57 protein-coding genes and 1 other annotated feature (1 of these 58 running past the window's edge) are annotated in these 57,671 nt (G+C 50.3%); of the genes, 5 read left to right on the forward strand and 52 right to left on the reverse strand.

Features of this window, described 5'->3' with window-relative positions:
• Positions 1-524 precede the first annotated feature (524 nt).
• The 11 genes from EKM73_RS09465 to gmk form a co-directional block, all read right to left on the reverse strand.
• Positions 525-1,202: a thiamine diphosphokinase gene (locus EKM73_RS09465; protein ID WP_125701658.1), complete on the reverse strand. Its 678-nt coding sequence runs from the start codon at positions 1,200-1,202 to the stop codon at positions 525-527.
• Positions 1,202-1,855: a ribulose-phosphate 3-epimerase gene (gene rpe, locus EKM73_RS09470; protein ID WP_020088999.1), complete on the reverse strand. Its 654-nt coding sequence runs from the start codon at positions 1,853-1,855 to the stop codon at positions 1,202-1,204. The genes EKM73_RS09465 and rpe overlap by 1 nt, the downstream gene beginning before the upstream one ends.
• 12 nt (positions 1,856-1,867) lie before the next feature.
• Complete coding sequence (rsgA, locus tag EKM73_RS09475; protein WP_125701659.1) at positions 1,868-2,764, reverse strand: ribosome small subunit-dependent GTPase A; 897 nt, start codon at positions 2,762-2,764, stop codon at positions 1,868-1,870.
• 428 nt (positions 2,765-3,192) lie between these two features.
• Positions 3,193-5,235, reverse strand: a complete 2,043-nt coding sequence (gene pknB, locus EKM73_RS09480; RefSeq protein WP_125701660.1) for a Stk1 family PASTA domain-containing Ser/Thr kinase — start codon at positions 5,233-5,235, stop codon at positions 3,193-3,195.
• Positions 5,235-5,978: a Stp1/IreP family PP2C-type Ser/Thr phosphatase gene (locus EKM73_RS09485; RefSeq protein ID WP_125701661.1), complete on the reverse strand. Its 744-nt coding sequence runs from the start codon at positions 5,976-5,978 to the stop codon at positions 5,235-5,237. Before EKM73_RS09485 ends, pknB begins: the two co-directional genes overlap by 1 nt.
• Before the next feature lie 12 nt (positions 5,979-5,990).
• Positions 5,991-7,334, reverse strand: coding sequence for a 16S rRNA (cytosine(967)-C(5))-methyltransferase RsmB (rsmB, locus tag EKM73_RS09490; protein WP_125701662.1), 1,344 nt, complete (start codon positions 7,332-7,334; stop codon positions 5,991-5,993).
• A complete protein-coding gene (gene fmt / locus EKM73_RS09495) occupies positions 7,334-8,278 on the reverse strand; it encodes a methionyl-tRNA formyltransferase (protein WP_125701663.1) in 945 nt (314 codons plus the stop codon). The genes rsmB and fmt overlap by 1 nt, the downstream gene beginning before the upstream one ends.
• Before the next feature lie 611 nt (positions 8,279-8,889).
• The gene (gene priA / locus EKM73_RS09500; RefSeq protein ID WP_125701664.1) at positions 8,890-11,307 is read right to left on the reverse strand and encodes a primosomal protein N'; all 2,418 of its coding nucleotides are present in this window, start codon (positions 11,305-11,307) and stop codon (positions 8,890-8,892) included.
• 10 nt (positions 11,308-11,317) lie between these two features.
• Complete coding sequence (coaBC, locus tag EKM73_RS09505; protein WP_125701665.1) at positions 11,318-12,529, reverse strand: bifunctional phosphopantothenoylcysteine decarboxylase/phosphopantothenate--cysteine ligase CoaBC; 1,212 nt, start codon at positions 12,527-12,529, stop codon at positions 11,318-11,320.
• 84 nt (positions 12,530-12,613) lie between these two features.
• Positions 12,614-12,829, reverse strand: coding sequence for a DNA-directed RNA polymerase subunit omega (rpoZ, locus tag EKM73_RS09510; protein ID WP_020089007.1), 216 nt, complete (start codon positions 12,827-12,829; stop codon positions 12,614-12,616).
• 3 nt (positions 12,830-12,832) lie between these two features.
• On the reverse strand, positions 12,833-13,447 hold the full coding sequence (gene gmk, locus EKM73_RS09515) for a guanylate kinase (protein ID WP_020089008.1): 615 nt from the start codon (positions 13,445-13,447) through the stop codon (positions 12,833-12,835).
• A gap of 414 nt (positions 13,448-13,861) precedes the next feature.
• On the opposite strand from gmk, the gene EKM73_RS09520 reads away from it, so the two are divergent.
• A complete protein-coding gene (locus tag EKM73_RS09520) occupies positions 13,862-14,191 on the forward strand; it encodes a hypothetical protein (protein WP_125701666.1) in 330 nt (109 codons plus the stop codon).
• A gap of 139 nt (positions 14,192-14,330) precedes the next feature.
• On the opposite strand, the gene EKM73_RS09525 is transcribed toward EKM73_RS09520, so the two are convergent.
• The 23 genes from EKM73_RS09525 to EKM73_RS09635 form a co-directional block, all read right to left on the reverse strand.
• Complete coding sequence (locus EKM73_RS09525; RefSeq protein WP_125701667.1) at positions 14,331-16,274, reverse strand: MSCRAMM family protein; 1,944 nt, start codon at positions 16,272-16,274, stop codon at positions 14,331-14,333.
• A gap of 154 nt (positions 16,275-16,428) precedes the next feature.
• The gene (gene recN, locus EKM73_RS09530; protein WP_125701668.1) at positions 16,429-18,144 is read right to left on the reverse strand and encodes a DNA repair protein RecN; all 1,716 of its coding nucleotides are present in this window, start codon (positions 18,142-18,144) and stop codon (positions 16,429-16,431) included.
• Positions 18,145-18,378: 234 nt separating this feature from the next.
• Complete coding sequence (locus EKM73_RS09535) at positions 18,379-18,834, reverse strand: arginine repressor (RefSeq protein ID WP_020089012.1); 456 nt, start codon at positions 18,832-18,834, stop codon at positions 18,379-18,381.
• Positions 18,835-18,930: 96 nt separating this feature from the next.
• Complete coding sequence (locus EKM73_RS09540; protein ID WP_125701669.1) at positions 18,931-19,746, reverse strand: TlyA family RNA methyltransferase; 816 nt, start codon at positions 19,744-19,746, stop codon at positions 18,931-18,933.
• Complete coding sequence (locus EKM73_RS09545) at positions 19,743-20,648, reverse strand: polyprenyl synthetase family protein (protein ID WP_125701670.1); 906 nt, start codon at positions 20,646-20,648, stop codon at positions 19,743-19,745. The genes EKM73_RS09540 and EKM73_RS09545 overlap by 4 nt, the downstream gene beginning before the upstream one ends.
• The gene (locus EKM73_RS09550) at positions 20,638-20,886 is read right to left on the reverse strand and encodes an exodeoxyribonuclease VII small subunit (RefSeq protein WP_020089015.1); all 249 of its coding nucleotides are present in this window, start codon (positions 20,884-20,886) and stop codon (positions 20,638-20,640) included. Before EKM73_RS09550 ends, EKM73_RS09545 begins: the two co-directional genes overlap by 11 nt.
• 1 nt (position 20,887) lies before the next feature.
• Entirely contained in the window at positions 20,888-22,231 is a 1,344-nt protein-coding gene (gene xseA, locus EKM73_RS09555) for an exodeoxyribonuclease VII large subunit (protein ID WP_125701671.1), read from the reverse strand.
• The gene (locus tag EKM73_RS09560; RefSeq protein ID WP_125701672.1) at positions 22,218-23,084 is read right to left on the reverse strand and encodes a bifunctional 5,10-methylenetetrahydrofolate dehydrogenase/5,10-methenyltetrahydrofolate cyclohydrolase; all 867 of its coding nucleotides are present in this window, start codon (positions 23,082-23,084) and stop codon (positions 22,218-22,220) included. The genes xseA and EKM73_RS09560 overlap by 14 nt, the downstream gene beginning before the upstream one ends.
• Positions 23,085-23,689: 605 nt before the next feature.
• The gene (gene nusB, locus EKM73_RS09565) at positions 23,690-24,121 is read right to left on the reverse strand and encodes a transcription antitermination factor NusB (protein ID WP_125701673.1); all 432 of its coding nucleotides are present in this window, start codon (positions 24,119-24,121) and stop codon (positions 23,690-23,692) included.
• Entirely contained in the window at positions 24,121-24,561 is a 441-nt protein-coding gene (locus EKM73_RS09570) for an Asp23/Gls24 family envelope stress response protein (RefSeq protein ID WP_020089019.1), read from the reverse strand. Before EKM73_RS09570 ends, nusB begins: the two co-directional genes overlap by 1 nt.
• A 37-nt stretch (positions 24,562-24,598) precedes the next feature.
• Positions 24,599-25,159, reverse strand: a complete 561-nt coding sequence (gene efp / locus EKM73_RS09575; RefSeq protein WP_125701674.1) for an elongation factor P — start codon at positions 25,157-25,159, stop codon at positions 24,599-24,601.
• A gap of 77 nt (positions 25,160-25,236) precedes the next feature.
• Positions 25,237-26,301 (reverse strand): M24 family metallopeptidase, encoded by a 1,065-nt coding sequence (locus EKM73_RS09580; protein ID WP_125701675.1) that lies wholly within the window; start codon positions 26,299-26,301, stop codon positions 25,237-25,239.
• Between the two features lie 383 nt (positions 26,302-26,684).
• Positions 26,685-26,978, reverse strand: a complete 294-nt coding sequence (rpmA, locus tag EKM73_RS09585) for a 50S ribosomal protein L27 (RefSeq protein ID WP_027825933.1) — start codon at positions 26,976-26,978, stop codon at positions 26,685-26,687.
• A gap of 24 nt (positions 26,979-27,002) precedes the next feature.
• The gene (locus EKM73_RS09590; protein WP_125701676.1) at positions 27,003-27,341 is read right to left on the reverse strand and encodes a ribosomal-processing cysteine protease Prp; all 339 of its coding nucleotides are present in this window, start codon (positions 27,339-27,341) and stop codon (positions 27,003-27,005) included.
• Positions 27,342-27,368: 27 nt separating this feature from the next.
• Positions 27,369-27,677 (reverse strand): 50S ribosomal protein L21, encoded by a 309-nt coding sequence (gene rplU / locus EKM73_RS09595; protein ID WP_125701677.1) that lies wholly within the window; start codon positions 27,675-27,677, stop codon positions 27,369-27,371.
• A gap of 20 nt (positions 27,678-27,697) precedes the next feature.
• Positions 27,698-27,777 (reverse strand) — a sequence feature (ribosomal protein L21 leader region).
• Positions 27,778-27,904: 127 nt separating this feature from the next.
• Positions 27,905-28,438 carry a TetR/AcrR family transcriptional regulator gene (locus EKM73_RS09600; RefSeq protein WP_164508909.1) on the reverse strand — a complete coding sequence of 178 codons (534 nt, stop codon included), beginning with the start codon at positions 28,436-28,438 and terminating at the stop codon, positions 27,905-27,907.
• Between the two features lie 471 nt (positions 28,439-28,909).
• Positions 28,910-29,452, reverse strand: a complete 543-nt coding sequence (locus EKM73_RS09605) for a dUTPase (protein WP_125701679.1) — start codon at positions 29,450-29,452, stop codon at positions 28,910-28,912.
• 12 nt (positions 29,453-29,464) lie between these two features.
• Positions 29,465-30,406 carry a hypothetical protein gene (locus tag EKM73_RS09610; protein WP_125701680.1) on the reverse strand — a complete coding sequence of 314 codons (942 nt, stop codon included), beginning with the start codon at positions 30,404-30,406 and terminating at the stop codon, positions 29,465-29,467.
• Positions 30,399-31,277, reverse strand: a complete 879-nt coding sequence (locus EKM73_RS09615) for an exonuclease SbcC (protein WP_125701681.1) — start codon at positions 31,275-31,277, stop codon at positions 30,399-30,401. Before EKM73_RS09615 ends, EKM73_RS09610 begins: the two co-directional genes overlap by 8 nt.
• Positions 31,278-32,173: 896 nt before the next feature.
• Positions 32,174-33,514: a type I glutamate--ammonia ligase gene (glnA, locus tag EKM73_RS09620; protein WP_125701682.1), complete on the reverse strand. Its 1,341-nt coding sequence runs from the start codon at positions 33,512-33,514 to the stop codon at positions 32,174-32,176.
• A 44-nt stretch (positions 33,515-33,558) separates the two neighbouring features.
• Positions 33,559-33,942 (reverse strand): MerR family transcriptional regulator, encoded by a 384-nt coding sequence (locus EKM73_RS09625; RefSeq protein ID WP_125701683.1) that lies wholly within the window; start codon positions 33,940-33,942, stop codon positions 33,559-33,561.
• Positions 33,943-34,067: 125 nt separating this feature from the next.
• Positions 34,068-34,985: a tRNA (adenosine(37)-N6)-dimethylallyltransferase MiaA gene (gene miaA / locus EKM73_RS09630; RefSeq protein ID WP_125701685.1), complete on the reverse strand. Its 918-nt coding sequence runs from the start codon at positions 34,983-34,985 to the stop codon at positions 34,068-34,070.
• Positions 34,970-35,737 carry a glycerophosphodiester phosphodiesterase gene (locus EKM73_RS09635; RefSeq protein WP_125701687.1) on the reverse strand — a complete coding sequence of 256 codons (768 nt, stop codon included), beginning with the start codon at positions 35,735-35,737 and terminating at the stop codon, positions 34,970-34,972. The genes miaA and EKM73_RS09635 overlap by 16 nt, the downstream gene beginning before the upstream one ends.
• Before the next feature lie 157 nt (positions 35,738-35,894).
• Here EKM73_RS09635 and EKM73_RS09640 point away from each other — a divergent pair, with 157 nt between their 5' ends.
• Positions 35,895-36,071, forward strand: a complete 177-nt coding sequence (locus EKM73_RS09640) for a DUF3042 family protein (protein WP_048736212.1) — start codon at positions 35,895-35,897, stop codon at positions 36,069-36,071.
• 410 nt (positions 36,072-36,481) lie between these two features.
• Here EKM73_RS09640 and EKM73_RS09645 read toward each other — a convergent pair whose 3' ends face one another.
• The 7 genes from EKM73_RS09645 to EKM73_RS09675 form a co-directional block, all read right to left on the reverse strand.
• The gene (locus EKM73_RS09645; protein ID WP_164508910.1) at positions 36,482-36,895 is read right to left on the reverse strand and encodes a rhodanese-like domain-containing protein; all 414 of its coding nucleotides are present in this window, start codon (positions 36,893-36,895) and stop codon (positions 36,482-36,484) included.
• A gap of 33 nt (positions 36,896-36,928) precedes the next feature.
• Positions 36,929-37,900, reverse strand: coding sequence for an ROK family glucokinase (locus EKM73_RS09650; RefSeq protein ID WP_020090034.1), 972 nt, complete (start codon positions 37,898-37,900; stop codon positions 36,929-36,931).
• Between the two features lie 3 nt (positions 37,901-37,903).
• Complete coding sequence (locus EKM73_RS09655; protein WP_020090035.1) at positions 37,904-38,134, reverse strand: YqgQ family protein; 231 nt, start codon at positions 38,132-38,134, stop codon at positions 37,904-37,906.
• Between the two features lie 42 nt (positions 38,135-38,176).
• Positions 38,177-38,848: a rhomboid family intramembrane serine protease gene (locus EKM73_RS09660; RefSeq protein WP_125701716.1), complete on the reverse strand. Its 672-nt coding sequence runs from the start codon at positions 38,846-38,848 to the stop codon at positions 38,177-38,179.
• A gap of 27 nt (positions 38,849-38,875) precedes the next feature.
• Complete coding sequence (locus tag EKM73_RS09665) at positions 38,876-39,427, reverse strand: 5-formyltetrahydrofolate cyclo-ligase (RefSeq protein ID WP_125701690.1); 552 nt, start codon at positions 39,425-39,427, stop codon at positions 38,876-38,878.
• Between the two features lie 59 nt (positions 39,428-39,486).
• Positions 39,487-39,636 (reverse strand): 50S ribosomal protein L33, encoded by a 150-nt coding sequence (rpmG, locus tag EKM73_RS09670; RefSeq protein ID WP_011667723.1) that lies wholly within the window; start codon positions 39,634-39,636, stop codon positions 39,487-39,489.
• A 603-nt stretch (positions 39,637-40,239) separates the two neighbouring features.
• Entirely contained in the window at positions 40,240-42,306 is a 2,067-nt protein-coding gene (locus tag EKM73_RS09675; RefSeq protein WP_125701692.1) for a peptidoglycan D,D-transpeptidase FtsI family protein, read from the reverse strand.
• 156 nt (positions 42,307-42,462) lie between these two features.
• Between EKM73_RS09675 and EKM73_RS09680 the strand changes: the two genes are divergently transcribed.
• A complete protein-coding gene (locus tag EKM73_RS09680) occupies positions 42,463-45,102 on the forward strand; it encodes a YfhO family protein (protein ID WP_382387560.1) in 2,640 nt (879 codons plus the stop codon).
• Positions 45,103-45,382: 280 nt separating this feature from the next.
• Here the strand turns inward: EKM73_RS09680 and EKM73_RS09685 are convergent, their stop codons facing one another.
• The 9 genes from EKM73_RS09685 to EKM73_RS09725 all read right to left on the reverse strand — a co-directional run bounded on the left by EKM73_RS09685 (position 45,383) and on the right by EKM73_RS09725 (position 54,445).
• Positions 45,383-45,700 (reverse strand): HesB/YadR/YfhF family protein, encoded by a 318-nt coding sequence (locus EKM73_RS09685; RefSeq protein WP_125701696.1) that lies wholly within the window; start codon positions 45,698-45,700, stop codon positions 45,383-45,385.
• Between the two features lie 190 nt (positions 45,701-45,890).
• Positions 45,891-46,367, reverse strand: a complete 477-nt coding sequence (greA, locus tag EKM73_RS09690) for a transcription elongation factor GreA (protein ID WP_125701697.1) — start codon at positions 46,365-46,367, stop codon at positions 45,891-45,893.
• Between the two features lie 106 nt (positions 46,368-46,473).
• On the reverse strand, positions 46,474-47,157 hold the full coding sequence (gene udk / locus EKM73_RS09695) for a uridine kinase (RefSeq protein ID WP_125701699.1): 684 nt from the start codon (positions 47,155-47,157) through the stop codon (positions 46,474-46,476).
• A gap of 3 nt (positions 47,158-47,160) precedes the next feature.
• Entirely contained in the window at positions 47,161-48,294 is a 1,134-nt protein-coding gene (gene mltG, locus EKM73_RS09700; protein WP_125701700.1) for an endolytic transglycosylase MltG, read from the reverse strand.
• A gap of 532 nt (positions 48,295-48,826) precedes the next feature.
• The gene (pheT, locus tag EKM73_RS09705) at positions 48,827-51,235 is read right to left on the reverse strand and encodes a phenylalanine--tRNA ligase subunit beta (RefSeq protein WP_125701702.1); all 2,409 of its coding nucleotides are present in this window, start codon (positions 51,233-51,235) and stop codon (positions 48,827-48,829) included.
• Between the two features lie 9 nt (positions 51,236-51,244).
• Positions 51,245-52,291: a phenylalanine--tRNA ligase subunit alpha gene (pheS, locus tag EKM73_RS09710; RefSeq protein WP_125701703.1), complete on the reverse strand. Its 1,047-nt coding sequence runs from the start codon at positions 52,289-52,291 to the stop codon at positions 51,245-51,247.
• A gap of 353 nt (positions 52,292-52,644) precedes the next feature.
• The gene (locus EKM73_RS09715; RefSeq protein WP_125701704.1) at positions 52,645-53,016 is read right to left on the reverse strand and encodes a winged helix-turn-helix transcriptional regulator; all 372 of its coding nucleotides are present in this window, start codon (positions 53,014-53,016) and stop codon (positions 52,645-52,647) included.
• A gap of 32 nt (positions 53,017-53,048) precedes the next feature.
• Complete coding sequence (locus EKM73_RS09720) at positions 53,049-53,546, reverse strand: HD domain-containing protein (RefSeq protein WP_125701705.1); 498 nt, start codon at positions 53,544-53,546, stop codon at positions 53,049-53,051.
• Positions 53,547-53,674: 128 nt separating this feature from the next.
• Positions 53,675-54,445: a TrmH family RNA methyltransferase gene (locus tag EKM73_RS09725; RefSeq protein WP_125701706.1), complete on the reverse strand. Its 771-nt coding sequence runs from the start codon at positions 54,443-54,445 to the stop codon at positions 53,675-53,677.
• 242 nt (positions 54,446-54,687) lie between these two features.
• Here EKM73_RS09725 and EKM73_RS09730 point away from each other — a divergent pair, with 242 nt between their 5' ends.
• Both EKM73_RS09730 and yidC read left to right on the forward strand, forming a co-directional pair.
• Positions 54,688-54,963, forward strand: coding sequence for an acylphosphatase (locus EKM73_RS09730; RefSeq protein ID WP_125701707.1), 276 nt, complete (start codon positions 54,688-54,690; stop codon positions 54,961-54,963).
• A gap of 111 nt (positions 54,964-55,074) precedes the next feature.
• Positions 55,075-56,016: a membrane protein insertase YidC gene (gene yidC / locus EKM73_RS09735; protein WP_125701709.1), complete on the forward strand. Its 942-nt coding sequence runs from the start codon at positions 55,075-55,077 to the stop codon at positions 56,014-56,016.
• Between the two features lie 428 nt (positions 56,017-56,444).
• Here the strand turns inward: yidC and EKM73_RS09740 are convergent, their stop codons facing one another.
• Both EKM73_RS09740 and EKM73_RS09745 read right to left on the reverse strand, forming a co-directional pair.
• Positions 56,445-56,849, reverse strand: a complete 405-nt coding sequence (locus EKM73_RS09740; protein ID WP_125701710.1) for a YxeA family protein — start codon at positions 56,847-56,849, stop codon at positions 56,445-56,447.
• A 146-nt stretch (positions 56,850-56,995) separates the two neighbouring features.
• Positions 56,996-57,671 carry the final stretch of a HAMP domain-containing sensor histidine kinase gene (locus EKM73_RS09745; RefSeq protein ID WP_191988631.1) on the reverse strand. The gene runs 992 nt beyond the window's last position, so only the last 676 of its 1,668 coding nucleotides appear in the window; its start codon lies off the right edge, out of view; it ends in the stop codon at positions 56,996-56,998.

The following is a 57,671-nucleotide window of genomic DNA, read 5'->3' on the forward strand; positions in this document are numbered from 1 at the left end:
TTCATGGCCTTTTTGACTAGTCTGAATAAAGAACTGGTCTAGTAGAGCAGGTGTTGCACTTCAATTTTAAATCGAGGAATCAAAAAAATGAGACAGATTCTGCGATTTTTGCATTAGTAATAAGTACAGGATGTCTTTCAACGAAATCGTACGCAAAAAAATCGGCACCTACCAGAAAAATCCGGCAGATGACGATTATCACAAATTATAAAGTTTAGTCACCACAAACGTCAACATGGCATAAAATCTACCACACTTAGTGACAACCCATGAGACCCGACGAATAACGGCGCAATTCCAGTAATGGTGAGCCGGAGGAGGCCAGGATGGAGCCGGCTGTGACGATGGTGTTAGACCGGGCGCTTGGTTCTCCCCGGCCTTACAGCATGGGACGAGCTTTAAGCCGTGCGAATTTCACGGCTTAAAGTCGAGGTAAGAGACCGCTTCTCAGGCTCTTGCCGGTCCCCACAGCAGGCGCAATCCTGGCAGCCGCAGGCGGCAAAACCAGTCTGCCTTAAACCAAATTATTCGTGCCGCGCCTCATAGGTGTCGCAGCTTTGGATGACACACAATAGGCCCGTGTCGAATTGGAACTCGCCCGATCCGCCCACAAACTCATTGCTAGCGAAAGAAATGGGGTACGGAATTGGCTCGTTGTGGAGTTGGTATTTTTCATTAGTCAGGCTTAAATGGTCAATGGGCGTCAGCGGAATGAAGGCCAGATAGTTCTTATCGGCTTCTTTCTCCACCGTGTAATGCCCCGGCAAATAAAACGAAATCGTATTCTGTTTGTCAATCAACCGAATTCGGCTGGCATACCGCTTATACTCCGGCTGGAGCACGATAAAGAGGTTTGCTAGGAAATGGTCTAGCCGGCCACCCGTTGCGCCGTAGATGTCGATTTTATCGGCACCGTAGTCGTTTAACGCAACCGAAACGGCGAGCTGGGTGTCCGTATAGTCCTTTTCCGGCTGTGACTGACGAATATCCTTCACGTTGCGCCGAACCCGTTGGAGTTCTGGTGCTTGTAAGGAATCAAAGTCGCCAATCGCGGCCACCGGCTGAATATTCTGATCGATTAACCGTAACGTCCCCCGATCAACGCCAATCCAGGAGCCGTCAATTTTCCGTGCACGTAGGTCGTCCGGCCATTCAGCCTTGGGCCCACCCACGAGGAGATTGAACGTTCCGCCCCGTGGCACTATTTCGTCGCTGCTTTCAAGGCATTGATGCGTGCAACCGGGTCATCGGCGTTGAAAACATAAGACCCAGCTACGGCAACCGTTGCCCCAGCATTGGCACAGTCAACGACCGTCTTGTCATTGACCCCACCGTCAACTTCGATATCAAAGTCGTAACCCTTGGCCTTCTTGATGGCATCGAGTTGGGCGATCTTTTCAACCGTGCTGTGTAAGAACTTCTGACCACCAAAGCCGGGGTTGACCGTCATCACGAGGACTTGGCCAACCATGTCTAAGACGGGTTCGATAGCGGAAACGGGGGTCCCAGGGTTGATGACAACTTCTGGGGTAACACCGGCGTTTTGAATCATTTGTAAGGCCCGGTGAATGTGTGGCGTTGCTTCGACGTGAACCCCGATGATATCGGCGCCGGCCTTGGCAAAGTCATCAACGTAACGTTCTGGGTTTTGAACCATCATGTGCACGTCTAAGACCATCTTCGTGATTGGACGAATAGCCTTGACCCAACCGGGACCGTAAGACAATGCTGGGACGAAGTTACCGTCCATGATGTCGATGTGTAAGACTTCGGCACCGGCCTTGTCGACCATTTCGATATCTGGTTGTAAATTGACGTAATCTGCACTTAAGATTGATGGCGCTACTTTAATCATAAATTCTATTCCTCATTTCTTTTTATTGTAAACAGGTTTTTGATTCTTTAACAACGTGAGTAATTGCAGATATGTGTCATAACGACTCTGCATGAACTTACCGGCTTCAATGCCGTCTTTGACCGCACAACCGGGCTCGTTCAGATGGACACACCCGCGGAAACGACACTCGCGAGAGGCCAACGCGAACTCGGGGAAGAATTGTCCCAACTCGCGGTAACCAATGGTCAACGTGTCGTAAGATGAAAATCCAGGCGTATCCGCCACCAGACCACCCGCAACGGGCATCAGGCTGACCTTCCGGGTCGTATGTTTCCCCCGATTCAAGGCCGTGGAGATTTCACCAGTCGCTAACGTCAGGTCCGGTGAAATGTGGTTCAGCAACGTTGACTTGCCGGCACCGGTTTGGCCCATAATGACCGTGACCTTGTCGGCTAGTAAGCCCCGCAACTCGTCCAAGCCACTCTCCGCAAACGGTTCACGGGTCAGGCAGACATCGTAACCGATCTGCCGGTATCCCGCCGCCAACGTCTCGAATTCCTGATAACGTTCATCGGGAATCAGGTCGGTCTTGGTGAAGTAGATGACTGGCGTGATGTTGCTGATCTCTAGGGCAATCAACTGCCGGTCCAGTAGGTTCGTGGAAAATTCGGGCGACGCTACCGCCGTCACGACGACACCCTGATCGATGTTAGCCACTGGTGGCCGGGTCAATGCGTTATCCCGGGGAAGAATCTCTAAAATATATCCTTCCTTGGGTGATGAGCTTTCAAACTGTACGCGATCCCCAACAAGCGGCGTAATTCGCCGTTTCCGGAAATTTCCGCGTGCACGGGTTCGATACATCTCGCCGTCACTGAAGACGTCGTAAAAGCCGCTCAGTGATTGACGAATTTGTCCCTCTGACATGCAGCACCTCCTTATTCTTTTTTCCAGTGTTTCCTTGCATTTAGCACTTTAAACAATTCGCCTTACCGGGCGGTGAAAATAGGCCGGGACGCGGTGGGCGGACGCCCGGAGCCACAGTGCGGTCTCCGGGCTTGCCTTTGAACCTCTGAGAACCGAGTTTCAAAGCCACCAATTATCTAAGCGGTAAACCGCTTAGATAATTCCCACGGCTGAGCCTATTTTCACCGCCCTCACGGCTGACACTGGTTTACCGTGCAGAATGCAAAGTAAACCGAACAGCCACCTTAAATCTGCGAAACCACTTACACACATCCAGCGGACAGCTGGTTGCAAGGTTGCCTTTGCCCGCTTTCCTTGAAAATTTGATAACAAAAAACTCAGTCCTTTATTATTATAAAAGAACTGAGCTATAAATGCAGGTTTTTTCCTTAATTTTTCGAGACGTGATTGTCTGAAGCGACCACGTGACCATCTCTGACGACCTTGTAGGCCCCAGATTTGCCCGATGCTACTGCGAATGGCAACGTGACGGTTGTGTCCGCCGTGATCGTCATTTGTTTGTAAATCGAGCTTAACGAGTGGTCCTGATCCTTCAAGTAGATCTGAACCAGGTTACTGTCACTGCTACTGGACGAAGCGCTACTAGAAGACTCGTCGTCGCCTTCGCTCTCGTCATCGGTCGAGCCACTGTCGAATGGAATCTTCACGTTCACGCTGAACTCATCGACACTAGAACTACTCTCACTCTGTGAACCGCGCGACACGGCCAGAGTGATCTCGTCACCTTCCTGAACAACGGCACCCTCACCCGGCGACTGCCGAATGATGCAGCCTTTGTCCACATCGCTCGAATAAGCGTACTGGAAGGCAAGGTTTAAGTTGTGATTCGTGGCGTAGCTCTGCGCTTGCCGTTTGGTCTTGTTAGTCAAGTCAGCCAACGTGACCGTTTCTGACCCCGTAGAGACTGTGAAAGTGATGTCCGTTTTGCTTGGTACCACGCTCTTACCGGCTAAGACACTCTGCTGCATGATCTTACCGGCAGGAACGCTGGTTGAGTGGACCGATTCCCGGTGAACTGCAAAGCCCAATGCCTCCAGCTTGGCAGCCGTGCTGGCATACGAATCACCCTGATAGTCATCAACCTTGTAGCGCTTGGGACCGGTACTGATCCACAGATCAACCACCGTATTTTGCTTTAATTGCGTCCCCGAGCGTGGTTCCGTTCGCGCAACTCGATGAATCTTCACGGTAGCACTCGACGTCTTGTGCACGGTGCCTACCTTGAGTTTGGCAGAGACCAGTGCACTACGCGCAGCAGTCTCCTTGTCGCCGACCACGTTTGGTACATTAGTCATCTGAGGTCGGAAAAGCGCCATGCCGATGAAGATTCCCAAAATAATCAGGAAGATAATTCCACCCGCAATCAGGAATTTACGCCGACGAGGATGCCGATACTTCTTGCGTTTCTTCTTCCCTGTCGACTGATCATTGGCCGCTGTTGCATCTTTGGTGGCCGCCTCTGCCGTCTCCTCACCAGTTGGCTTAGCGATAGCGTGAGGCACTGCCGCGGCACTCAGCGCACTGGCTGGTAGGACCTTGGTCTCGCCGTCGTCATTTTCCGCCGGCCTGAACCGTAGCTCGCCAGCTCGTTTAGGTGACAACGACGTGGCCAGATCATCCGCCATACTCGCCACATCCGTGTAACGGTCGGCTGGCCGTTTCGATGTGGCCTTCAGCACCACGTTTTCCAACGCTTGTGGAATCCGTGGGTCGATGTCTCTGACCGATGGAATCTCCGACTGGAAGTGCTTCAGGGCAATTGATACGGCAGTTTCACCCTCGAAGGGCACCGTTCCCGTCAGTAATTCGTAGAGAATGATCCCCAGCGAATAGATGTCGGACTGCTTGGTCGCCATCCCCCCGCGTGCCTGTTCAGGCGACAGGTAGTGAACCGAGCCCAGCACCGTATTCGTCTGTGTGAGGCTGTGTTCGGACAAAGCCACGGCGATCCCGAAGTCGGTAATCTTAGCGACCCGATTTTCATCGATCAGGATATTTTGCGGCTTGAGATCCCGATGAATAATGTTGTGCTCATGCGCCGTCTTCACGGCATTGAGAATCTGCTCCATGATCTGAATGACTTCCTGATAGGCAATCGGGAAGTGTTTCTTGATGTAGGCTTTGAGGTCGGTCCCTTCCACGTACTCCATGACCAGGTACTGCATGCCGTTTTCTTCCCCGACATCGTAGACCTGGACGATATTATCATTGACTAACTCCGTGGCGGCAAGGGCTTCACGCTGGAACCGCCGAACAGTGCCGGGGTCATCGCGTAAATCCAAACGTAAAAGTTTGACGGAAACGTCACGGTCCAAGATCAAGTCATGTGCCAAGTAAACGTTGGCCATCCCGCCTTCACCAAGAGAGCGAATGATGCGGTAACGGCCGTTTAACGTGTAACCCGTGCGCATCAGCTCACCTCCCCATCGTGGTTAGCGATGATCAAGACGGTGATGTTATCCAAACCACCGGCGGCGTTGGCCATCTCAATCAGCCGGTCACATTTCTCCGCGGTGGTCCGCTTACTCAGTAGGACCGCTTGAATCTCTTTATCGGAGACCATGTTGGTCAGGCCGTCCGTACACAGTAACAGCTGATCGCCGGTCACGAGCGGGTAAGTCTTGAGATCAAAACGGGCATCGGTCGAGATTCCCAGTGAACGAATGATGACGTTCTTTTGGGGATGATGCTGGGCGGCTTGCTTCGTGATCTCGCCGCGTTTGACCAGCTCGTTGACCAGGGAATGGTCCTCGGTCAGCTGGCGAAATTGGCGGTCACGCAACAGGTAAGCGCGGGAGTCCCCAATACTGGCAATGACGACTTCTTCCGTAAAGTAGAGCGCGGCAACGAGGGTCGTGCCCATGCCATTCAGGTCGGCAAACTGATTGGATTTATCAATGATCGACTGGTTCTCCGCGGTAATTTCCCCGGTGATCCAGGTCCGTGCCGCAGCCGGTGTGGTCAGGTCAGTCTGCTCGAACTCGTGACCCAGGTGGGAAACGGCCATGGCACTCGCCACGTCGCCTCCCTGATGACCACCAATGCCATCAGCGATAATGGCGAGATGTTGTCCCGCCAGGTTCGTGTAAACATCCACGTAATCTTCATTATCATTGCGTTGCTTGCCGATCGACGTTCGGTATGCCACTTTCATTGCCCGTCACCCCTACTTTTTCTTACGAAATGCACTCACGAAGAACCCATCCGAATCAAAATCATCCGGGTAGATCGCTAACGTGTCCGTGCTCCGGTCATCTTTGACCTTTAATTGCGTTTCCACACGAATGGATTCGAAGTCGGGATGAGCTTCCAAGAACTTGGCAGCGACATCCGCATTTTCCGTATCCAAAATCGTGCAGGTACTGTAGACCAGAATGCCATTAGGCTTAAGCTTTTCGCTAACGGCATCCAGAATGCCCAATTGCACCTTTTGTAATTGTTGAATGTCTTGTGGAGTCTTTTCGTAACGGATTTCTGGTTTCCGCCGAATCAGACCCAGTCCAGAACAAGGCGCATCGACCAAGATCCGGTCGAATTCCTTCTTAGGAAATTGGTCGTTGATATTCCGGGCATCGAGCGCCACGGCGTCGACCCGGTCACTCACATGCATCCGGTCCGCATTCTTTTCGATCAACTTGACCTTCTTAGCGTGCAGATCAAGCGCTGTGACCTTCCCACCGGAATGGGCATCGAGTAAGGCCGCAATCTGTGTGGTCTTCCCACCGGGAGCGGCACAGGCGTCCAGCACTTGATCGCCGGGACGGACCTGTAAGGCCTCAACGGGTAACATCGCACTCTCATCTTGAATCGTCAGCTCGCCAGTTTCAAACACATTGCTCTGGTTGGCTGCCTTATCGGTCAAACGAAAGGCGTTGCCGGCAACAACACTAGGCGTTACCGTGTAGCCTTGGGCAACCAAGGATTGTTCTACTTCTTCGACCGTAGCAACCGCCGTGTTGACCCGAACGGATTGCGCGGCTGGTTGGTTGATGGTTTCTAAAATGCTGACGGCCTTGTCATCGCCGACCTGCTTTTGAATCGCCGTGACCAACCATTCAGGGACGGAATATTTCAGGCTCAAGCGCTTCACGGGATCCTTGATTTCATTGACGTCAGGTAAACCCTGACGATCCATGGCATGCAAGACACCGGTCACAAAACGCCGAATCCCTTCGTGACCCCGGTCCTTGGCCAACTGAATGGCTTCATTGAAGATAGCCCGCTTGGGCACACGGTCCAAGTAGAGTCCTTGATATAAAGCGACCAATAGCGTCATTTTGACCCAAGGTAAGACCTTCTGGTTAGGCTTCACGAAACCTTCCAGATAGTATTCCAACGTTAACTGATGTTGGATGGTCCCGTAGACCAAGTTGGTCACGAAACGACGGTCAACGTCGCTCAAGTTGTGACTCTCCAAAGTTGTTTCCAATTGTAAGTTTGAGTAAGCCCCGTTGGCCACACGTGTCAGTGCTTCTACGGCCAGAGCGCGGGGAGTTGTATTTTTTGTCATTATTCAGCCACCTGTTCGCCAATTGTCAGTGCATCGCTAGTTCCGTTCAGAAAGTCGGTGATACTTAACTTCGGCTTACCGGCGGGTTGAATCTCATTTAAAGCTAAAACGCCATGGTCACCGGTCGCAATCGCCAAGTGGTGCTTGTCGTGGCTAACCAGTGAACCGGGGGCCATCTCGGTCGTCTCGTCCAAAACGGTCACGTCCCACAGCTTGGTCCGCACGCCGTTCAAGAAAATATGCGCGATGGGTGCTGGCCGCAAAGCGCGAACCTTGCAGTCAATCATGTGGGCGCTCAGGTTCAAGTCGATCCGTTCCTCATCGGACTTGATAGTCGGTGAAAAGCTGACCTTGTCCTCATCCTGAGGAACCGGCGCGATTTCACCGGCCAGCAACTTCGGCAACGTCTCCAATAGGAGGTCGCGACCCAGATCACTTAATTTATCGAACATAGAGCCCACGTCATCCTGGTCGGTAATTGGAATTGCCCGTTGTGCCAGGACAGCCCCGGCATCCATCTTCTTTTCCATAAACATGATGGACACCCCGGTCTCCTTGTCGCCATTCATGATGGCGTAGTGAACTGGCGCACCACCGCGATACTTCGGTAACAGGGAAGCGTGAACGTTCACGGCCGCCACCTTAGCCGCCTTGAGCAGCTTCGTTGGCAAGAACTGCCCAAAGGCCGCCGTCACGATCAGGTCAGGGGCTAATTCGATGGCCCGTGCCATTTCGTCACTGCCGGAGATCTTTTGGGGTTGGAGCACTTCGATGTCGTGAGCCACGGCAACCTGCTTCACGGGAGAAGCGGTCAGGACGTGCTTCCGTCCCACGCGCCGGTCGGGTTGAGTCACTACGGCTAAGACGTCGTAGCCCTTTTCAATTAAGCTGCTCAGAATGGGCGCCGAAAATTCTGGCGTTCCCATAAAAATTACTGAAGTCATCGTACACCATACTTTCTTGGTTTTATTTCTCTTTTTGAATTATGTTAATTGTTTTTGATAGGTCACACGGATTCTGATCACATCTCACTGGACAGTGAAAGTTGATCTAATCTAACCACTCGCAAAATAGCAGCAAGGTGCTTAGTCACTAGTCTCATTTCTCTGTCGTGACACGCAGTTAAAGCATCCCCACTTGTCAGTCCACCTCAATCATATCAGATTGGGCGTCCATTCCCTATCACCTTTGGCAAATTAGATAGAAAACTTATTGTGTAAGGGTTCTCTTGAGAGAATTCTAGCAGAACTCAGAACAGTTTCTACCATAATCAATCGTCCATCACTGAAAACGGACAGAGTCGAATCCCTGACTTCATGTAGCACTTGCCAGTCTATCTCGTTTCCAACGGTGGTAAACCTCAGCCGTGAGGGTGGCCTGGTAGTGGCTCAGTGGTATCGTTTGTCTAAGTGGCGCGATTTTCGCCACTTAGACAAACGACAAGCTTTAAGACCCACGTTTCTTGTGGGGCTTAAAGTTGTGCCCACCACGTTCCAGTATCTACGAGCCCACCGGTAAGGCGCCGGTCATCGTCTACCAGAAAACAGACAACCAGCTACATGAAATTCATGGGTTCGGAATCGATGGTGACGGAGAGGCCGTGCCGTGCCGGCACCTGTGCCGCCTGCCGGATCTGTTCCAGCACTGGCCGTAGTTGCGGCTCTCGCTTGTATTTAATCACCACTTGATAGTAGTACTTCCGCTTGACCCGTGCAATCGCCTTGGGCGTGGGGCCGAGAACAATAGCGTCCTTACTGAGTCCCTGCTTCAGCGCATCCACGATCTGATACATGGCCTTCGCCGCCACGGCTTCCTCCTCGTGACTGGCCGTCAGCTGTACCGCAAAGTAATACGGCGGGTAACTTCCCTGATGGCGCATGTGCATTTCCGTCACAAAGAAGCGTTCATAGTCCTGACTCTGCGCCAACTGAATCGCGTAGTGATCCGGGTTAAACGTCTGAATGTAGACCTCACCGGGCTTGGTTGCCCGACCGGCCCGGCCACTGACCTGCGTCAATAGCTGAAACGTACGCTCGCTGGCCCGAAAATCCGGTAATCCCAGCGCAGTATCGGCGTTCAACACGCCGACCAACGTGACATTAGGGAAATCCAGCCCCTTGGCGATCATCTGCGTCCCCAGTAAAATATCGGCCTTGTGCTCGCCGAATTGCCGAAGAATTCGCTCGTGCGCACCCTTACGTCGCGTGGAGTCCACGTCCATCCGCAAGATTCTCGCAGTAGGCAGTAACTTTTCCAAAGCCTGTTGCACCTTCTGTGTTCCCGTACCATAGTACCGAATCTTCTTGCTATGACAGTTGGGACACACGTGTGGAATGGCCTCTTCATGCCCACAGTAGTGGCATTTCATGCTGTGGGTATCCATGTGGAGCGTCAATGAAATATCGCAATTCGGACACTTTAAGACGAAGCCACAGTCCCGACACATCACAAACGACGAGTACCCCCGCCGGTTGAGCATCAAGACAATCTGTTCGTGACGGTCGAGTCGTTCTTGAATGGCTGTCATCAGGGGTTCGGAAAAGTCACTATCGCCTTGCTGCTTTAACTGTTCACGCATATCGACAATGTGGACGGTTGGCATGGGTTGGGCCTTGGCTCGCTTTGAAAGAACCAGTCGGGTGTACAACCCTTTTGCCGCCCGAGCCCGCGTCTCTAGTGACGGCGTAGCACTACCCAAGACGACCGGGCAATGGTGATACTGACCGCGCCAAAGCGCAACGTCTCTGGCATGATACCGTGGATTCTCATCCTGTTTATAACTACTTTCATGTTCCTCATCCATGATGATGATGCCGAGATTCTCGACCGGCGCAAAGACGGCGGAGCGGGCACCAACGACTACCGTGGCCTCACCGCGGTCAATACGGCGCCATTCGTCGTACTGTTCACCCTTGGATAACCCGCTGTGGAGGACCGCCACCCGCTGGCCGAACCGGGCTTTAACCCGGTTGACCATTTGCGGTGTGAGAGCAATTTCGGGTACCAGCATCAACGCCGTACGTCCCTGTTGCAGGGCCTGCGCGATACTTTGCAAGTAGACCTCAGTCTTCCCGCTTCCGGTGACTCCCTCGACCAAGAAATTCTCAGTCTTCTGGCCGTCAATGGCTTGCGTGATTCGGTCCACAGCGACTTGTTGTTCCGGATTCAGCTTTAAAGGCTGGGTCGGCGTGACTGGCTGGTGGAAAGGATCGCGGTAAACTTCGAGCGTGCTCTTGGTCAGCCACCCCTTATCAGCAGCCGTGCCGATAACCGCTGGCGTGACCCCAGCTTTTTTCGCCACAGTGGCCTGGGCAACGACCTTGTCCGCCGGCATCTGAGCCAAGTAGGCCAATAATTCAGCTTGCTTGGGTGCGCGCTTAGCCACTTCACCGGCAATCTCTTGGAGCTTGGCCGGTGTCAAGGCTGGCGTGATTCCGGTGGTCGTCTTGGCGGCCGCCTTATCCTTGACCTCGTAGACAACCTCGACCTTACCCGCCCGCTGTAATTTCAACAGACCGGCAACCGTGGCATCGTCGAGCTTTGTCGCATCAAAGTCACGCGGCGCACCTTCTGGAAAATACGTGGCCATTTCTTCCGGTGTCAGTGTGGTTGTCGGTTGCACTTGCCGTTTCGGTTGGGTCTTTAACAGGTTGGGTAGCATCGTTTGAATACAGGTGATCCGAAAGGCGTAGGTCGTATTGGCCAGCCAATCGGCCAGCTGACGCAGCTCCGTGTTTAAAACGGGTACGAGGTCAAGCACGGTCTCAATCGGTTTTAGTTTGCCATCAAAATTGGTGACGTCGTTCAACCCGACGACCACGCCTGAGACTAGGCGGTGACCACGACCAAACGGCACGATCACGCGCATCCCCACCTGTACCTGATGCTCCAGCTCGGCCGGAATCGCGTAGGAATACGGATCATTCGTCTGCATAGTTGGAACATCCACTAAAATTTGGCCAATCTGGGCCATGGTTGTCACCTCACTTCGTTGCTAAAATTGTGGCGAGTTTCGCGACCAGTGCCGCCGCAATCCGTGTCTTACTGGTCTTGGGTGTCTGATCACTGACCCCGTCGGCCTGGATAAACGTGACCTGGTTGTCATCGCTGTTAAAGCCGATGTCGGCACGGGAAACGTCGTTGGCGGCCAATAGATCTAACGACTTACTATCGAGCTTGTGTTGGGCATTAGCGAGTAAATTCTGCGTCTCCGCAGCAAAGCCCACCGTCACCTGATCCGCACGCTTGATTTTGGCGACTTCGGCCAGGATGTCCGGTGTTTTTTTCAATTTTAAAATTAATTCATCATTATCTTTAGTTTTCTTGATCTTCTGATCGGCAGTCGTCAGTGGCTGGAAATCGGCCACGGCCGCGGCCATCACAAGCGCATCCGCCTCAGGAAAACGCGTTAGGACCGCGTTCGCCAAGTCCGTTGTACTTTGGATAGGCACGACAGTCACACCAGCGGGTGGCGTCAACCGCGTCGGCGCAGTGATCAATGTCACGTTGGCCCCCGCTTGCTGGGCGGCCGCGGCTACCGCGTACCCCATCTTACCGGAAGAATCATTGGTTAAGAAGCGCACGGGATCGAGACGTTCACGCGTCCCACCGGCCGTGACAATGACCGACTTTCCTTGCAGTGTCTGAGGGGTAAAGAGAGCTAACTGACCGATTTGACGGACGATTTCGATGGGCTCCAGGAAGCGCCCCGTACCGGAATACCCTTCGGCCAACGCCCCAGTGGCGGGCATTAAGACGGTCACACCGTCAGCAATCAGTTGTTGCCGATTGCGTTGGGTCACGGCAGCCTGCCACATATGGCTGTTCATGGCCGGCACCACGATCTTAGGTGCGCTAGTCGCCAACCAGGTCGCACTGGCCACGTCATCGGCTAGTCCGTTGGCAAACTGAGCCATTAGGTTCGCAGAGGCCGGGGCCGCAATGGCGAGGTCGGTCCAATCAGCCAACTCGACGTGGGCAATCTGACCATCGTCGCGCCACCAGGTGGCATCGGTCAGCACCGGTTGCTTGGTCAGGGCCGCAAAGGTCGCGGGTGTCACAAATTTGGCGGCGGCTTGGGTCAGAACGATTCGCACGGTCGCGCCGGCACGTTGGAGCTCGCGGGCAAGCGTCGCGGCCTTATAAGCTGCGACACTCCCGCCGATGGTTAACGTCACATGTTTCCCTTCAAACATACTTTCCCTCCGTTCGCATTTTAGCAATAGTTAAAAAAAGCCAGATTACCCAACGGCAACCTGGTCTTTTCTGAAATGCCCGTGTTAGGCGTTCAAATCCTTTTCGTCCGGATCGATCATTAAAGCACCGGCCGCAATTTCTTCGAGGGCCCGGCCAATCGTCTTAGGCGACTTGTAGTCGGTCAACAGTGGCTTAGCGCCGGCATCAAGTTCATGTGCCCGCTTGCTAGCCAACATAATCAAAGAATACCGTGAATCCACTTGTGCCAATAAATCATCAACTGAGGGATAAAGTAGCATTATTTATTCGTCTCCAATCATTTGTTCGTAATCCGGCATGACCCGGGTTACCCGTAACCGTTCACTGCGAATAATCATTTGAATCCGATCAACTGCCTTGTTGACTTCGTCGTTTACCACGGCGTAGTCGTAGTTGCGCATCATTTGAATTTCACCAACGGCCTTCTTGATTCGTTTGTTAATGACGTCCATGGCGTCAGTTCCTCGACCAATCAACCGGTGCTTCAATTCCATCAAGTCAGGCGGCGTCAAGAAAACAAAGACAGCATCGGGACAATTTGCCCGAACCTGCATAGCACCGTTGACTTCGATCTCCAAGAAAACATCCTTGCCTTGATCCAAGGTCTCATTAACATATTTTAACGGGGTGCCATAGTAGTTGTCAACATACTTGGCGTATTCCAGCATCTGTCCGGTCCGAATGTTCTCTTCAAATTCCTCTTTGGAGACGAAGTAATAGTCGACACCGTTGACTTCGCCTTCACGCGGTTTCCGCGTTGTCATCGAAATGGAGTAAGAAAAGTCGGTCGCGCCGGTCTCAAACAATGCCTTACGCACCGTTCCCTTACCAACACCGGATGGACCTGAAAGCACAATGAGCATTCCACGTTTAGCCATCGTTTAAAAATCCCTTCAATAAAAATTTAATTATGACACCGTCACCACTGGCCACCGTGTCGTTTAAAGTCAATCATCTTTGACTTCAGCTATAATCTATAGGTTACTATATTACCACTATTTAGGAAGAAATACTCCCCTTAGCACCGAAAACGTTGAAAAAAGTCCGGCTCGACGCTTGAAACAGCTGTTCGGGGCGGCATCCCCCGTTTCCATACCGAAGTCTATCCCATTATCAAACTTATTCAAAATAGAGAATACTAGACAATCTCGCAAACAGTTGGTATCACTGGTCTGACTGATCGTTAGCCACCTGAAAGATTAAGATAATCGCAAATCACGAGAAAAAAGACTTGCAATATCAAACACGTGTTCGTATAATGAAAATACAAACAAACGTTCGAGGTGATCAGCATGCAAAACTTAATTACTAATGGCACGACTGCCCTGTCTGATCGGGTAGCAATAGCGTACAAAGAACTCTTCAGTGACTTGCCAGTGATTAACGGTCAAGTCGTTTATCCGCAGATGCCCGCCTTCCAATTAACTTATTTTATTCAGCAAGCACTCGACCGACACTATTTAGTTCGAATTCAATTTAAGGCTGCTACGGATGTGGCCCCTGCCACAGTCATCGGCCATCTGAAAGCAGACGCCGCTGGTCACCTTATCCTCAAGCAGAGCCGGACCCTAACGACCATCGTTACACCCGGTCTCTTACGTTCGGTTCAACGTGCTCGGTAAAAAAATTATAATTACAAAGTCCCTCTGGAACAGCTCAGGTTTACGATAAGCTCTCCGGAGGGACTTTTTTCTTATTCCGAATAGAAAAACTGATCTCACTCAGATTGTCTGAACGAGGTCAGTCCTGTAAAATTAATTATCACTTAGCGTGAGTTCTGCGCCACTGTGAAGCGGCGAGGCTCAAGCCTAGGATTAAGAAACCAACCAGTATGGCTAACAAGCTACGTTGACCATTAGTTCGTGGCAAGTAGCTGTTGCCGTTAGTGTGATGCTTAACAGTCTTAGAAGCCGTGTTAGCCGTTGTTCCAGCTGCGGTTCCACCGCTGCGTGGTGTGTTAGAGCTAGAATTGCTGGACGCCACGTTAGCTACTGTGGTGCGCTTGGCTTTGGTGGATGAAGTGCTTGTGGAACTAGTGTTGGAGCTGCTAGAACTTGATGATTTGCTTGATGTGGATAGGTTACTCGACTCTGAAGAAGAATGGCTCGAGCTAGAAGAGGGCGTAACAATAGGTGTAGAACCACCATCCGAAGTGTTAGATTCATCCTGCTGCGTAACATTAACCGTATCACTGCCATTTTCAGGGACAATTGCTTGAACCTTTTGGGAGTTAATCTTGTAGCCATCTGGTGCCGTAGTTTCTTCAAAGTAATAAGTTCCAGCATTCAAACCAGAAACTTTTAACTCACCCTTGTCGTCAGTTTTCAAATTATCCTGAAGAACGTTTCCATCTGCATCCTCTAAATTATAGACAGCATTAGCTAAAAGCTTTTTGCCTGTTTTATCGGTTTTAGTCAAAATAACTGACGTTTGCTGATCCTCTGTCGTTTCTTCTATTGGTGAAAAATCGGTAGATGCTTGCACAACAACGTCATGCTTAGTAGGACTAACAAGATAACCATCTGGCGCCTTAGTTTCTTGATAGTAATAATCCCCTGGTGCCATATAGGACCACGTTATCTGCCCGGCGTCATTCGTTGTCGCAGTGTAAGTTTCATCCGTATCATTTTTATTGGTTAAGGTATACTCAGCCCCCGCTAACGGCTGACCATCTGCACCAGTCTTGGTTAATATAATATTCTGTCGATAATAACCATTGATAAGTGCCGTACCACCCCAATAAGTATCCGCATTCGTATCAATTGGAGTTTCGGCTGTTCCTGGACCTGGTTTTCCATCTTCTCCAGTAGATCCATTGTCACTAGTTAGCTGAACATTATTTGTGAAATATCCCCCGGATCCTGCAAGGCCCGGCGTCACTTTTGTTTGATAATAAATTTCTATTTTTTTAGAATTGATATTGGTAAACGAAAAAGTAATTTTCTTACCGTTCACCGAATGAGATAACGTTGTATCCTTATCAATCTCCGGTGAATATTCATATACACTATCATCTTTACCACCGGGATACGTAGTTTTAACATATCTTGTAATCTTGTCAAAAGTCTGATTATCCCCCAACGTATCTACTAAGGTAACCCTACCCATGTCAGCATATTGCAAATTGAATACAATATCCCAAGTGATGGTAGTCGGTAAGACTTTTTCGCTACTAGTGTCAGACCATCCCACTTTGTTAACTACCATTTTGCCGTCTGAAGAACCATCGCCCTCAGAACCACTTCCCTTTACAACAAATTGAAGTGACCCGGTCCGACCAACATTCGTTTTTGCCAATCTATCATTGAACTGAATATATGCCTTAGGATCATGTGAATCGTCAATATAAAAATCTCCAACTTTGTTTTTACTATCCGTACTGCTGAAGACATCAACGTGATTCTGCTGTGTAGTATTGCTTCCATTAGGTAAAGTGACAGCAACAGTGTCGCCATCATGAATAGCAACATCATCATTAACTCCCCAATTGTAGGTTAGCTGATAATTATTTCCTGACAGCAAGTTAGTGATATCTGATGGATCAGCAAACTGTCCATGGCCCATCCCTAATTGAATAGTCGCAGGTGCATTCAGGCCAGTGGTATCATCCGTAGTTACCGCATGAGCATTCATCTGACCACCGCCGACTAAAATAAGCAACCCAACTAACAAACTAAATCCTAAAATCCCAATTCTTTTCCACATGCCGCACACCTCTACCCCATTTTTGTTTGCTAAATCAATTATATATCAATCTTTAATCTAATTTAAGGGGTAATTTGTAATAGTATTAAACTAAGCTGAACACAATAATAAAAGCTGTTATCAATCACCTGATAACAGCTTTATTATACACCGATTAGTTTTTAGCTTTGCGATGAGAGTCCTTGACCTCACCGGCTAATTTCAATAATTCATGTGCATGTTCCAACGCGAGCTTCGTCACCTGAGTGCCGGCTGACATTCGGGCCAATTCATCCACTCGGCTGGATTCGTCCAAACGCGTCAGAGAGGTTTCGGTGCGGTCCGCCACAACCTGCTTGGCAATGAAATAATGGTGATCGGCCATCGCAGCGACTTGTGGTAAGTGCGTGATACAGAGCACCTGCGAGGCCTGAGCAATCCCACTGATCTTTTCGGCAATGGCCTGCGCCACCCGACCGCTGACACCGGTATCGACCTCATCAAAGATAATTGAGGTGATCCCCTGTGACTCGGAGAAAATCGTCTTCAACGCCAGCATAATCCGAGACAGCTCCCCACCAGACGCGATCTTGGCTAGTGGGCGCATGGCTTCTCCCGGGTTGGTCCGCAGGTAGAATTCCACGTGATCTAACCCAGTACTCATCAACGACTGGGTCTTGGAACGGGTGAAATGCACAGCAAAGACGGTCTTATCCATATAGAGATCCGCCAATTCACCATGAATGGCTTTTTCCAAGCGTTTAGCAGCCTCTTGCCGAGCCTTGCTTAACTTCTCTGCTAACTTCAACAGCACGGATTCCTGACTGGCAACCCGATCTTCCAGGTCGTCCGCTGTCTCATCGGTTGACTGCATCTGCTTGAGTTCCGCGGCAATCTTGTCATAGTAACTGAGCACCTGTTCTTCGGAATCGCCGTACTTGCGCTTCAACTGATTGATCACGTCCAAGCGTCGTTCGATCTCATCTAAACGGCCCTCGTCCCATTCCAACAAATCTAGCTGAGAGGACACATCCCCCACGGCATCGCTCAGCGCGTAGTAGGCCGTTTCTAGACTGGCCGCAATCTGCTTAAATGCCGGATCAAAATCGGCAATGGCCTGCATCGATTGCATGGCACTTCCAATCTGATCATTCGCGCCGGCACTGGTCTCCTCACCGGTCAAAATGACCTGCGTCTGTTGCAGGGCATCGTTGATCTTTTGGAAATTATCCAACCGGTCACGCTCCGCCACCAACTCATTTTCTTCACCAGCCTGAAGCTGAGCCGTTTCAATCTCGTTAACCTGAAACTTTAACATGTCGAGGTGTTGGGCCCATTCCTTCTCGTTTGCCCGCCGGCTCTCCAGCGTCGCCTTGAGTTGCGTGTATGCCGCGTATTTTTGCGTGTAGTCCTCGCGTAACTTGGCCACTTTGTTTCCGGCGAACTCATCCAGCATTCCCAAGTGCTTCTCTGGTTGCATCAGTTCTTGATGCTCGTTTTGACCGTGGATATCGACCGCCGTTTCACCGATTCGCTTCAGGGTACTGGTATTGACCAGCATGCCATTCACGCGACAGGTGTTGCGGCCATTGGCGTGAATCTCCCGCTGGAGAATCACGCTACCATCGTCATGATCGATGCCCAATTCGTCCAACACCCGGTAGGTCGTCCCTCCGGTCGGAAAAACAAAGCTTCCCTGGATGATAGCCTTGTCGGTACCCGTCCGCACAAAGCTGGCCGAACCGCGACCACCCGCCAGCAAGCCCACGGCGTCAATGATGATTGACTTCCCGGCACCGGTCTCCCCGGTCAAGACGGTCATGCCATTTTTAAAAGCCACATCCAGTTGATCAATAATGGCAAAATTTTTAATAGACAGCTCCTGTAACACGTTCTGGCCTCCCAAATTAAAAGCAAATATATTCGTTCTCGTTAATTTTATACGTGATTTCTGAATATTAGATAACTGTATATTTCCAGTCTCTCAACTCTATTTTATAACTTTCTCGGCCAGAACACGACCCAGCCGGCAAAACTTCAGGCATCGGTAAACGCCTCGCTGAGACTAAAACGACCACAGCTGCTTCGTCAGCACTGTGCTGGTCGGTCAGTCGTGGTCGGTTTCTTAGTCCGCAATCATGCGGTCAATCGTCTCTTCTAATTGTAGTGCGCCCTTGTGGGAAACACAAACGGTCAGCACGGAACTGTCGTCACCGACCGTGCCAAACACGAACTCATAGCGCATCTGATCCAGCAGTGAGGCAATCACCGGACCGTTACCTGGCAACACCTTCAGGATAGTAAACTCACCCTGTACGGCGAAGGAGACGTAGGCGTTTTGCAAAGTCCGTTGCAGCTTCTTCTGCGTATCAATTTTCTTTTGGACCGGAAGGCTGTAACGATACCCGCCAGATTCGGCAGGTAGCTTAACCAGCTGCATCTCCTTAATGTCCCGTGAAATCGTCGCCTGCGTGACATGAATGCCATCGGCTTCCAGGAGATGGACGAAATCCTCCTGCCGTTCGATTTCTCGTGAGGTTAATAAGCGTTTGAGTAATTGCTGGCGTTCTTGCTTCTTCATACCTGGCCCCCCTTTTTCTCTGATAAAAAATGCATAATCTTATCATATACCAGACCTAAGTATTTGGAAAGCAAATTCTCATAATTTTCTCATAAACTAGTGATTTAGGCCCTCATAGGCAGCATCAATCGTCTGTTCAACGGAAACTGAACTTGCACAGACTGCATTTTTATCAACCGAGCGTAAATGCACCAGGAATTCAATGTTGCCTTCGCCCCCCTTGATTGGGGAGAAATCCAAACCAAGGACACTGTAGCCCGTCGCTACCGCAAAGTCAATAATCCGTTGTACCACGGCGGTATGAACAGCGCGGTCGCGAACGATGCCGTGACTGCCGACGTCCGCTCTGTCCGCCTCGAATTGTGGCTTGATCAAAGCAACCACATCTCCGCCAACGGCAATAATGTCCTTCAATGGTGGCAAAATCATCTTTAACGAGATAAAGGACACGTCGATTGAGCTGAACGTGGGCTGGCCGCTGGTAAAGTCGGCTAACTTACTGTAGCGGAAGTTGGTATGCTCCATGACGATGACCCGGGGGTCCTGGCGCAACTTCCAGACGAGCTGGTTACTGCCGACATCTAAGGCATAGCTGAGCTTAGCCCCATTCTGTAACATCACATCGGTAAAGCCACCGGTCGATGACCCAATGTCTAAGACGACCCGGTCGGTCACATCGATCTTGAAGACATCGAGTGCCTTGGCCAGCTTAAAGCCACCCCGTGAGACGTAGGGTAACGGATGCCCTTTCAAATGGAGTTCAGTATCTGCCGGAATCATCGAGCCCGGCTTATCTAGGCGTTCCTCGTTGGTTCCTAGAATTTCACCGGCCATGACGGCACGTTTCGCCTCATCTAGCGATGTAAACAAGCCCTGTTCAACTAATAAATCCGCAACGCGTTTCTTCTTCATGCCTTCACCCGTTTCGTATCAAAGTAACTGAAAAATGACGCCAAGAGGTCGCGTCCCTCACCGACTGGCAAGGTGGCTAACGCCTGCTTACCCGTCTGAATCGTGTCGATCAGCGCCTGATTCGCTCCCGCTAAGCCCAGCTTACCCGGATAGGTATTCTTGGCTTCGCCGGCATCCTTTTGCGTGGCCTTGCCCAACTCGGCCGCTGTTCCAACCACGTCGAGAATGTCATCGTAGATCTGGAAAGCCAGCCCAAAGGCATCGGCGAATTGTAGATACGGTGCCCACTGCGCTTGTGGCGCCTGACCGATAATCAATCCGGCCTGCACTGCGTAGTGGAGTAAGGCCCCCGTCTTTTCACGATGGAGCACGCGCAACTTAGCCAGTGGTAAATCCACGTGTTCGGACTGCACGTCCTTAGCCTGACCCGCAACCATGCCGCCAGGACCGGCCGCAACGGCCAGCGCCTGCACCAACTGGGTCTGCGTTGTCGCCGGCAGATCTGTGGCCGTCAGCCATTGAAAGGCTAACGTCAAGAGACCATCCCCGGCCAAAGTCGCCATCCCCGCACCAAATTTGACGTGGTTAGTCGGTTCCCCGCGACGGAGATCATCATTGTCCATTGCTGGTAAATCGTCGTGAATCAGGGAGTAGGTGTGCAACAGCTCCAGTGCCATGGTTGGCCGCCAGTCGCGATCCTCGTCAAATGGCACGTTCAGGGCTTGCAACGTGGCGACCGTCAATAATGGCCGCAGTCGCTTACCACCGGCCATGACGGAATAAGCCATGGCTTCGGCCAGCCGTGGGTCACCGCTATCCTGAGCGATAGCCGCTTGCAACGGTGCGTTTAGCCGTGGTACCCAGGTCGTTTCAAATTGTTTTAGCCGTGTATCAATCGGCATCACCTGTGCCCCCTTGTGGCGTCTCGAAAGCTTGTTCTTGATCGTTATCGTCCATCATCGTAGCTAAAGTCTTCTCGGCCCCTTGCAGCGTACTTTGCAGATCCTTGCTTAACGCCACACCCTTTTGAAATTGCGAGAGTGCCTGTTCCAAGGGAATATCTCCCTGTTCCAGTTGGGCAACGATATTTTCTAGAGTCGTTAAATTTTCTTCAAAGGTTGGTTTTTGTTCTTCACTCATGTTAATCCTCCGATGTTGGTTGAATGTCAGTAATATCAGCTGTTGCGGTACCGTCACTCAAGTGAATCGTGGCGGGTCCGGCCTTCAAATCAGCCGTCTGCCGCACCACATGATCGTCTTGCGTCACGTAGCTGTAGCCGCGACCCATGATCTTCAGTGGACTCAGATAGTCCAGACCATTGATCAGCTTGCCCACATGTTCTTGGCGATCAGCCAGGTACCGCTTAGCCTCACTATTGAGCCGGTCGGCCAGCTGTGTCACCGTCGTCTGGTCGCGTTGCACTCTAGCCAGTGGATTATGGCCTTGCAAGCTCTGCTGGGCCAACTGGTAGCGCTGCCGCGTCTGTTGGAGCTGTGTCCGCATGTTGCGTGCCAGGCCCTGCTGTGCATGATCCAGCCGCTGGACGTAAGTCTCATACAGGCGTTGGGGCTGCCGGAAAACGTAGGCGGCCATTAATTTATTGAGGCGTTCCTGTTGGAAATTGATCCGGTTGGTCATCGCGTTATACAGTCGTGTCCGCTGCTGCTGCAGCTTGACCACTTCATCGGTCAATACCGGCACGGCCAATTCAGCCGCGGCGGTTGGCGTGGCTGCCCGCACATCCGCAACCAGATCGGCAATTGTCGTATCCGTTTCATGCCCGACGGATGAGATCACGGGAATCTGACTCGCGGCAATGGCCCGCGCCACCGTCTCCTCGTTGAACGGCCAGAGGTCTTCGATGGAACCTCCACCACGGCCAATGATCAGTGTGTCATAGGTCCCGGCCGCATTGACCCGTTCGAGCTGCCGCACCAGGTCTGGTGCCGCGCCATCTCCCTGCACCACTGCGGGGTACAGAACAATCTGTGCGATCGGATAACGCCGCCGCGTGGTGGTAATGATGTCTCGAATAACCGCCCCACTAGGACTCGTGATGACCGCGATGCGTTTGGGAAAACGGGATAACGGCCGCTTAGGTGCTGAGAACAGCCCCTCGTCAGCCAACTTTTTCTTCAGTTGTTCATAAGCCTGATAGAGTTGGCCGATACCATCGGGCTCCATCCGTTCCACGTAGATCTGATACTGACCAGTCGGTTCGTACAGAGAGATCCGACCAGTGACCAGAACCTTCATCCCCGTTTCCGGCGTAAACTTTAGCTTTTCAAACGCCGAACGAAACATGATTGCGCTGATCTTAGCGTGGTCATCCTTCAAACTAAAATACTGGTGGGCGTGTGGCCGCAGACGAAAGTTTGAAATTTCACCTGTCAGGTAGACCTTACCCAAATAAGGATCCACCTCAAATTTGCGTTTTAAATACTGGGTTAGCGCCGTGACCGTTAAGTAATCAGTTGCTGCCAAGTTGCTCACTCCACTCACATAAGTCTACCGTCTGCTGCATCAGCGTGGCAATCGTCATTGGACCCACGCCGCCCGGAACCGGCGTAATCGCCCCGGCCCAGTCTACGGCGGCATCGAAATCAACGTCGCCAGTCAGCTTACCATTTTCATCGCGGTCCATCCCGACATCAATGACGATGGCCCCGCGTTTAATATCATTGCCTTTAATCAAGTGAGTCACGCCGGTTGCCACGACTAGAACATCGGCGGTCCGGGTGATCTCTTCCAAGTGTTTCGTGTGGACGTGGGCTACGGTCACCGTCATGTCGGCATTCAACAGCATTGCTGCCATTGGTCGCCCCACGATCATACTGCGACCAACGACCACGGCCTGCTTCCCACGAAGGTGCTCATTCAGGCTATCCAGCATCGTCATGATGCCGCGCGGCGTGCATGAGACGGGATAATGGCCCGGCAAATTAGCAAAAAGCCGGCCCACGTTCAGTGGATGAAAGCCGTCCACATCCTTCTTAGGGTCGATAGCGGCCACGACCGCCTGCTCGTCCAATCCCACGGGGAGTGGCGACTGGACCAAGATGCCGTGGATACTGTCGTCGTGATTATAACCGTTCACAATCGCGAGGAGTTCGGCCTGACTGATGGTTGCGGGAAGTTCCCGTACCACGGACTTAATACCCAGTTTGACGGCCTTACGGTGCTTGTTCCGCACATAAATGGCGCTGGCCGGATCATCGCCCACGATAATAACGGCGAGACCGGGAACGGCCCCCTGTTCTTTCAGTGCGGCGACCCGTTGCTGGGTCTGCGCGTTGAGGTCCTTTGCGATCTGTTTCCCGTCGATAATGATTGCCATGCGACTTGTCCTCCCCTAAAATTCAAAGTTACTTTCCATTTTAGCATACCTTATCTGAAAACGGGGGTGGTATCCGTTCCCACAAAAAAATCTATATATCTGGCATGTTTGACGGGCATTTTCCCTAATAGCCAATCTCGATCATTGAAAAATCGGTTTTACTTTCTAAGCTTACTGCGCTTACTTCTCATGCCTACCTGATTGCCCACCTGCCAATTATTGCCTTCATTTCAATGGCATCAGTCCCGCTCGTTGCCGTCGATTCACCACACCCTCAAGGTTCCAGTCGAAGCCACAGCAATAACTAAGATACCGACAGCCCCACTGGCAACGCCATTTTGGGTTTGCAGACCCACCACGCTGACACCAGCGACAAGTCGTAGCCGTAGGAGGCCAGGGGTGTAGCCGGCCGGGACGGCGGTGTTACGCCGGGCGCTTGGGCCTCCCCGGGGTTACAGCGCGGGACGAGCTTAAAGTCGAGGTGCGAGACCACTCCACAGGCTCGCACCAGTCCCCACAGCAGGCGGCCACTTTCCTCTACAGTCATAACTCGCAAGTCTGCAAACAAAAAACCGGCCACCTCAAAGGGCAGTCGGTCTCTTAGTTTAAGCTTGTGAATCAGCGGAATCGCCGTCCAAAGTATGGGCGAGAACTCCGTTGATGAAGCGACGAGAGCGGTCATCACTGAAGTTCTTGGCTAATTCCAAGGCTTCGTTGACGGCAACTCGGTTCGGCACTTCTTCCACGTGCTCGATTTCAAAGAAAGCGATGCGCATAATGACCAGGTCGGTCTTTGCGATCCGCTTTAATTGCCAACCGGTACTCAAGTACTGGTCGATTTGGGCATCCAACTCGGGTTGGTTCGCCAAAACACCTTGTACTAAAGTGGTCAGGTAGGCGGGCACGGGAACGGTTTGGTTCGGGTCATCGGTCAGAACACGTTGGTACAACGCGTCTTGATCAGCTTCGGGATTGGCATTCAATGCAAAGAGCATTTGAAATGCACGTTCCCGAATTTGATGTCGTGTAAGTGTCACTATTGGTCACTGTCTCCTTCATCGCTCTGGTTGAACAGGTTGTCTGGATCGACCTGTTGCGCCGTCTTTTCGGGAATGACGCCTTCCACGTGAACGTTTACTTCACGTAAATCGAGGTCCGTCATGAACAACAATTGTTGCTTCACGCTATCTTGAATGGCCAAGGCAACCTTGGGAACCGCTACCCCGTAATTCAAGTAAACGTACACATCAACTGCTAGTTCGTCGCCATCAAACACGAGCTTAACGCCCTTACCGTGTTGTTCTTTGCGACCCAAAAGCTCCGTGACGCTGTTTGCCAGTGAACCACGCATCCGCGCAACGCCTTCAGTTTGGCTAGCCGCAATGCCGACGATGATTTCGAGGACTTGTGGCGCCACTTCGATTTTACCCAGTGCGGGTTCCTTTGATTCTAAAATGATATTAGTATCTTCTGCCATTCGTTGACCCTCCCTTACTGTTTAAACGTATAAAAACTTAGGCACGAGAAATGTAGGTACCGTCAGTCGTGTTGATGGAGAGCTTGTCGCCTTCGTTAACGAAGAATGGCACTTGAACGACTAAGCCAGTGTTCATGGTAGCAGGCTTGGAACCACCAGAAGCGGTGTTCCCCTTGATACCAGGTTCAGTAGCCGTAACTTCCAAAACAACGGTGTTTGGTACTTCGATACCGAGAACTTCGTTACCGAATTGTACCAAGTCAACGTTCATGTTTTCTTGCAAGTAAGGCAATTGTGCCTTGATTTGGTCGTCAGGTACTTCGATTTGTTCGAAGTTGTCCGTATCCATGAAGACCCGGTTGTCAGCGTCTTCGTAAAGGTATTGCATTGAACGCGTTTGGATATCAGCACGTTCCATCTTAGCACCGGCACGGAAAGTCTTTTCTTGCACAGCACCAGTCCGTAAATTCTTAAGCTTTGAACGAACGAAAGCGCCACCCTTACCTGGCTTTACGTGTTGGAATTCAACGATCCGCCAGATTGCGTGATCGACTTCGATAGTTAAACCATTTTTAAAATCAGCAGTAGAAATTGCCATAATGTTGTCAGCCTCCTAAAATATGTCCTCTTTATAATATCAATTCTTACCCATAAAAAGCAAGATGAGCGTGTTACTTACAGAATAATTAAATTCCGTGGTGCCGTCGTCAGCGTCTCATGACCCTCAGACGTCACCAACAAATCATCTTCGATCCGTAGACCGCCCTGATCTGCAAAATACACACCGGGTTCGACCGTGATGACTTCATTAGCCGCCATCACGTCGGGCCAGCCGCGACCAATGTTAGGACCTTCGTGAATATCCAGTCCAATCCCATGACCGGTCCCATGAATAAAGACCTCGCCGTAACCCTGCGTGGTCAGGTAATCGCGTCCGATTTTATCGAGATCGCCACCGGTCACACCGGGCTTAACGGCTGCCATGATTTTCTCCTGGGTCGTTTGGACGGCCTGGTAAGCCGACTTGAGCAACTCACCGGGATCGCCCAAGGCCACAGTCCGTGTCACATCAGACGTGTACCCATCAACGTAGAATCCACAGTCAATGGTGACCATGTCATGATCCGCCAATAACTTATCACTGGCGGAGCCATGCGGCCAAGCAGACCGTTTGCCACTCGCCACGATTGTATCGAAGCTCGTACCTGTCGATCCGTGATCACCCATCCACCGTTCCAGCCATTGAGCAGCTTGGCGTTCGCTCATACCCACATGGAGCTGATCGAATAACGCCGTCACCCCTTGACTAGTCAGAGCAGTAGCCTTACGAATCGCCGCAATCTCGGCCGGTTCCTTAATCTGCCGCAAATTATCCACGACCCCTGCCAACGGCACAATGTCCGTCCACAGGTGCTCGTCTAACCACTGATACTCGTTTAAGGATAAACTATCCTCAATTCCGAGTACGGTGGCTCCTACGGCCTGCAAATGGTCGTTAGCGGCCTGTAGATAGTCCCGAGTGATTGCCAGTGGCATATCTGGAATGGTTGCTTTCAATTCCGTCAAATACCGGGCATCGGTAATGAATACAGCATCCTTGGCCGTGACCAAGAGATAGCCATCGCCGCCCTCAACGCTCGCACCAGCTAAGTACTGCTGATTGCTTGCGCTGGACACCAAGAAACTATCGATACTGAGCCGGTCAAATTGTGCTTGTAACCGTTCGATTCTAGTCGACATCAACCCAACCCCTTTGCTATTTTAGAGATGAATTTGATTCTGAAAATCGCCCTTACTGACGTTAACCACCAGCAAAAGCTGTCGCATCCCTTTGCGACTTCCCTGGTAAGCGTACCATTTTACAGGAAAACGGCAACCCCCAGTCAGAGAAATCGCCGACCCGTAGCCACTCGTCACCACCAAAAAAGATATGTAGCTAACCCAAAAACGGGCTAGCTTCTTCAGTTGTGACAGCGGCTACTGATAGCCGGTCCGAGAAACACCCTGTCATCATCAGTTGGTACCAGCCTGACGGAACGTCTTTCATTTTAGAGAGAGAAAGAAGAGCTTAAAGCGAATTGGTCTCGCCTCAAGCTCTTCAGTCGTACGAGGAAAACCTCGTGTTATTTAGCTACTTCTTCAGTAACTGGGTATACGGATACTTGACGCTTGTCACGGCCAAGACGTTCGAATTTAACGACGCCAGCAACCTTAGCAAACAGAGTATCATCCCCACCGCGGCCTACGTTCACACCTGGGTAGATGTGCGTACCACGTTGACGGTAGAGGATAGAACCACCGGTAACAGTTGAGCCATCAGCAGCCTTCGTCCCAAGACGACGACCAGCAGAGTCACGACCGTTAGCAGTAGACCCACCACCTTTATGGTGAGAGAAGAATTGTAAGTTCATGTTCATCAGCATAAGTTTCACCTCCGCAAATTAGTCTTTGGTTTCTGCGAATTTAATAAAATCCGCGTAATTTGTGGCGACATCTCTTAACCCATCCGCAAAACTCTGGAGGAGCGTTTGTCCCTTAAGTTCAGCCGTTGCTTCCAGCTTTGGTGGGAGGTGGACTTCCAGAAAGCCACCTTCCTGATCACGGTTGTCGACCTGCACCGGAATCTTAGCGATTCGTTGCAGGCTATTGACGGTCGTAATCGCAAGCACCGATACTGCGGCACAAACAATGTCTTGACCATACTCACCTGAGTCAGCATGGCCAGTGATTTGGAATGAATCGATTCGGTTAGCTCCGTGATGGAACGTCGCGTGAATCATCGAGATCGCCTCTCTTAATCTTTAGGCTTAAGCGTTGATAGCATCAACGACAACCTTGGTATATGGTTGACGGTGACCCTTCTTCGTATGAGTACCCTTTTTGGCCTTATACTTGTAAGTAACAACTTTCTTTTCCAGACCCTGCTTTTCAACAGTTCCAGTAACAGTTGCACCTGCAACAGTTGGCGTCCCAATCTTAGGCGTTTCGCCACCGACAAAGACAACTTGGTCAAAAGTAACCTTTTCACCAGCTTCAACGTTCAACTTTTCGACGTAAACAGCTTGGCCTGCTTCGACCTTGTACTGCTTGCCGCCAGTTACGATAATTGCGTACATGTGTGTGCACCTCCTTATAATTTTAGACTTAGACTCGCCGAAAACAAGTGCTCCGCAAGCGGAAAACTTAATGACTCGTCCCGAGCGGTTGCAGCTGTGGAAGTCCACAAATACAACATGAAAATTATACTTGATAGGATTTCCTACGTCAAGCTTTATTTTCATTTCGGGTGGAACCGATAGACTGCTTTACTCCCAATCCCTACAGTAGACAAAGGGCCCGGTGCTTACTTTTCCAGATTGCACGTGATGAACCACTCGCGCAACTTGGTAGCTTCGGAACTCGGCAACAGCGCCGCAAAGCTACGACCCAGGTGGCTGTAGCTAAAGCGCCGGTCATCGGCCAGCCACTGCATGACCATCCCCATGAAGGCAGAGGCCAGGTAGCTCGCCGGAATTTCATTTTCCGTCATGTGGAAGTTTTGTTGTTTCCCCTCAAAGTTCAAGCCAAACTCATACAGCTTCTGAATCAGTGTAGACAGTAAGTATTCCCGAAAGCGTGGAAACTGGGTGTCGAACAGTGTGGTCAGAATCTGATGATGTGTATCGGCGTATTCTAATGCCGCATTCAAATCAAAACCGGTCACCTGTAAGACGCCTGCGGCCGTATTGGTATCGGTAATGGCCGTGATTGTTTCGGCGTGGAAAAACCACTCATCCACGACTTGTCGCTCCGTTTGTAGGAGGAAGTCGGCCTTATCTTTATAGTGGAGATAAAAGGTTCCGCGGGTGATTTGGGCGGTCTTCGTCAATGTCTGCACGGAGACTTCCTTCAATTGATGATCTTCAAGTAAAACGCTTAGGGCTTGACGTAGCCGCTCATTGGTCCGAATGACCCGTGGATCGACGTGACTGATAAGAGTCCCCTCCCTTTTGGTTCATGAAACCTGTTTCATGAATTTTTTGAATATTCAGCCGTAACTCCCACTCTTAAATAATTTAAAAGTTTTAGGACAGTTACGATTACGTATAGAACTATTAGTTAATTATGATATTAACTAATAGTTCTTAACACATAGCTCTTGCATTTTAACAGTCCCCGCTTAAAAATACCAGCAGTCTTCTCCTAATTATCGCGACTGTTACCATCTTTGACGCGTGGCTCCCGTGACATCGCGTGTCCCCGTTGTGGGCAGCCCACCACACTATCAACGACTCTGTGAAAAGCTTAACTTCCTCCAGAGACGCAAAAAGGATCGGCGATTGGGCGATCCTTCTGCATTATTGCTGTTCTAATAATCATTTGCCTGGCGATCCAGGTTAACTTTGCGTTCTTCTTCATAAGCCGCTTGAATCTCATCTTGGCTAAAACCAAAATCAACGAATCCCCACTTCAAGAAGAGCCGCCATGCATGACGGAAATCTTCCTGGCGGTGATCGAAGTGACTGTTAAATAACATGCGTTTTAAGATTAAGTATTGTTGATCAAGATCCTTCGCTGGCCGACTCTTCTCTAATCCAGTCAGGTCCTCTTCAGTAATCATGATCAGGTGGGTCCAGGTCTTCTTGGCCGCAACCAGGAAGAAGAAATCCATGGCATCGGTATATTCCGTCAGTAAGGTCTGACGTGGCGTTTGGCCTTCGTCAGCCTTACCACGGTGCGTCTTCCACACCTTGAACCACTCGGATGTGTTGGCCGTTTCTGCCAATTCAACATCCAGGGCCACGTAGGCGTTCTCGATCTGAACCTTTCGTGGGAGTTCAATGTCTCTGTCCCGAGTAATCTGTTCGTCCAACGCAATCGACTGTTGGACCAATTTTGCTAGCTCTAACACCGCGTGAGCCTCCTATTCAAAGACAAGTGGATCCGACTTGATTTCCAAATCCGTCAGATTTTCTAAGTACCAGTCCCGCATGAATGGGTACTTCAACAGCACGTCGAACCAGGAAATCTTCTGATCATCATCGTGGACCGTCAAGACCCATTCGGGCTGACCTTCCAATTGATTGTTGAAGATGTCCACGACCACGTTGTTATCCAACGTGATCTCAGCGCCGTTGCCATTCACACCATTCGTCAGCATGTAATCGTTCTTGGCGGCCGTCACAAACAACCGGTCGACGATACCTGCAGGCAAGTCAGCGGCCCGAACAGAATAATTCTGGCGGTTGGCAGCATCCAAGATGTTAAAGTCCACGGAGTACCCGTAATCTTCCTTCAAGTAGCGGGCAAAGTCCAGCAGGACCTGGACGGACGTCTTCACTGTTTCGGCTGGAACCGTCTCGTGGAGGTCAATGATAAAGAGTTGGGTCAATGCGTGGCTGTTAAAGCGGAACATCTTGCGTTCCAAGTTCAGATAGAACAAGGATTGGCCGGTTGCCCGTTCGCGATAGAACACCCCACCATTTTCAGAAGTTTCTACTCGGAAATTAAAGGTGCCCCGGTCGCCCAGCGTTGTCAACTGTTGCGTCAACTCTTCACGGTGATCGCGTGATTGCAGAATCACTTGGCTGCCTTGATCATGCAGTTCCAACATCCGCGACATGAATAACAGGTAGTAATCGGCATTGCTGTACTGGTGTGGGAACGTCACGTAGTCGGAATCCAATTGAAAGTCGGCGAGTTGCGTGGCCGCATTGACCAGCTCGTCAGCATCGGTCGTCCGAATCAATTGGTCCATGAGTTTCGTAAAGGTCAACCCAGTTTGCAGGCCGTCCTTAATGGCTTCGTTATAGTTCAGCAGGCGGCCGCTCGTGGTTAACGTGGATGGATCATTTTCGTTAATCATCGACTGTCACCTCACCCTCGCTCTTGCCCAATAGGCTGTTCAAGTAATCGGCATACAAGCTGGCATTGTGGGCTTCGAAGTGTTCGAAATCATCAAAGGCATCACGAATGCTTTGCTTTTCATAATTCAAGATCGTGTCTTCCTTGGACAAGACCAGAATCTTATCGTCATTTTCTTTGATCAGCTTGTGGGCGTTCAGGGCCTTCTCGTCCTCATCCGCCAGCTGAGTCAGTTGATCGATAATATCTTGGCGTTCGCCCTTAACCTTACCAGATTCCCAAGGCATGCTACTCTTGCCACTATTTTCTTTCAACTGGTCACGGAGCTTCGTCTTTTCGTTATCTCGAGTCGTTTGGGCATCGACCAATTCCTGAAGCTTTTCGCTTTCAGCGGAAATGGCTTCGATCTTCGACGTGTTCAAGCGTTGGCCTTGGCCTTCTAAGCCAAATGAATCACGGAGCTTTTGGTATTCGGTCTTGTCGAACTCAAAACGGACATTGATGACGTCTAGGTCACCAAATAGGCGCCGATCCCACCAGTTACCAAAGTAGATATGGAACATCCCCGTTGTAAATTCTTCATAGTAGAAGAACGGGTAGATGTGGCCTAAATAATCGATTAAATTGTCACTCAAATAATGGCTAATTTGGGGATGAATGTTGTCGACCAATTCGGCCAAATGGTTCACGGACCGGTTAGCACGGGTCTTCTTTACTTCTTGGTAGTAGCGAACTTGGTCAAGAAGTTCGTAGATTTTTCGGTCATCGCCATGCTGAACCGCTGCCTGCATCGTACTTAAGTAATCGAGTTTACCTGCGATTACTTGCGTCAGGGCATCGGCTGCATTGGCTTGCTGTTCTTGATTTTCCATGGATTATCCCTCATTCTCATGTTCCCTAGCCTGTGCTGAAAACATTTGGTTATACGTTCATGTTACCAAAAAATGCCGCATAATAAAGCAGTTTCGCCCAATTTCGCCGGAAAACAATGAAATTTTTACAATTTTTGACGATGAAGGGCCACATTGCTGATGGGATTATCGGAACTGGTCGTCTGCGGCTGTCAGGGATTCTGCCTGCTGTGGGGACCGCTTGCAGCCACAAAACAGGCTTCCAGCTCGGTTTGAACCCTCACCAAGTTCAGGTGAGTTTCCAAACATATCCCACGGTGTTAACACCGTTGTCACGGCCGGCGCCATCCCTGCCCTCCTCCGGCTACGACTCAGCATTACCAACGTCCTCTCAACTTACCTCAAATTTGGACAAAGTCACTTGTTCCATGCCAATCACTATAGTCGCGGCTAGCTTTAATTTAAATCACCAAATGCTGACTGACATATTCCATCACTTACTAATCAATTGAATGGAAATCCAATAACTCAGCTCATCAGTACTCCCGTCAAATCATTGTCATATCAACTATTCGTTCAAAAAAAGCCATTGTCCGAGGCAAAAGTCCAGGACAACAGCTTTATTAAACGATTTAAAATGGATTATTTATATTGCGTACGCGGAATTCAATCACGTATATTGAGCGGATGAACAACTATCTTAGCCGAAGGCGGCCAAAGATGTAGCCAGCCGTGACGGTGGTCTTAGCTGGCGCATTATCAGCCAGCTTAGACCACGGGACGCGCTTGGAGACGTCTGAACTTTGACGGCTTCAAGTCGAGGCATAAGACCGCTCTATGGCTTATGCCGATCCCCACAGCAGGCAGAGTCTTTGGCAGCTACAGGCGACAACTTCCATCCTCCAATCAACTTCCGTTTAGTACAATTCCAGGTACTGATCGCGTTCCCATTGGGAAACCTGCGTCCGGTAAGAGTTGTATTCCAAGTTCTTAGCTTCCATGAAGCTCTGGAACAAGTGATGACCCATAGCGTTACGCATCACTTCATCGGCTGCCAAGTCCTTCAACGCATTGTGCAACGTATCTGGCAAGTTGGTGATGTGGTTTTCCTGACGTTCTTCAGCATCCATCCGGTAAATGTTCCGGTCGATGGCTTCACGTGGAGCCAATTGGTTCCGCAAACCATCTAGGCCGGCTTCCAGAACGGCAGCGATGGCCAGGTATGGGTTAGCCGCTGGGTCCACACTCCGGAGTTCCAAACGGGTGGACAAGCCACGGGAGTTTGGTACTCGGATCAGTGGTGACCGGTTAGAACCGGACCAAGCAACGTAGACAGGGGCTTCGTAGCCGGGAACCAACCGCTTGTAACTGTTAACGATTGGGTTGCAGATGGCGGTAAAGCTCCGGGCATGCTTCAACAGTCCACCCAAGAAGTGGAAGGCATCTTCTGACAGTTGCATGTTACCCTTTTCATCGAAGAAGGCATTACCCTTGTCGTGGAAGAGTGACATGTTCAAATGCATCCCGGAACCGTTGATGCCAGCCAATGGCTTTGGCATGAACGTGGCGTACAGCCCGTATTTCCGAGCGATGGTCTTTACGACCAGCTTGAACGTTTGAATGTTGTCGGCGGCGGTTAGGGCGTCGGCATACTTGAAGTCAATTTCATGTTGGCCGGGAGCCACTTCATGGTGGGCCGCTTCAACATCGAAGCCCATATCTTCCAAGGTCAAGACGATTTCACGGCGACAATTTTCACCCAAGTCCATTGGGGCCATATCGAAGTAGCTCCCCTTATCGTTGAGTTCCGTCGTTGGCTTGCCGTTTTCATCCATCTTGAACAGGAAGAATTCGGGTTCTGGTCCGATGTTAAAGTCGGTGAAGCCGGCCTTACGCATGTCACTTAAGACCCGGATCAGGTTGTTCCGTGGGTCGCCTTCGAAAGGCTTGCCATCCGTCGTGTAGACTTCACAAATAACCCGCGCAATCTTGCCACGTTCCGTGCTCCAAGGGAAGATCATCCAAGTTGAAAGGTCAGGGTACAGGTACATATCACTTTCTTCGATCCGCACAAAACCATCGATCGATGAACCATCAAACATCAGCTTGTTATCGAGCAATTTGTCCATCTGACTGATGGGTACCTCAACGTTTTTGATTGTCCCGAATAAGTCGGTAAACATTAACCGTAAAAATTTAACGTTTTCGTCCTTTGCCATCTGGCGAATATCATCTTTGGAATAGTCCCGTTTTGCCATTAAAATCGCTCCCTGTCAGTTTTTGTTTCTCCAAAATGTCGTGGTTAAAGAGGCCGCTGTTGCAGCCCCGGTTCCGGATGACCCAGACCACCCTGCCGAATGAATTCATCCTGCAAGATGCGGCGCACATCCTCATCGGTCAACGGTTGCTGTTGCGCATCCCGTTTGGCCCGAGCCGCGGCCTGTTGCTGGTCGTAAATGGCTTTGATACCCGCCACGTTCACGCCATCTGCGAGGTAATCACGAATCTCGAGCAAGCGGTCAATATCGTTTAACGAATACAATCGCCGATTACCATCGCTCCGTTCGGGAGAAATCAGCCCCTGAGACTCATAATAGCGAATCTGCCGGGCCGTTAAGCTCGTCAACTTCATCACGGTTCCCATTGGCAACACGGCCATTGACCGTCGTAACTCTTTCTCCTTCATGCGATTGGCCCCCTTTAACTATGAGGCTATCATACCACCCTGTGACCGGGAGTCAAGAGCTTATGTTATGTTTTGTGACATGAAACTTGATTTTTAAAAATTCTTTAGTTAATTTCTAGACCAAATTAAGCTTTCAGCCAGTCGGATACCTGTGTTTCAATGATTGTCCGTTGTTCGGGGTGCTGGACCAAATCGTACCAAGTGGCGGTCGTTTGGTTACGGAACCAGGTTAGTTGACGCTTGGCATAGTGCCGCGAGTCTTGTTTAACTTGATCGATGGCCGCTGAGATTCGCTCAGGTTGGTCGAGAACTGGTAGTAACTCCCGGTAGCCGATACCGGTAGCCGCTGGAAGATCAGTGCCACCCTGGCTGGCCAGCCACCGCACCTCATCCACGAGGCCATCTTGAGCCATCAGATCGACCCGTTGATTGATCCGGTCATACAGCAAACTGCGGTCTGTGTTCAGCGCCAAGTAAAGTTCATCATACTGGGGTCCCCCATTCTCCTGATGGGAGAAGAGCTGCCCCGTTACCGTGATGACCTCCAAGGCCCGCACCGTGCGACGAATGTTAGTCACCGGAATCTTGGCAGCGGCCTGGGGATCCTTGGCGTCCAACTGTTGCCACAGGTACTCGGCCCCTTTCTCCTGAGCAATTGCTCGGAAACGGTCGCGGACGGTCGGATCACCCGGCGCCTCGGCTCCGAGTTTCAAGCCATCGAATAAAGCTTGTAAATAGAAACCCGTCCCGCCCGCAATGATCGGCAAGTGGCCGCGCGCCGTGATGGCCGGAATCAGCTCTTGGGCGGCCACCACGAACTGGGCCACCGTAAATTGCTGGTCAACATCTTTGACATCGATCAGATGGTGCGTCGCCTGTGCTTGTTCTGCCGGTGTGGCCTTGGCCGTCCCAATGTCGAGGTGGCGATAGACCTGCATGGAATCTCCGGAGATGATCTCCCCGTTAAATTTTTGTGCGAGGTCGATGGCTAGGGAAGTTTTCCCCACAGCGGTCGGCCCCACGATTGCTAAAACTTTTTCCATGAATCGCATTCTCCTTGTATTTGGTAGCGCAGGCGTACGGCCTGTGCCGGATAGTCAGTGATGATACCCGCAAAATGGTGCTTGAAACAATAGGTCATGTCGGCTGATGAGTTAACTGTCCACGGCCGTAGTTGCACGTGGGGCAACCAGAAGCGATGGGCCTTGACCCAACGAATATCCGGATGGAGGTCCGCCACCTGATGACGCCGCTGCATCTGCTTGGCCTGACGACTAGCCGTCTGGAAGAGCTTGGCGTATTCGGCCTGTGGGTACAAGGCCTTCAGCGTCAGTAAGGATTGTGCCCGAAAACTTGAGAACACCAGTCGAAACGGGACATCCCGCTGTTTAAAATATGTTGCCAGCTGTTGTTCAATGCCTGGATACGGAAATTTATTGGTCTTCAATTCCAGATTGAATATCCCGGTAAACTGGTTCTGATCGAGCAACCGAATCACCTCGTCCAACGTCGGAATCCGGGTGCCCGCATAGTCAGCGGCAAAATGGCTACCAGCATCCAGCTGTTTGAGCTGGACCAGCGTCAGATCCCTGATATTTCCCATCCCATCAGTTGTCCGATCGACCTGCTCGTCGTGCATGATCACCATCTGGCCGTCCTGAGACAGCTGTACATCGGTCTCAATGCCATCTGCACCAGCGTCTAATGCCGCCTGAAACGCAATCAGGGTATTTTCCGGTCGCGTCCCCTTACTTCCACGATGGGCCAGAATTTGGGTCCCTTGCCGTTTGAACATTACCGCCACTCCCTTCATCGTTTTTCCTAAAGGCTAGCGTATCACAAAACCCCTGACTTTTTCGACTGGATTCAGCTAATTGCTGGCTATTTCACAGTAAAACCAGCATAATGGAAGCGGATAACTAATTTATTAAAAAATGATAGGAGTCGATACTATGAAGCATTTCACTAAGGGCTTTCTCTTTGGCGTAGTCGCTACGGCCAGTGCCGTTGCTGGCGCTGTCTTCTCTTTCAAAAAAAAGGTCGTTCAACCAATCGAAGACCAAGAATCACGTTTTGAAGAAAACCGCAAACGGGCCAACCGGAAGAGCCACTCAGCTCACAACGGTTAGTTAGCAAGGAACCTGGGATTGTTTATTCCGGGTTCCTTTTTTAGTTGCTCTCTGAATTAAGTACGAACCCACGTGACGGCAATGTGACTCAGCAAGCTTACTGCTAAATATTCTGCCAATATCTTAATCTACGGTCAGGACAATTGATTATAGCTGAGAATTAGCCTAGCCGGAGGAGGCCAGTAACGTAGCCGGCCGTGTCGATGACCTTGGCTGACGTTCTCTGTCAGGTTAGGTCATGGGGCGAGCTTGGAGATGCACGATTTTTGCGGCTTCAAGTCGAGGTTCAAGACCGCCCTTTGGCTTGGACCAGCCCCCAAAGCAGGCGGAGTTACTGGCATCCGCAGGCGACAACTCTCAGACTGATAGAAAAAGGACCCGCGGCAAAAATGCCGTGGGTCCTTGCTTGTTTAGTACTTCGTCTTCTTCGTCTTACCTTCCCAACGCACGTAACCATTCTTCAGGATAAAGATCTGGTCGAAACCATCTTTACCTAACATGATTGCTGCCCGCGTGCTGATGGTCTTCCCTTGGTCATATAAGTAGACCGGGAGATCCTTGCGGAGTTGGCTGTGATAAGCCTTGAACGTTGAGTAAGGGAAATTGCGCGCCCCCAAAATGTGTCCCGCGTCAAAGTCCTTTTTTTCGCGTAAGTCAACGACTTGAGCCGTCCGAATACCAGCTTCAAATGTTTCGGCGTCGATCAACTTTGCGACCCGGTTACGCCGGATGATCGTTGTCAACTGCCAGCCGCCCCACACGGCAATAAGAATGATGAGGACAATCGTGTAAACTGTCCATCCTGAGATTGCACCAATAACCAAAACGAAATCTTCCTTCCTAATCCTCTAAATCTTTTAGTTTGTCTTTTGGAACCGTAATGCTAATGAAGCGGCCCCGATGACCCCAGCGTCATTTCCGAGTTGTGCTAGCCGCAGCTTGGTTGAATCCCGAACTGCTGGGAAGGCATTTTCTTGGAAGTAACGGGTCGTCGGTTGTAACAAGGTGTTGCCGGCGTTTGAGACCCCACCACCGATGATGATGTTGGCTGGGTTCAAGATGTTGGCAACGTTAGCCAAGGCTAAACCTAAGTAGAACGTCACCCGGTCAACGACTTGGTTGGCCAAGATGTCGCCGTTGTCAGCCAAATAGAAGACCATCTTAGACGTGACGCTTTCCTGATTGTCTTCCATTTCCTTCAAACGTGACGTGCCCATGAAGTCCTTGGCCATGTCAGAAGCCACGTGAACAACCCCAGTTGCTGAAGCGTATTGTTCCAAGCAACCGCGCTTGCCACAGGTACACAGGTAACCGTTTGGTTGCACCGTGACGTGGCCGAGTTCACCGGCCCCACCGTTGATCCCGTGCAACAGGTGACCGCCAGCGATGACCCCACCGCCGACACCGGTTCCTAAGGTAACGAAGACGACATCTGCGTCCTTTTCACCGGCACCCTTCCAGTATTCACCCAGGGATGCCACGTTGGCATCGTTGTCCAAGATGAATTGCAGGCCGATACCTGCTTGAATCTGGTCACGAACCTGTTGACGCTTCTTCCAGTTTAAGTTGAAGGCCCCGATGACCGTCCCATTTTCAATGTCGACTGAACCGGGCGTCCCCATCCCGATACCGATAAAGTCGTTTTTGCTAAATACTGAGTTGGTAATGTGTTGATTGATCGAATCGATAATATTGGGAACGATGTGGCTACCTTCGTCTGAGATATCCGTGGGAATGCTCCACTTTGCCAGAATTTCTCCAGCGGTGGAGAGGAATGCCATCTTTGTCGTAGTCCCGCCTAAATCGATTCCAATTAAATTCCGTGCCATACTCTAAATCCCTCCAATGGATTGGTGCTGATCTCTTGCATGTTGTACTTCAATGCGGTGTTCATGTGTGAGAACCACCTTAGCCGCCACAAAGGTCTTGTCATCGACCACCCGTGCTTTACGGAGGTGATCCAATTCCAATGCCATGACTTCGATGTCCCAAAGACGTTTGCCCACGTAGACATAAATACCAAATTTTTTAAGTAGCTGCTGAACATCATATAACGTTTTCATTGTGCCACAACCTCCGTGAAATTGCACGGGACATTTTCGCTTCTACTGCGCCATGCCGTGCATATACAGCCAGACCAATCCACCAATCAAGACGATAGTTGCTACAACGCGTTTAACTACGCTAACCTTACCAATTCTAGGAACACCCAATGAATACGCTACCAAAAAGCCGGCAGCCAGTCCACCAATGTGCCCTGCTAAATCAATCCCTGGTGCGAATAAATCAAAGATAATGTTCATCACGACAAAGGCCAAGAAGGTCTGGGCGAGCTGACGAATCACTGGATTCTGCCAGAAGGATTCCCCGAGCATCATGAAGGCCCCAAACAGGCCGAAGATGGCCGTGCTGGCCCCCGCTGATAAACTATTCGAGAAACAGAAGCTGGCGACGTTACCGCCGACCCCAGACACCAAGAACAGTACCAGGAACCGGGCGTGGCCGAATGCTGCTTCAATCTGAATCCCCACAAAGTACAGGGTGATCATGTTCATCAAGATATGGGTAAACCCGATATGCAGGAACATTGGCGTAAAGAGCCGCCACCATTCGCCCTGTTGAATCAGTGGGTTCAGCTTCGCACCAAAGGTAATCAAGACGTTTGCACTGGTACTTCCACCGTCTAACGTCATGGCACCGTATACCAGAACCATGATCACGATGAGGCCGACCGTCATGAACGGATATTGATTGAGCCGATTGAGCCGATACTTCATTTGCTGCGCCACGATGCCGCTTCCTCTCTATTCTAAATTAGCGGCTAGTACCGCGTCCAATAATATGTCAAAGGAATCAACATGCCAAGTCGGTGCGGCAATCTGCTGGGCGGGTAAGGCTAAGGCAACCTTAGTCCCCGTTGTCTTAGGCAGGTAGCGGTCATAGTAACCACCACCGAAGCCAACGCGCTCACCAGTGGCCGCAAAGACCAATCCAGGCACAATAATGAGGTCGAAGTCGGCCGGATCGATCACCCGATTATCTTGCGGCTCCATCAGGCCGAATTTCGTCCGGATCAGCGTGGTTGTCTCATCCATCACGTGAAAGGCCATCTGGCGTTGTGGTAGTGTCTGCGGGACTGCTACCGTCTTGCCATCGGCCTGTGCCCGTTCGATAATCGGCCGGGTAGCAAGCTCAAAGCCGCCACTGATAGTTGTCGCAATCGTTGTCGCCTGCTGATAGGCTGGCAACGCCCACAGCTGTCGATAGAGGTCATCAGACGCCCGTCGACGGTCGACAACAGCCATCGCAGACAGGGCCTTAATCGTTTGTTGCCGAATCTCTGCTTTACTTGGCATCATTTACCCCCTTGATTCATTCGATGTATAAAAAAAGGGTCGGACTCTCGCCCGTACCCTTACTTAGTTTCGCGATGCAAAGTTACTTTCCGGTCACGTGGGCAGTACTTCTTAAATTCAACACGATCCGGGTTATTACGCCGGTTCTTGCTGGATAAGTAGTTGCGTTCGTGGCATTCAGTACATTCTAAAGTGATGTGTACACGCATTATGGGTAACCTCCCAACTTGTTCATAATTACAGGCATGAGCCTTAACTCGTAATATATTACCATTATTTCGGGACAATTACCAGCCATAATTCTAAATATGTTAAGGAAAAATACTTAACAGCTAAATTACCTAGAGTTGCAATCGATTCGGTGACCGATGATTGTCCTACTGTGTCGGGCTGGTAAACCAGTGGTCCAATTGCTCCCGACACAGATTTATTATACACCCTTACTTTCAATGTCCTGGAAACTATTACAAATTTGCCAATAATAATTGAAAAACCACAGGTCAACGAGCTAAGGGATTAGTCACCTAGCTCACACGATTTCGCAACATTTTACTGTTTGAGAGCCATCCTAAACTAGAAGGAACAGAACGTAGCTAGCCGTGACGGCGGCGTTAGACCGGACATTTGACTCTCCCAGCCTTACTACGCCGGGTTCCAAGTCGAGGTGAGAGACCGCTGCTCAGGCTCGAACCGGTCCCCACAGCAGGCGGAATTCTGGCAGCCACAGGCGACTGTTCAACAACACTCTAGGTAATGCAAAAGCGGTGTGAACTATCCGACGAATCGGATCATTCACACCGCTTTAAACTGTCTTACTGATTAATTGTGGAAGTTGATTGAACCGTCTTCCAGTATGCTGCATAAATCTTCTTGGCCAACGTCATGTTGTTACTTTCAGCGTTGACACCCAGGTTAGGCATAGCCAAGGCCACAACCACTTGTGGATGCGTTGACGGTGCGAAAGACGCCAGACTCAGAGTAACCGTTTCGTTCCCCTTGTAGTACGTTTGCGCCGTCCCAGTCTTGGCAGAGATCTTAGGCGTAATGGAAGACATTGCCCCACCGGTCTTGTAGGTGTTGCTCCCATGAACCACGTCGTAGAGCCCTTCCTTGACTAAGTTCTTCTGTGCAGTCGTCATGTCAATGGTGTTCAAGACCTTAGGTTCAACGGTCGATTTAACCGCGCCTAATTGTCCATTTGAGGTCGTCCCACGAATGGATTGAACCACGTGTGGTGCGATCCGCGTGCCACCATTGGCAATGGTCGACATGTACTGAGCCACTTGCATGACCGTGTAGGCATCGTAGTTCCCGAAGGACAAGTCCAGTGCGTTCCCAATGTGGGCAAACGAACTCGACCCTTCCAACCCGGCACTTTCACCAGGCAAGTCGATGCCGGTCTTAACACCCAAACCGAACTGCTTAAAGTAGCCCCGTTCGATATCGAACGCTTTGGTGCTCATGGTCAAAGCAGCACCGGAAGAATAGTTAAATCCGGCTTCCTTCATGGCCAATTGCATCATGTAGGAGTTAGAAGATACTTCTAGGGCGCCAGCGGCATTGACGGCGATATTAGAACCGCCCCCGTGGTTAAACCAGGAAGACTTCTTGACCCCACCAACAGTGATCGGCATATCGGTCAGCGTACTATTGGTAGGCGTGATGACACCCTTCATTAAGGCACCAGAGACCATGGCTCCCTTGACGACGGACCCCATAACGATATCACTGTTGATCGTACCCAGCGCGTTATCGGTCGTCTTACCCGTTGAAGGATTGCGGTCGACACCGGCCATCCCAATGACCCCACCAGTGTTGGGGTTCATAACAACGGCATAGGTCCCCGTCGAATTACCACCAGCACCGGCCTCAGCCGACTTGACTAGGGATTGCAGTTGACTCTGGAACTTGGAGTTGATGGTCAATTGAAGGTTGTCCCCCTTTTGCCCACCGTACTTCTTGACTTCCTTCGTCACTGTATTGTTCCCAGCCACTTCGACCTGCTTTTCAGCCTTGGTCCCACGCAGAACAGATTCATACTCCTGTTCCAGGTAGGATTGTCCGACACTGTCATTTCGAGAATAGCCTTGCGCCAACAGTTCGTTGACTTTATCACTTGGCAACCCAGTCTTTTCAGACGAAACGGTCCCGATGATGGAATTCATCGATTTTCCGTTCGGGTAGTTCCGCGACCAGCTCGTCCCCACCTGAACCCCAGGCATTTCAGACAAGTGTTCACCGATTTCGGCAATTTCTTGACTGGAGACACCCGAGTCCTTGATGTAGGTGGTCGACAGGGCGTAGGCCCCACTCATCTTCGCAAAGATAGCGGCGGCATTCTTTTGGGTCTTGGTTAATTTAAAGGATGAATCGTCTTCCAAATAACTCAAGGCCTTGTTGTAGAGTGCCGTTGTCGACAGTCCCTTGGTCCCGGAAAGCTTGCTTTCGACCGCCTTTAACCGCTTTTGATCGGTCAAATAGTAGTCGATCGACTGCCGGGGCGTCAATGAACTGGTTGAAACGGTCAAATAATTTCCTAACTTGTTGGCGATGTCATACATGCTTGTCGACAGCACGTTGACTCCCTTCGTATAGGAAATTGCTTGATGGGCCTTGTTTCCCACTAAGACCTTACCGGTGGAATCGTAAACCATCCCCCGTTGCACGTTCGTCGTCTCAATGGTGGTATCGGTCGAATTGACCTCCGCCTTAAATTTCGACCCGTACATCACTTGCAAATACGCCAACTGACCGATCAGCGCCGCAAATAACAGGGCAACGATAATGAATAGGAAGTTTAACCGAAACGGAATCTGTGACCGCTGAGGGCCGCCAGACCGCTGATTTCGATTACTAACTCGATTATAAAAATTCTTCACAACAGCTCTGCTCCTTATTGTACAGCTACTATTTTACCAAACTTCGCTGGAGACAACTATCCCGCTACCGAAATTTAATGTTTCTATGCTATTCTAGAGAGCAGAAAGCAAAATGTACAGGCTCCAAGGTAACTTTTACAATTTCTAAAGATTGAGGTGGCTTACTTGCAAGTTCGAAACCGGCGCTGGCGCCTCTCGCCACGCCAATTTACCCTACTTGGGGCTTTTTTAGCTCCTTTCATTCTCATGACGGCCTATTTCATCTACCGCCAAATGGCGCCATTCGGGTCGAGTAGTCTGTTAACAGTCGATTTAGGGCAACAATACATCGACTTCTTTGCTTACATGCGACGGGCGTTACTCCACGATCCTAGTAGCATCTTCTATTCCTTCGCCAACGGTTTGGGGGGCGAGATGCTGGGGACCTGGGCCTACTACCTGCTGAGTCCCCTGAACTGGATCTTACTCCTGTGTCCGGGTGCCTCCCTAACCACGGGGGTCTTCTTTCTGACCGTGATCAAATACGGTCTGGCAGGATTGACCTTTGCTTGGGTGCTACTCAAGACAACACAGCAATCCGGTCTAAAGGCGATTACCTTTGCCACGGCCTACGCGCTGATGGGCTGGTCGATTGCCAATCAACTGAATATCATGTGGCTGGACGCAGCCTACCTATTGCCACTGGTCTTCTACGGCCTGTATGTACTGATTCACACGGGCAAGTGGCGGACCTACGTCATTTGGCTGGCGATTAGCTTAATTGTGAACTACTATATGGCCTACATGATCTGTCTCTTTATGATTCTGACGTTCATTTACCTGGCCGTCGACCGCTACACGAACTTCCGTGGCTTCATGGCCCAGGTTGGTCGCTTCGCCTGGACGTCGATTACGGCTGGGTTACTCTCGGCAGTTATTTTACTGCCAACCTGGTGGTCGTTGTCTCAGAGTAAGGCGCAATACACGGTCACAACCTTTAAGTGGAAATTCGAATTTTTCCCACCCAAGATGCTTGCCAAATTCTTCCTGGGTGCCTTCAACTTTGATCAAATGCCCGACGGCACAGCAAACCTGTTCATCGGAGCAATCGCCCTGCTCGGGGCGCTCTTCTACTTCGGCGACCGCAAAATTGCGTTGCGTACCCGCATCACGGCCGGGATCATCACGACCTTTCTGGCACTGTCCCTGTGCTTCCAGCCACTAGACTTACTCTGGCACGCCGGTCAATTTCCCGTCTGGTACCCTTACCGATTCTCCTTTATCGTCAGCTTTTGGCTGATTTGGTTAGCGGCGCAGACGTTGACCAACGACTTTGAGCCCGGCTGGTTCGCTATTGCACTAGTCACCATCATCGTGGTTGCCGGTGCAGCCTATGTGGCGCTCAACCTGAAGCTATTTAAATTTCTACAAATGAACCAAGTCCTGCTGGGCATGTTCTTCGTGGTCATGGCACTCGTGCTGACCACGCTGCCTATCAAGCATCACTGGATCTATCCATTTCTCTTCTTTGTCATCGGCGTCACCGAAATCTCGGCCAACGCCTTTACCTCGCTCAATAACATTAGTTACGTCTCACAGAGTGAATACGGCAACTATACCAATGAGCTTCAACGGTTGGTCAATAAGGTACAGAAGAACGATAAGGGTACCTACCGGATGGGCAAAACCTTCATGCGGACCAAGGGGGATGCTTTCCAGACCGGCTTCAACGGTGGTGGTGTCTTCTCCTCAGTTCTGCCTAAGGCGGTGCCAACCTTCTATGGCAATACCGGGAGTCCGGATGGTGACGGATTCGTCGCTTACACCAACGGGACCCTGGTCACCGATTCACTGCTGAACATGAAGTACTACTTCCAGCAAAAAGAATTATCTGGCGCACTCAGCGGCTCTAGTATGCTGCCTGCGATGTCTAACAAGGCCGACCTGGCCGATTACACCAAGATTGGGACCGATAACTGGGCAACGACCTACAAGAACCCCTACGCGCTCCCATTGGGCTATGCGGCAAGCTCACAAATTCTGTCACTCAAGAATAAGACGGCCGATCCTGCGCAGTATCAGGCTAACTGGCTGGCAGCGTTGACCGGTAATTCTGCGGACAGTAAACTTTACACCGCTCAGAACTTCGATCAAGTAACGTTTGCCAATATTAACCAGCAAACGAAGATCACCGGTGCCGTTCTCCAGAAGAAAAACCTGTTGAAGCCCGGAAGTATCACGTTGACCATGAAACCAACGACCAACGATCCGTACTACCTAACCTTTGGATCCACGGTCAATCCGGACAACGCGACCTTCGTCCTGAATGGCAAGACACTAAACCAGTACAAGACTTATCGCAATACGATTCTGGTGAGTGTGGCCGATCACGCTAAGGGTAAGACCGTCAAGCTGACGATTACCCTGAAGAAGGGCTCGCTGTGGTTGGAAAACTTCACGCTCTATAGCCTGAATACTAATGTCTTTAAGTCGGCAGTAACCCGGTTGCAATCCCAACCCTGGCACCTGACTAAGCACTCCAGTCGCTACTTCAGTGGTCAGATCACGACAACCAAGGCAGGCGAAGTCTTGAACACGTCCATTCCGTATTCACAAGGCTGGCACGCTACCGTTAACGGCAAGACGACCAAGACCTACAAGACGATTGGCATGTTTACTGCAGTCAAGTTACCTAAGGGTAAAAGTACCGTCACCCTGTCCTACTGGCCACCGCTGTTGAATCTGGGGCTGTTGATCAGTGGACTGACGCTGGTTGTACTGACTGGTGGCTGGTGGTTGATTCACCGGCGACACTAGAAACCCAAGCTTGACTTGAAACTACCAAAATCAAACCTGTCTAAAACAAAGAGATGCGCGATCCTGCCAGTTAAATTGGTGGGACCACGCATCTCTTTTCGTCTCTCTTAATTTTGAAGGTTGCTTGCTGTGGCTCAAATACTACCGGAGTCCTCCGGGAAACACAAGTGAAACCGGCCAGCTAGTAGAAATTCACTATAATTTTGCTTATACAAAAGGCTCTGAGGCGTGTTCCAGAGCCAAAGTTACCACGAATTTTGCCATGGTCATTATTCGAATTTTAGTCTTGCTTACCGTCCAGCTCCCCGTTGTCCTCGTAGATGTAGGTAGGACCATCCGTCTTAGGATCGTAATCGATCGTTAGGTCATAGCCGACAAAAAACCACTGGTCGCCCTCGGTGATATAGTAGGTCACGTCGTCCTTGGTCTCCGCCACGATTGGATCGCGGGGATGATCATCTGGGGTCATCCCCAGTGAAAATCCTTCATGCACCGGGGTCTTGCCATAAACTTTTCCGAAGAAACGGATACCGCGTCCAGTCATTCCCATTTCCTCTCGAAACCATTTACTTGCTGCATCAGTAACCGTAATTTTCATTATCCAAGACTCCTCTTAGGCAGACTGTGAATCCGTTTTCATTCTCCTCCTCTTTATAACACGAGGAGGCAGTTCTTGGCAAGTTTCTTACACAAAGCTCCACTTTTCTAAGTATCAATTTCAACATTAATTATCCTCTAAAATACAAAAAAGAACCAACCCCCGCAGGATCAGTTCTTCAAAATACAATTTATTCCACATCCAAAACCTTAACGGACATGTCGCCACCTGGCGTATCGAACGTGATTTCTTCACCCTTGCGGTGGCCTAACAGGCCCTTAGCAATTGGGGAATCGTTTGAGATCTTACCAGACATTGGGTCGGCTTCAGCGGCCCCTACGATAGTGTATTCTTCGGGTTCTTCATCGGGCAATTCCTTGAAAGTAACCTTCTTACCAACCGTGATTTCGTCCTTGTCGGTCCCATCATTATCGATGATTTGGGCGTATTGCAGCATCCGTTCAACGGTGCTGACCCGCGTTTCCAACATACTTTGTTCGTCCTTAGCTGATTCGTATTCTGAGTTTTCAGATAAGTCCCCGTAAGAACGGGCAATCTTGATCCGGTCAATGACCTTAGGCCGTTGAACCATCTTTAAGTCTTCGAGTTCTGCCTCGAGCTTTTCCTTACCTTCTTCAGTCATTGGATACATTTTATCTTGTGCCACACTGGCCACCCCTTAATTGGTATATTTTTAAATATTGACGCGCACGCCAATCTAAATTTTTGTTTGTAGAAAAGGTTAGCCGATTTACCAGCTAACCCGTCCTATTCTATATGGTTGTATCTGGATTGTCAAAAACTTCTTCATTGCCACTAGCTTCGAGGATTGCCCGAATCTTGGTGACCAATAGGTCGATAGCGACTTGGTTTTCGCCACCTTCAGGCACAATCAAGTCCGCGTAACGCTTGGTTGGTTCCACGAATTGATGGTAAGTTGGCTTAACCGTTGCGAGATATTGTTGAATGATAGATTCCAAGGACCGGCCCCGTTCATTCATATCCCGTTCGATCCGCCGAATGATGCGGATGTCATCGTCCGTATCAACGAAGACCTTAATATCCATCAGGTCCCGTAGTCGTTCGTCATCCAGAATTAAGATCCCTTCCAGAATGATGACGTCACGCGGTTCCTGGTGAATCGTCTTGGTGCTTCGCGTTGAAAGCGTGTAATCGTAAACTGGTTTTTCAATCGGCTTACGGTCCAACAGCTGCTTGAGTTGTGAGATCAACAGGTCCGTATCGAAGGCCAGTGGGTGGTCGTAGTTGACGGCTGCCCGTTCCTCCATCGTCATTTCAGACTGATCGTTGTAATACGAATCCTGTTGTAAAATCATGATTGAATGTCCAATCAATTGATTAAAAATTGCCCGACTAACCGTTGTCTTACCACTACCGGAACCCCCGGTAACCCCAATAATAATCGGTCGCTTTTTGTCTGCCAACACTGTCGCCATCCTTTACTTATTATCGCTTGCTAATGAACTGGTCTTTTCTTGATGCTCTGCGTAAGTCTGGGAGAAGTAAACTTTCCCAGTCTTGGTATTTGCAATGAAGTAGTAGTACCCCTTCTTCTGGTCCTTCGGGTGCAGTACCGCATTGATTGAGGAAACACTTGGATTATCAAATGGCCCTGGGCCGTACCCCGTATGCACATACAGATTGTATGGTGACTTAACCTTCAAATCTTTGTAGGTCAACGTCTTCTTGGTGGTCTTCAAGGCATATTGCACGGAAATATCGGATTGTAAGGCCATCCCTGCCTTGATGCGGTTCAAGAATACACCGGAAATCTTATCCCGGTCGGTCTGTGAGACCCCTTCACGTTCAACCAGGGACGCCAACGTCATGACCTCTTGGACACTCCGTTTTTGTTTCTTGATTGTCGCATAGTTGCCTTGCAGGTTCTGATTAGACTTGGCCACCATCTGGGTGATGATGTCTTTCAACGTCATCTTCTTACCGGCTTGGTACGTGGCGGGTGCCAGGTAGCCTTCTAACCGGTAACGAACATGCTTAGCGGACTTCGCGGAGCTCAACAGTTGTGGATATTTCTTCGCCAACTGATTGAAGAACGCTTCATCCTTCATCAATTTCAAGAATTCCGCCTTGGTGAAGTCGGTCTGAATAGGAATCTCAGCGGCCAACTGGTCGACATTTTCTCCTTCACGAACCAACAGCTTGCCTGCCGTACTCTGGATAGGTTCAGCCGAACCACCCTTCTGTAACTGCTTAGCAATCTGATTGAGCGTCATGGACGGTTTCAACTGGTAATACCCCGCCTGAAAATTCGTGAACTTATTTGATTTCACGTAGTAATTGAAGACCATCCCACTCTTAACGACCTTTTTATCCTGCAAGATCTGTCCAATCTTGTTGGAAGTCGCCCCAAGGGGAACGTGGACTTGTACCACGTTATTATTCTTCGTATTCATGGGCTTGAGTGCCGTCTGGAAGTAATGATACCCGAAGATTCCGATAATCACTGCCAGCAGGACTAACAAACTCGCCACGCCAACCATAATTCGCCGGCCAAAAGACCGCTTCTTGCCCGAATCCTGTCTTGACGGTGTGGGCGTATTGCCATTATCCAACTTATTTCCTCCGTTCTATGCCATAGTCTTCTTTATTATACAGAAAATCTGAGGCTGTGGGGGCTTGAAATGCTACTTTGAGAAAAATTTAGGAAAAGAGTGCGGTAAAAGAGTGTGGAAGCAGGCGGGAGTTAGTGAGCATTAACGTCAATAAGGATAAAAGCCCGGACCTGGCTTTTTCCTTATTGGGGTTAAGCGGAACTGACTGACTGCTGGAACACGTTTCGGCTATAGAAAATTAAGGCGAGCTCCAAACAAATATAAGCTCGATATCTAATCTTTCCCTTAACCGAAATCAAACGCAGTGCCCCACCTTCTGTACCCCATTTCAGCTACAGAAAATCAGAGCAAGCCCCAAACCAATCGCCACACGCCACTGATTCAAACTCAGAGCACACCGTCAGCGGCCGACCCAAAGTCCTCAGCCTGCCCTAACACTTCCCCTAAAAACTTTCCCATTCGCCAAAGACGCGTTTGACTTCCTACCCAGGAATCAAGCGCGTCTTTATCACGATTTACTAATGAATCTGAATTAACGAATCTGAGCGCCTAAGTCGTCTTCCAGACGCTTAGAAACCTTATCGAAGGCCTGGGTCACAGCGTCATCTACCAAGGTTTCATGCTTGTCTTGGTAAGTCAGCGTGTAAGCCAAGGACTTCTTGCCCTTTGGTACCTTAACCCCATCGTACACGTCAAACAGCTTGACGGACTGAAGGAAGGCACCCCCGCGGCGTTCGATCAACGCAACGACTTGATCGTTCGTCACATTGTCGTCCACGAGCATGGCAATGTCTCGCGTGATAGCTGGGTAACGAGAAATCACGTCGTATTGGTTTTCTTGCTTAGGCATATCGATGATGGCCTGTAAGTTCAATTCGAAGACGTAAGTGGCACCAATCTTGAATTGCTTGGCAATCAACGGGTGAATCTGCCCTAAGAAACCAATCCGGTGGCCGTGAACTAAGACGTCCGCGGTCCGACCGGGATGCATTTCAGGCATATCGGTATTTGGTTCATAAGTCACGTCACCATTGACCGCCATGTCCTTCAAGTAAGCCGCCACAATACCCTTCATTTGGAAGAAATCAACGGGTTGCGCTGGTTGGTTCCAGGCTTCAGGCATCAAGGTCCCGGTAATGGCACCGGCGATGTGCTCCTCTTCGCTAGGACGGTCGTTGCCATCCTCACGGTAGAAGACCCGGCCTTGTTCGTAAAGGGCCACGTCCTTAACCTTCCGGGCGGAGTTGTAAGCGATGTCGTCCAACAAACCGGAAACCACGTTCATCCGTAGGACAGCGTGGTCCATGCTCATTGGCCAAGCCAAGTTGGTCGTTTCGCTGGCTTGCATCATGAACATCTTCGCCTTTTCTTCGGTCGTCAAGGCGTAGGAAATAGCTTGGTTCAGGCCTAAGCCTTCGAGGGAGTGACGCGTTGCGCGCATCAGGCGTTGTTTAGCCGTCAGTGTCCCCATCGTCATCCGACCAGTTGGTAACGTGGCTGGTAATTGGTCGTAACCGTAGATCCGAGCGATTTCTTCCAGCAAATCAGCTGGAATATGAATGTCGTTCCGACGAACAGCGACCGTCACCGTCAACGTATCGCCGTTAACAGCCACTTTAAAGCCCAAACTTTCCAGAATGTGGGAAACTTGATCCATGGTCAATTCCGTTCCGAGAATGGCGTTGACGTGGGTCAGCGTAATGTCGATAACGGCGGGTTCAGGAATGTTGCTGTTGCCAACAACGGAGCCCGTTTGGACTTCCCCATCAGCGAGTTCGTTCATCATCTGAGCGGCAGCGTCCAAGGCTTCTTGCACACCAGCTTGGTTAACGCCCCGTTCGAAGCGTTGGGAAGCATCCGTGTGGAGGTTATGCCGTTGGGCAGCCTTCCGAATGTGGTCGTGTTCGAAGACGGCGGATTCAATGGCCACCGTAGTCGTACCGTCCTGAATGGAAGCATCCAACCCACCCATGACACCGGCTAAGGCGATTGGGCCCTTTTGATCGGCAATCACAATATCATTTTCGTCGAGGTCGTGATCGTTTTCATCCAAGGTGGTCAACTTTTCGCCAGCCTTGGCAGTCCGCACGTAAACATCCTCACCATTGAATTTATCGTAGTCAAAAGCGTGCAGCGGTTGACCGTATTTCATCATAATGTAGTTCGTGATATCAACCACGTTGTTGATTGGCCGCATACCAGCGTTCCACAGACGAATCTGGAGCCACATTGGACTTGGGGCCAACTTCACGTTCTTCACCAGACGCATCCGGTATTGTGGTGATAATGCTTCATCCACGTGAACGGCCAATTGGTCAGCAATTGCAGCGCCAGCTTCCTTAACTTCTGGATGGTCTAATTCGACTGGCTTGTCATAAATGGCAGCCAAGTCATGCAACGTCCCGTAGAGGCTCAACATGTCCCCACGGTTAGGTGTTACATCGAGATCAATTAAGCTGTCGTTCATCCCTAAGTAATCGTACACAGCATCCCCAGGCGTTGCATCTTCTGGTAAGACATAGATACCATCCACATAGTCCTTAGGCACAACGTCTTCAGGGAAGCCAATTTCTTGTAAGGCACAGATCATCCCAGCGGATGGGATACCGCGCATCTTAGACTTCTTAATCTTAACGTTGTCGGCGATCCGTGACCCTGGTAAAGCCACAATGACGTTTTGACCGGCAGCCACGTTAGGCGCCCCACAAACGATTTGTAAGGGTTCATCTTCACCAACATCGACTTGGCACACGTGTAAGTGATCGGAATCTGGATGAGCTTCCAGGGAAAGGACGTGCCCAACCACGATCTTCTTCAGACCGTCGCTAGGTGTGGTCACACCGTCGACTTCCACGGAAGTCCGTTCGATTTTTTCTGCCAGATCAACGGGCTTAACATTTAAATCTAAATATTCTTTAATCCAATTGTATGAAATCTTCATGGTTGGCGATTATCCTTTCTTTGTGAATTGTGTCAGGAAGCGGACGTCGTTCAAGTAGAAGTTCCGGATATCATCGACACCGTACTTCAACATAGCGAACCGGTCGGGACCTACCCCAAAGGCAAATCCGCCGTAAACGTCTGGATCCACGCCAGCCATCTTTAAGACGTTCGGGTGAACCATACCGGCACCCAGAACTTCGATCCAGCCAGTGTTCTTGCAAACCTTGCAACCCTTACCGCCACAGTTGAAGCAGGTAATATCGGCTTCTACTGAAGGTTCGGTGAATGGGAAGTAACTTGGGCGTAACCGCACATCGAACTTGTCCCCGAACAATTCGTGGGCCAAGACCTGCAGCGTCCCCTTGAGGTCGGCCATGGTGATGTGCTTATCGATAACCAGACCTTCTACCTGATGAAACTGGTGAGAGTGGGTTGGGTCATCGGTATCGCGCCGGTAAACGACACCTGGGGAGATCATCTTCAATGGGCCTTTGCTGAAATCATGCTTTTCCAGCGTCCGTGCCTGCATTGGTGACGTCTGCGTCCGCATCAAAATTTCCTTCGTAATGTAGAAAGTATCCTGCATGTCACGGGCTGGATGATTCTTAGGCAAGTTCATCATTTCAAAATTGTACTTGTCTTCTTCGACTTCGGGACCGCTGAGCACTTGGTAACCCATGCCCAAGAAGAGGTCTTCAATCTGATCCACGATCTGTTGAATAACGTGGGGTTCACCCTTGGCAACCGGCGTTCCTGGCAAGGTCACGTCGATGGTTTCCTTAGCTAGTTGGGCGTTCAAGACAGCCTTTTCCAATTCTTCCTTACGTTGGGCAAGGGCGTTGGCTAAGTCGTCACGAATTTCGTTGGCAAATGCCCCAACTTTTGGCCGTTCTTCGGCATCGAGGTCCCGCATCCCGCGTAAGACTTCGGTGATGGGTCCTTTCTTCCCTAATAATTGGACACGCACTTGATTAACGTCTTTTAAATCTGATGAATCTTTAATATCTGCTAAACCGCGTTGCCGCAGTTCGCTGAGCTTATCCTTTAACGACATACGTCATCCTCCATTTTCTCTACTTTTCTACTTCCGGTTGGCTGAATTTTCCACAAAAAAAGGCTCCGTCCCCATAACTAGGGACGAAGCTTCGCGGTACCACCCTGATTCAGCTAGTCTCCTCGCGAAAACTAACCACACTCAGAAGTGATAACGGTCACTCACCGGAAAATCATTCATCGTGTCACCACGACTCCCGATTACAACTCAAGAACTGAATTCACCCAGTAATTTGAAGTTTGCTTCCAGTCTTGGCAAACTCTTCCTGACAAATTGCACCGGCTACTGCTTTTCTATCATCGTTTTTAAATTATTACATGTTATAGACTAGCCGACTTTTTCGATGCTGTCAACTACTTCTGGTCTGCCTCAGTTGGGCAATACCACTTATCCGACCAAGCATGAACCGCCGCCATGACGTCCTTAAACTCTTCACCCTTCTGCGTCAATTCGTATTCGATCAACGAATTGTCTGGAAAGGTTCGGCGAACGATCACACCATTGTATTCCAATTCCTTAAGTCGTTCGACCAAGACACGGTCGCTACAACGTGGAATCTTGTGTGCCAAGTCTCTGAACCGTTGTGGCCCCTCGTGGAGGAGCACATCAATAATCAGCCCGTTCCATTTCTTCCCTAGGAATGAGAAGGTCTGTTCAAACCGCGGACACAGCGCGAAATCCACGCCGCCTTCCTCAGGCTTTGTCTCTGATGACATCATTTGCATAGTGCTTCTGACCCCCCATTTCTCAACCGAAACTAGGCGTTAGGCGTAAGCTTTTCAACAAAGGCTTGGACGTGCTTGCGAGTTGGGCCAAAGAATTCATGGACCGCTTCGTAATCATCAACCAAGGAAACAATGGCACTTTCCCGATATTTAGGTGTTGCCAGAGTTGCGCCCCACATGTGTTTCAAGATAATATCCTTTTCCATGTCGTTCAAGTCGGTCAGCTTTTCAGCGTTCCGCAGAGCAACTCGTGGATGGATAAAAGCGTGCGAACCTAAGTTGAACTTCGTCGTGCGCCAATCATAATAGAATAAATCATGTAACAACCCACCTCGTGCGGTGGCCCGGGTATTCAAACCAAGTTTCTTTGCAACTAAATAACTGTTATAGGACACTGAAATTGAGTGTTCCAAACGCGTTGAATGGTGGTGCTGGGTGTAATTCGCCAGGCGTTGAACCGGCTCCTGTTCCAACAAGTCAGAAACTAAATCGAGGTACTCAGAGTCATCACGCCAAGTAAGTTTGGTCATAGAATGCTTCCTTTTCATTTAGAATTATGATTTTCAGTCATGCTTAATTACCCTATATCATACTTCCTTTTTGATAAAAAGCAATGAAAATGTTCTGAAAGTGATTGTGATTTACCGTTTCTTAACGTTCAGCCAACCAATCGGAACATCACGATGCCCGCTGCGACAGCCACATTAAGTGATTCTGCCTGACCCTTAATTGGAATGTAAAGGTTTCGTGTCGTTAACTGTTGCAGGTCAGGTGCCATGCCATTGCCTTCGTTACCCATGACGATTGCCCCGGCTTGCAAGGCATCAATGTCGCGATAATCCTTGGCCTGGGGATCCAGATTGGTCCCGTAGACCGGCAAGTGCCGCTGCGTAAAGACCGTGATCCACTCGTGCAGGTCACCTTCGACTAACTGAATATGGAATTGGCTCCCCTGCATGGACCGCAGTACCTTGGGCAAGAAACGGCTCGCACTACCCTGACCCAGTACAACGCCAGTCAAGCCAGCGGCATCGGCCGTCCGCACCATGGTGCCAATGTTACCGGGATCTTGGACCTGATCTAAGAACAGCCACGTGCCAGTCGCCGTTGCGGGATCAACCGCCGTATCATCCGGCATAGGGGCTGTTGCGAAGATACCTTGGGGCGTGCTGGTATCGCCCAGTGTTTTCGCAATGCTGTCAGTCAGTTCGAAGACGTTCACGTTAGCTGGGAAACTCCCTGTATGCGCGTCTAACTGCTCAGCGGTCCCCATGATGGCTGTGAGTGGCAGCTGGGCCTTCAGGGCCTCCTGTACCAAATGCCAGCCTTCTAACAGGTAAGACTGCGTTGCCTTCCGTCCCTTCTTCGAGGTTAAGGCCCGCCACTGCTTGACCCGTTTATTTTGACCCGACGTGATTTTTTCTTTCATATTAATTTATCCTCACTTTTAATGACTCATTTATTTATTTGCTAAATGTTCTTTATTAATGGTAGATTTACGTCAAAAGTTTGTTCATTCTCGTACAAGTCGGTTCCACCTGACCGCGGTCTCAATACCTTTCGCCGTTAGCGTTAGGCAAAACCGCATGGTTAATTCTACCATATCGCTAGGCAGACGCGACACTTCGCGGTATGATTAATCTAAATTTTCCAGCATAAGGGGGAACTTTTGTGGTCACGCAACACTTTTTAGTCACTGGTCAGGTTCAGGGCGTGGGCTTTCGCTGGTCCGCGGCCCGCTTGGCCCAGCAGTTAGGAATCACTGGCACCGTGCAAAATTTACCAACCGGTCAAGTCGCTATCGTCGCCAGCGGTAACCCAGAACAGTTAGCAGACTTTGCCCGCCAGATAAAGGCTGGTGTGACGCCTTGGGCTATCGTTCACGACCTTAAGGTAACCGCGGCTCGGACGCAACGATTTGCGGAATTCCGGATAATCACTAGATAATCATTTGAAAATCACCTACAAATCAAGTAATATGTTTGATGTTAGCGGCGTTTTCGTCGTTTGGGGGCGTCCGCGCTCTACGTTTTAAATACAAAGGGGTTCAAAATTAAAATGAAAATCTCCAAGAAAGTCACGGTTACCGGTGCATTGGCGGCTATGGCCCTCGTCCTGAGTGGCTGTGTGCAGACCAAGAATGGGAAACCGTATGGCTTCGTCTATGACTATCTGGCCGTCCCTGGACAACACGTAATGGACTGGCTCGCACAGGTCTTTGGCAACAGTTATGGGTGGGCAATCATTGGGTTAACCGTTATCGTGCGGATGGTCTTACTGCCAATCATGATCAAGCAGATGCGGAGTGCCACCGTGCAACAGGAAAAGATTTCGATGGTTCGTCCGCAAATGGCTGCCATGCAGAAACGGCAAAAAGAAGCAAAGACACCTGAAGAACAGACTGCTGCCAGCCAAGCCATGATGGCCCTGTATAAAGAAAACGGGATCAGCATGACCGGTGGTATCGGTTGTTTGCCATTATTGATTCAGATGCCAATCTTTGCTGCCTTATACGCCGCTATTCGGTACTCACCAGAATTATCTGGGGCCGTCTTCCTCACGATTCCACTTGGGAAATCTAGCTGGATTCTGGCTATTCTCTCCTTCCTATCCTACCTGTTACAGGGTTACTTATCTATGCTGGGGATGCCGGAAGACCAGAAGAAGCAGATGCGGTTTACCTTGCTGCTCTCACCCGTGATGATTTTATTCTTCACGATGAGCTCACCAGCCGGATTAGGCCTGTACTTCTTCGTCGGTGGACTGTTCGCCTGTGTCCAAACGTTAATTATCAACTTCTACCGGCCTAAGATTCGTCGGGAGATCAAGGAACAGATGGAAAGTCGTCCTAAGCCAAAGCCAGTTGTTGAACCGGTCGCTGCCAAGCCAGCAGCGCCGGCAACACCCGCTTCGTCAGCTGCCAATCAACCAGCTGCAGCCAAGATGCAAGACAAGAAAAATCGTAACCGCAATGCCGGGAAGCAACAACGGCACCATTAATCACAACTGAACGTTAAATCCCCCTCGCCGATATTGGTGAGAGGGATTTTTATTATCTTCACTTGTTAAGGCACATTGCTTTCGGTTGTTAGGAATTTCCATCTGCAATAGGGGCTGCTTCCAGGCACAGATCAGATTGAAGTCTCGAACGACAAACCCACCGTTCCCCGTCCTAAGTCCGTTACCGACCCAATACAATTCCGATTGGACTGTCGCTATCACAGCCTCTTAATGTTGCAACTGAATAAATAGGACACACGGAGACCTCAGCAACTGGATCAGAACTGTGGCTATGAAAAAGTCAATGTAATTGTATATAACAAAATCAACATTTTCTATATACAAAATGCCATATACCAGCATTAAGAGAAGCACCATCACGGGAGAATTTACATTCCTACAATGGCGACCCTTTTACGTTCAATAAATTACGACATCATCAAATTCTGTCGCACCCCGCTCGGTACTTCAGCCCGGTCAACGGCCTCCCAGGTCTCTACATTTTGCCCCTTAGTATTAATTTTAAGGTAACGGTTGGGCTTCAGCACCCACTGCGAATCAAATGTGAGCTTGCGCATCTGACCATGATTATTGTAGGTAGCCAATTCATAGACGTATTCCTTCTCGCCCCCACCGCCAATGTAATGGCGGATTGGTTTTACCGAGGTACTCGCGTAGACGTCTTCTGCCTTGACCGCTGGATTCACGTTGTCGATGGCCATAGCCAACTCGGTCCCGTGGTCCTTAGTTAAATTAGGCGTAATGACGGCGACCGCTCCAATTAAAACGATTAACCCCACGCAGAACATCCCAAACTTCATTAAAAATTTCATTTTCGTATCCTCCCCATATTAGTTAGCTACTATAGTAACTAACTAGTTATCATAGAATACCTGATACCCCTGAACTTGTCAACACCCAAATGACTGTATGCAAAAACGACTCAAGACACCATCGTCCTGAGTCGTTACTTTAAATCTTATTTAGCGTCATGAGAATCGCTGTCATCAGTATTAGCCGCCGCATCATCATGCGGTGAATCTTCCAACAATGCTGACTTGATACCAGGAATTCCCGTATCGTTGGCTTCAGCCTGAACGCGTTCCTTCTTCTCGTTGAGAATGCGTGCATCCTCATCCGACAAGATCGGCAACGAGATGCGGAAGACGGAGCCGTAGCCCACGGCACTTTCGATGGTGATTTTCCCGTGGTACGCCTCGATCAAGCGTTTAGCGATGGCCAATCCCAGCCCATTGCCACCCTTGGTCCGCGAACGGGCCTTGTCGACACGATAGAAGCGGTTAAAGACCCGGTCGCGGTTCTCTTGAGAGATTCCCTCACCAAAGTCTTGAACGGCCACCTCGACGTTCCTAGAGTCACTCTCGAAGGTCAGGTGGATTTCCTTGCGCGTCTGGGTATACTTCACAGCATTATCCAGGAGAATAATCAGAATCTGTTCCAAATGGTTTCGGTAGACCTGCGCCTGAACCGGCCGCTGCACGTCGTCATCTAGGATAAAGACGAAGTCGGGATGGATCATCTTGAAGTTATCGTAGACCTGTTGCACCACTTCACTCACGTCGGTGACTTCATTGGTGTAGTTGACCTCGATCTGTTCAGCCCGTTGCAGGTCCAACATTTCTTGAACCAGGCTC

This window comes from Levilactobacillus fuyuanensis, from assembly GCF_003946395.1.
GTDB classification, from domain to species: Bacteria; Bacillota; Bacilli; order Lactobacillales; family Lactobacillaceae; genus Levilactobacillus; species Levilactobacillus fuyuanensis.

Bases quoted from the DNA above. Each gene is read 5' to 3' on its own strand.
- rpe (WP_020088999.1), bottom strand. From the start codon at position 1,855: ATGATTAAAGTAGCGCCATCAATCTTAAGTGCAGATTACGTCAATTTA.
- rsgA (WP_125701659.1), bottom strand. From the start codon at position 2,764: ATGTCAGAGGGACAAATTCGTCAATCACTGAGCGGCTTTTACGACGTC.
- pknB (WP_125701660.1), bottom strand. From the start codon at position 5,235: ATGCGCACGGGTTACACGTTAAACGGCCGTTACCGCATCATTCGCTCT.
- EKM73_RS09485 (WP_125701661.1), bottom strand. From the start codon at position 5,978: ATGAAAGTGGCATACCGAACGTCGATCGGCAAGCAACGCAATGATAAT.
- rsmB (WP_125701662.1), bottom strand. From the start codon at position 7,334: ATGACAAAAAATACAACTCCCCGCGCTCTGGCCGTAGAAGCACTGACA.
- fmt (WP_125701663.1), bottom strand. From the start codon at position 8,278: ATGACTTCAGTAATTTTTATGGGAACGCCAGAATTTTCGGCGCCCATT.
- priA (WP_125701664.1), bottom strand. From the start codon at position 11,307: ATGGCCCAGATTGGCCAAATTTTAGTGGATGTTCCAACTATGCAGACG.
- coaBC (WP_125701665.1), bottom strand. From the start codon at position 12,529: ATGTTTGAAGGGAAACATGTGACGTTAACCATCGGCGGGAGTGTCGCA.
- rpoZ (WP_020089007.1), bottom strand. From the start codon at position 12,829: ATGCTACTTTATCCCTCAGTTGATGATTTATTGGCACAAGTGGATTCA.
- gmk (WP_020089008.1), bottom strand. From the start codon at position 13,447: ATGGCTAAACGTGGAATGCTCATTGTGCTTTCAGGTCCATCCGGTGTT.
- EKM73_RS09520 (WP_125701666.1), top strand. From the start codon at position 13,862: ATGCAAAACTTAATTACTAATGGCACGACTGCCCTGTCTGATCGGGTA.
- EKM73_RS09525 (WP_125701667.1), bottom strand. From the start codon at position 16,274: ATGTGGAAAAGAATTGGGATTTTAGGATTTAGTTTGTTAGTTGGGTTG.
- EKM73_RS09535 (WP_020089012.1), bottom strand. From the start codon at position 18,834: ATGAAGAAGCAAGAACGCCAGCAATTACTCAAACGCTTATTAACCTCA.
- EKM73_RS09540 (WP_125701669.1), bottom strand. From the start codon at position 19,746: ATGAAGAAGAAACGCGTTGCGGATTTATTAGTTGAACAGGGCTTGTTT.
- EKM73_RS09545 (WP_125701670.1), bottom strand. From the start codon at position 20,648: ATGCCGATTGATACACGGCTAAAACAATTTGAAACGACCTGGGTACCA.
- EKM73_RS09550 (WP_020089015.1), bottom strand. From the start codon at position 20,886: ATGAGTGAAGAACAAAAACCAACCTTTGAAGAAAATTTAACGACTCTA.
- EKM73_RS09560 (WP_125701672.1), bottom strand. From the start codon at position 23,084: ATGGCAATCATTATCGACGGGAAACAGATCGCAAAGGACCTCAACGCG.
- EKM73_RS09570 (WP_020089019.1), bottom strand. From the start codon at position 24,561: ATGGCAGAAGATACTAATATCATTTTAGAATCAAAGGAACCCGCACTG.
- efp (WP_125701674.1), bottom strand. From the start codon at position 25,159: ATGGCAATTTCTACTGCTGATTTTAAAAATGGTTTAACTATCGAAGTC.
- EKM73_RS09580 (WP_125701675.1), bottom strand. From the start codon at position 26,301: ATGTCGACTAGAATCGAACGGTTACAAGCACAATTTGACCGGCTCAGT.
- rpmA (WP_027825933.1), bottom strand. From the start codon at position 26,978: ATGAACATGAACTTACAATTCTTCTCTCACCATAAAGGTGGTGGGTCT.
- EKM73_RS09590 (WP_125701676.1), bottom strand. From the start codon at position 27,341: ATGATTCACGCGACGTTCCATCACGGAGCTAACCGAATCGATTCATTC.
- rplU (WP_125701677.1), bottom strand. From the start codon at position 27,677: ATGTACGCAATTATCGTAACTGGCGGCAAGCAGTACAAGGTCGAAGCA.
- EKM73_RS09610 (WP_125701680.1), bottom strand. From the start codon at position 30,406: ATGATTAACGAAAATGATCCATCCACGTTAACCACGAGCGGCCGCCTG.
- EKM73_RS09615 (WP_125701681.1), bottom strand. From the start codon at position 31,277: ATGGAAAATCAAGAACAGCAAGCCAATGCAGCCGATGCCCTGACGCAA.
- glnA (WP_125701682.1), bottom strand. From the start codon at position 33,514: ATGGCAAAACGGGACTATTCCAAAGATGATATTCGCCAGATGGCAAAG.
- EKM73_RS09625 (WP_125701683.1), bottom strand. From the start codon at position 33,942: ATGAAGGAGAAAGAGTTACGACGGTCAATGGCCGTGTTGCCAATGGGA.
- miaA (WP_125701685.1), bottom strand. From the start codon at position 34,985: ATGGAAAAAGTTTTAGCAATCGTGGGGCCGACCGCTGTGGGGAAAACT.
- EKM73_RS09635 (WP_125701687.1), bottom strand. From the start codon at position 35,737: ATGTTCAAACGGCAAGGGACCCAAATTCTGGCCCATCGTGGAAGTAAG.
- EKM73_RS09640 (WP_048736212.1), top strand. From the start codon at position 35,895: ATGAAGCATTTCACTAAGGGCTTTCTCTTTGGCGTAGTCGCTACGGCC.
- EKM73_RS09650 (WP_020090034.1), bottom strand. From the start codon at position 37,900: ATGGCACGGAATTTAATTGGAATCGATTTAGGCGGGACTACGACAAAG.
- EKM73_RS09655 (WP_020090035.1), bottom strand. From the start codon at position 38,134: ATGAAAACGTTATATGATGTTCAGCAGCTACTTAAAAAATTTGGTATT.
- EKM73_RS09660 (WP_125701716.1), bottom strand. From the start codon at position 38,848: ATGAAGTATCGGCTCAATCGGCTCAATCAATATCCGTTCATGACGGTC.
- EKM73_RS09665 (WP_125701690.1), bottom strand. From the start codon at position 39,427: ATGCCAAGTAAAGCAGAGATTCGGCAACAAACGATTAAGGCCCTGTCT.
- rpmG (WP_011667723.1), bottom strand. From the start codon at position 39,636: ATGCGTGTACACATCACTTTAGAATGTACTGAATGCCACGAACGCAAC.
- EKM73_RS09685 (WP_125701696.1), bottom strand. From the start codon at position 45,700: ATGAAAATTACGGTTACTGATGCAGCAAGTAAATGGTTTCGAGAGGAA.
- udk (WP_125701699.1), bottom strand. From the start codon at position 47,157: ATGGCGACAGTGTTGGCAGACAAAAAGCGACCGATTATTATTGGGGTT.
- pheT (WP_125701702.1), bottom strand. From the start codon at position 51,235: ATGAAGATTTCATACAATTGGATTAAAGAATATTTAGATTTAAATGTT.
- pheS (WP_125701703.1), bottom strand. From the start codon at position 52,291: ATGTCGTTAAAGGATAAGCTCAGCGAACTGCGGCAACGCGGTTTAGCA.
- EKM73_RS09715 (WP_125701704.1), bottom strand. From the start codon at position 53,016: ATGCAAATGATGTCATCAGAGACAAAGCCTGAGGAAGGCGGCGTGGAT.
- EKM73_RS09720 (WP_125701705.1), bottom strand. From the start codon at position 53,546: ATGACCAAACTTACTTGGCGTGATGACTCTGAGTACCTCGATTTAGTT.
- EKM73_RS09725 (WP_125701706.1), bottom strand. From the start codon at position 54,445: ATGAAAGAAAAAATCACGTCGGGTCAAAATAAACGGGTCAAGCAGTGG.
- yidC (WP_125701709.1), top strand. From the start codon at position 55,075: ATGAAAATCTCCAAGAAAGTCACGGTTACCGGTGCATTGGCGGCTATG.
- EKM73_RS09740 (WP_125701710.1), bottom strand. From the start codon at position 56,849: ATGAAATTTTTAATGAAGTTTGGGATGTTCTGCGTGGGGTTAATCGTT.